Origin of the sequence: Burkholderia sp. IDO3, assembly GCF_003366075.1 — a bacterium.
GTDB classification, from domain to species: domain Bacteria; phylum Pseudomonadota; class Gammaproteobacteria; order Burkholderiales; family Burkholderiaceae; genus Burkholderia; species Burkholderia anthina.
In genome coordinates, this window is the sequence record NZ_CP028962.1 from 171,802 (window position 1) to 229,472 (window position 57,671).

Here is a 57,671-nt window from a genome sequence, read left to right on the forward strand (position 1 = left end):
GCGGTCGAGGTTCGCGCGGCCGAACTGGCCTTCGAACATGTCGCTGAGCCGGTCGGCCGGCAGCGTCGTGACGAGACCGAGTCGATAGCCTTGCTCCGATGCGCTGTCGAGCCACTGGATGATCGCATCGCGCTGGTTGCGCGATTCGTGCGAATCCGGGGTCGCTTCGATCTGTGCGAATGCGGCGTCGAGACGGGTGACGATAGCTTCGATGACCACGGTGATTCTTCTCCTGAGACGTGAAGATCCGTTCGCGGACGGGAATGCCGCATACCTTAGCGTCCACCCGGAATATGCGACCAATTAATATTTATATGCGACTCATACGATTCGACTAATGAATCGAGCGGCAGGCCAGCGCCGGCGCGGGATGCGCGCGATGCGGGCCCTGCGCGTGAATGGCATCGTATCGACGGGCTTCAATGTGATGCACCAAACGCGTGCCCGATTCGAATGCACCGGTTGTGTGCATGTAAAAAAACGGCATACCGGGCGATGAACCCGATACGCCGTCATGTGCCGTGCGCGTGTGCGCGCGATCAATGCAGCTTGATCGACGGCTGGTTGCGGCTTTGCAGCCAGTGGCTCAGCGACTGGAACAGCGCGCGCTTCAACCCGTACACGCTGAACAGGTGCTTGCGATACAGGAACTTGTACAGGCCGATCGCAGCGAGCCCGTCGACGATCAGCGAGCGCGAGCGCACGCCGAGGTCGCCCTGGTACACCGCGCCCGCCTGCCCGAGCGACACGACCGTACCGGCGTCGCGGAACGTGAAGCCCGTCACCGGCTTGCCGGCATGGCGCCGCACGAGTGCTTCGCCGAGATACACGGCCTGCTGGTGCGCGACCTGCGCGCGCGGCGGCAGGAACCCGTCCGCATCGGCCGACGGACACGCGGCGCAGTCGCCGAACGCATACACGTGCGGATCGTCGGGCGTCTGCAGCGTGTCGGTCACGAGCACCTGGTTCGACCGGTTGAGCGCGATGTCGCCGAGTTCCCGCAGGATCGCGGGGCCCGCGACGCCGGCCGCCCAGATCGTGATGTCGCTCGCGAGGCGCTCGCCGGTCGCGGTCGTGACCGCGTTCGCGCCGACTTCCGCGACGCGCGTATCCGTCAGCACGTCGACGCTCAGCGTGCACAACTGCGCGTGCATCTTGCCGGACAACCGCGCGTCGAGCGCGGGCAGGATGCGCGGGCCGCCTTCGATCAGCCGGATGTGCACGTCGCGCGCGGACACCAGCGCCTTGAAGCGATACGTCGTCAGCTGCTGGACCGCGTGCCGCAGCGCCGCGGCCAGCTCGACGCCGGTGGCGCCCGCACCGATCACGTTGATGCAGATCGGCGCCGCGCGCCGCGCGGGCTGCTGCTCGGCCAGGTGATTCGCCTTCGTGCACGCGGCGAGGAACTTGCGGCGGAAATCCTCGGCCTGGTCGAGGTTTTCGAGCGGCAACGCGTGGCGCGCGGCGCCCGGCACGTTGAAGAAGTTCGTCACGCTGCCGACGGCCAGCACGAGATCGTCGTAGTCGAGTTCGCGCTGCGGCAGGATTTCCGTGCCGTCCGCATCGTGCACGGCGGCGATCGTCGCCGTGCGGGCCGCGCGGTCGACCTGCTGCAGCGCGCCCTGCACGAAGCGGAAGCCGTGGCGCTTCGCCTGCGCCGCGTATTCGATCGTGTGCGATGCCGGATCGCGATGGCCGGACGCGGCTTCGTGCAGCAGCGGCTTCCAGAAGTGCGTCGGGTAGCGGTCGACGAGCACGACGTCGGCTTGCCCGCGGCGCCCGATCGTGTCGCCGAGGCGCGTGGCGAGGTGCAGGCCGCCGGCGCCGCCGCCGACGATCACGATGCGCGGCACGCGCGGTGCGCGATCCGTTGCAAGGGTAGGCGTGATGTTGTCCATGTTGTGGCTCCCGCTGATGACGATTCGGATGACATTGCTCAAGAACCGACGATATAGTTTCGAACCCACTCGAACAATTTAATGTTTATAAGCGACTCATATGTATTCACTTATAGGAAAGACCGCGACGTTCCGGCAGCTGAAGGCGCTGGACATGATTGCGCGGCTCGGCAGCGTGTCGCGCGCGGCCGAGGAGCTGAACCTCACGCAGCCGGCGGTATCGCTGCAGGTTCGCCTGCTCGAGGAGGCCGTGGGCGCCGCGGTGCTGCAACGGGTGGGGCGCGGCGTGCAACTGACCGCGGCCGGGGAGATCGTGTCGCGCTATGCGCGCGAGATCCTGCATCTGTGGAGCGAGGCCGGCGACGAAGTGGCCGCGCTGACGGGCGATCTCGGCGGCACGCTGCGGATCGGCGCGATCACGACGGCCGAGTACCTGATCCCGCCGCTGCTGGTGAAATTCACCGCCACGCGGCCGCACGTGAAGACCTATTTCAAGGTCGGCAATCGCGACGACATCATCCGGATGCTCGCCACCCATGAAATCGATCTCGCGGTGATGGGCAGCGCGCCGAAGGAGCTGCGCACGCACGCGGTCGAATTCGCGAAGCATCCGATGGTGTTCGTCGCGGCGCCGGGGCATCCGCTGATGCAGCGCAAGCGCGTCGTGCTGAAGGACCTCGAATCCGCGCACCTGCTCGTGCGCGAACGTGGCGCCGGCACGCGTTCCACCGTCGAGAGCCTGTTCAAGACGGCCGGCTACCGCTTCCATGTGGGCTCCGAACTGTCGAGCAACGAGGCGATCAAGCAGATGGCGGAGGCCGGGCTCGGCATCGCATTCCTGTCGTTGCACGCGTGTGCACTCGAACTGCGCGCGGGGCTGCTCGGGCAACTGCCGTTTCCCGGCAACCCGATCGTGCGCGAGTGGTACGTGATCACGCTCGCCGACCGGCGGATCTCGCAGGTGACGGGGCTGTTCCGCGACTTCCTGATCAAGCAGGGCGCACCGGTGATCGACGGCGCGACGGCGGCGCCGCAGGAGCGGCGGCGCAAGTAGGCGATCGGCGCGCGCCGGGCGTGTGGCGCGTCAGCCGATCCCGAAGTCGTCGTTGCTGTCGGGAATCGATGCGAGCAGCCGTTCGAGCCGGTACCAGCCGAGCAGGCGCAGGCATTGTGCGGCAATCGCGGTTCGGAGGCTGCCGAAGCGGGAGTCGGAACGGGGCGGGGACGCAACGCGGGCGGCGCCGGACGGCGGCGCGGCGAACGCCGTGCGAGGCGGGCAGCAATCGGACATGACGGGCTCCGTAGGTGTCGGATGAGGCGATCGTAGGCGTCGCCGCACCCGCTGGCGCGCACGCAAGGATGGGCCGGAGCAGAAACGGATGATCTTTTTCCGCAATGCGCGGGAATGGCCGGCCAGGCCCGGCAAGCGTCCCGAAAAAGCGTCACAATGCGCGATCGACACCGATCGGGTGGAGGGACACCATGAGCGATCCGATTCTCGCCGCGCCCACGGACAACGGCGTGCCGGTCAGCCTGCGTTCCAGCCGCGGCCTGGGCTGGCGCGGCTTCGGCGCGGCGCTGCTGGAGATCCGCGCGGGCACGTACCGGATTCCCGCCGCCGATCATCACCGCATCGGCGTGCATATCGGTCCGGCGGTTCGCGCGGATTGCGTGTGCGACGGCGAGCGCGTGTCGCGCATCCAGGCGCATGGCGACGTCGACGTGATTCCGGCCGGCCTGCCGGGCCAGTGGACCGACAGCGCGGACTGCCGGATCCTGCACATCGCGCTCAGCGACACGTTCGTGCGGCGCACGTTCGAGCAGCTCGAACTGAAGCCGTCGCAGGCGCAGATCCGTCGCCGGTTGCAGGTGCGCGATCCGCGCCTGCAGCACATCGCGTGGGCGATGGCCGCCGAACTCGAAGCGGAGGATGCGTCGGATCCGCTCTATGCGGAAAGCCTGTGCACGGCGCTCGTCGCGCGGCTGGCCGACAGCCAGCCGGCGTTCCGCGAGCGTCGGCGCACGCTCGCGCCGAAGGCGGCGGCGCGCGTGATCGACTATGTCGAGGCGAATCTCGAGCGGCGCATGACGCTCGCCGAGCTCGCGGCGCTCGTGTCGATCAGCGTGCCGCATTTCAAGGTGCTGTTTCGCGAGACGCTCGGGATGCCGGTGCACCAGTACGTGGTGCGGCGGCGCGTCGAGCGCGCGAAGGCGTTGCTGCTCGAAGGGCGGCTGAGCATCAGCCAGATCGCGCTCGAAGCCGGCTTTGCGCATCAGAGCCACATGGCGAACTGGATGAATCGCGTGCTGGGGGCGACGCCGACGGAGATCGCGCGGTCGGGAGCGCGGGGCGGGCTGAGGCTTGCGCATGACGGTGGGAACCGTTGAGCAACCGCGGCGGCAGGCGGGTGCGCCGCGCGGGCCGGCGGCCGGGGAATCCGCTGGCCGTCGGGCATGGGCATGCCGGCAAAAATCGGTTTGTTCGACAATGACTGCGCCGGCCATGCAGCGGACGAACCCGACAGCCGCCTGATCCGTCATCCTTTCCTGTTCCGTTTTATCCATCCCTGCGCGCCATCGCGGCCGCGCGTGCCGACAATCACCTCACCTTCATCCCCCGGGAGCGGATCGTGTTCGTGATTTTTGGTGCATCAGGCAACGTCGGCCTGTCGACTGTAACGACCCTGCGCCGCGCAGGGCACCCCGTGCGCGCGGTGCTGCACGACGCACGCCACCGCGAACGCTTCGCGCAGCTCGGCTGCGACGTCGTGCTCGCCGATTTGACGGATGCCCCGGCGGTCGCCGCGGCGATCGCGGGCGCGCAAGCGGTGCAGATACTGTGTCCGGTGCCCGTCGCGGACAGCGACCCGGCCGTGACAATGGAGCGGACGATCGACATCGCGACCGGCGCGCTCGTCGCGAACCCGCCGCCGCTACTGCTCGCGCTGTCGGACTACGGCGCGGAGCGCGACGGCAACACCGGCATCACGCGGCTCTTTCATCGTATGGAAGAGAAGCTGAAAACGGTGCCGACCCGGCTCACGCTGCTGCGCGCGGCCGAACACCTGCAGAACTGGGCACGCGTGCTGCCGGTCGCGCTCGGCACCGGCGTGTTGCCGAGCTTTCATCATCCGGTCGACAAGATGTTTCCGACGGTGTGGGCGCCCGACGTGGGTGTCGCGGCGGCGCGGCTGCTGCTCGATCCGGCGCAACCGGGCAACGGACCGCGCATCGTCAGCATCGAAGGGCAGCGGCGCGCGAGCGTGCGGGATATCGCGGCAACACTCGGCGCGGCGGCCGGGCGCGAGATCGTCGCACGCGAACTGCCGCGCGACGCATGGACCGCAACGCTGCTGCGCGCGGGGCTCGGCGAACGCCATGCGCAGTTGATCGTCGATCTCTACGACGTGCACAACGCGGGGCAGATCGACGTGGAGGCCGGCGTGTCGGAGCGGGTTTATGGTGAGACGCCGTTGGCGGAGGCGCTGGCAGGGCTGATGCGAGAGCACGCGGCACCCGCGTGACGCAGGCAGCCGGCATGTGGCGTGGGTATTGACCGACCGGGATTGGCCAGCGACGAATCCAGGGCCCGGACTTCCGGGAGCACTTTAACCATGCCCCGAAATCCTGCGTTTCACCCACATGCGCCCGGGCGGCTCGAAGTACGTCCCGAACCGCACGAGCCCGGCCTTCTTCAAATGACACGTCATCTCGAAACTCACCAGCACGCCAGGATCATCATTTTCGAGGATGTCGACGTCGATGGAGCGGATGCGAGGCTCATATTTCAGGAGCGTCGCCTCCATCTGCTGCTTGAGCATGTGGGCTGATGCGGGCAGCGCCTTGTAGATGTTCGTCAGATCCGGCAGACCATAGTCCGGCAGGTGTTTCAGCGCGCCGGCACGCGAGTTCAGGATGCGCTGCACATTTTGCTGGACGCTCATGCACTCGAGTGTCCGGTCGTCGTGAACGTCAAGCGGCTCACCGCCGATCCGGCCGAGCAGGACGTCGTAAAGCGAGGGGCTGGCGTTCATTGTGTCGCAGTTCCGATGTTGTTCAATTTCCACATTCGGTCCTGTTTAGACGGCCCAAAACGCGGTCGAGCAGCGGCCGAAGGCATGCGATCAGCAACGCAACCGCTGCCACGGCCAGGAAGAGCCAGAGCGCCGCCCATGCAAGCCAAATGATTGATTCCAGGCCGCCAGCGTTGCTACCGCTGACGCCAGCCCCAGCAATCGCGATTGTCAGGAGGAGCGGAAGCGGAGCGGTAACGGCATAGACGAATGCATAGCGAAGTAATCGTCCCCACGACAGGAAGCACCAGATCTTCGGAGGCTCGCGCCACATGCGGAAAATTGTGTAGGGAATGTGTATCAGGTTGAACGTGCAATACAGCCATCCAAGCAACAAAAGCAACGCAATCACTTCCATATGGTGTCCTTGACGTTGAACCGTGGTGGAGTGGGTTTGGCCATCATTGAGGTAGGGAAGATGTCTGGTTCGAGTAATCTGCGGTGATGTGCCGATCGACAAAATCGATCGTCAGGTTCCCCTCGGCCGAACTCGACAGCACGATCTTCTCCGGTGGGGCACAGGTGGTCATGCGCGCAAGCAGTTCGCGCGACACGCTCGGCAGGATTCGCTGATCGAGGAACGCATCGACATTGCGCGCACCGGACTCGCGCGCGAGGCAAAGCTCGGCCATCGCGTCGATCAACGACTCGTCGCACGCCAGCTCGACGCCGTGTTGCCGGCGCAGGCGGTCGGCGACCTTCGACAGCTTGAGCCGTACGATCGACGCGAGCGCGGCGGCGTCGAGCGGCCGATAGACGAGCGGCTGGAAGCGCGCGAGCAGCGCGGGCTGGAAGTGCGCCACAAGCTGCGGGTGGATCGACTCGAGCAACGTCGCGTGAGAAATCTCGGGATCGTCGGCGGTCATCTCGTCAATCCGTGCGCTGCCGAGATTGGACGTCATCAGGATCACGCAATTGCGGAAATCGATCTCGCGCCCTTCGCCGTCGCGCATCATGCCGCGGTCGAACACCTGATAGAACATGTCGAGCACGTCGCGGTGAGCCTTTTCGACTTCATCGAGCAGCACGATGCCGTACGGCCGCTGCCGCACGGCTTCGGTCAGGATGCCTCCGCGGCCGTAGCCGACATAACCGGGTGGCGAACCTTTAAGTTGCGACACCGTGTGTGCTTCCTGATATTCCGACATGTTGATCGTCGTGAGCGCAGCCTCGCCGCCGAACAGCAGGTCGGCCAGGGCCAGCGCCGTTTCGGTCTTGCCGACACCCGATGGTCCTGCGAGCAGAAAGACACCGAGTGGCGCATGTTCATTCTTGAGGCCAGCCTTCGCGGTGCGCAGGCTCTCGGCGAGCGCAGCCAGTGCGTCGTCTTGTGCGACCACGCGCCGGGCCAGTTGCTGTTCGAGATTCAGCAGGCTCAGTAGTTCGTCGTCGACGAGGTTGCCGACCGGCACACCCGTCCATTCCGCAACGACACGTCCGATGGCCGCCGCATCGACATCGACAGAGATCAACGGCGCCTTGCCTTGCCGGTCGGCCAGTCGGCGTTTGATATCGTCGAGCTGGCCGTGGCGGGTCGCCGAGCGGTCTTCGGCGATTTCGGCGCGATACTGGTGAACGAGGCGCACCAGCTCGAGTTCGCCGGCATGGCGCGCCTGCAAGCCCGTCAGGATGTTCCGCGCCTCGGACAATGCGCTCTCCAGCGTCGCGCGCCGAGGCGCAACGTCATCGATACCGGCCCGCGCGTCCGCGTCGAGCGTCGCCTGTTCGAGTTCGAGAGCGGAGACCGCGGCACGCGCGCGCTGCAGTTCCGCGGGCGGCGATTCGAGTCCCATTCGCACCCGTGCGGCAGCGGTATCGATCAGGTCGACGGCCTTGTCCGGCAGTTGCCGCGCGGGGATATAGCGTCGCGAGAGCTTCACTGCCGCGATGAGCGCATCATCCCGAATGTGCACGTTGTGATATTCCGCATAGCGGCTCTTCAGGCCCCGCAACATCAGGCACGCCGCATTGTCGTCGGGTTCGTCGACCTTGATGATCTGGAAGCGACGCTCGAGCGCGGCGTCGCGCTCGAAGAATTCCTTGTACTCCGACCAGGTCGTTGCCGCGATCGTACGCAGTTCGCCACGTGCGAGCGCCGGCTTGAGCAGGTTGGCAGCGTCCGCACCGCCGGCGGCGTTGCCCGCGCCGATCAGTGTGTGCGCCTCGTCGATGAAGAGCAGGATCGGCTCGGGCGAAGACTGGACCTCGTCGATGACGTTCTTCAAGCGCTGCTCGAATTCCCCCTTCACGCCGGCGCCGGCCTGCAGCAGGCCCAAATCGAGCGTCAGGATGCGCACGTCACGAATCACGTTCGGGACGCTTGCCTCGGCGACACGCAGCGCGAGGCCTTCGACGAGCGCGGTCTTGCCGACGCCCGGTTCGCCGACGAGAATCGGATTGTTCTTGCGCCGACGCGCGAGCACGTCGACCATCTGCTGGATTTCGCGATCGCGGCCGAACACCGGATCGATGGCGCCGCGTCGAGCCTTGTCCGTCAGGTCGATCGTGAAACGGGAAAGGGCGTTGCCGTCGGTGGTGTGCCGGGGTGCGAGCGTTGCTGCCGCGACGGGCGAGGCCGATGCGGGCGTCTGATCGGCTACAGGAGCGATCGGGTGGTCATCCGCTCCGGCGTCGATATCCTCCGGACGCAAGCTCTCGCACGAACGATGGGCAAGTCGCGGCAGGACGCGCTGGATCTGCGTGCTGCTGACGGACAGCAGCGGCCAGGCGTTTTGTGCACGCAATACATGGGGCCGATCGACGATCGCCTGCAGCAGATCGCCGGATCGGATGGTCGCGTCGTCGGTCTCGGACGCTGCATGGAGCCATGCGTCTTGCAGCATGGTTGCCAGTTGCGGAGAGAGGGCCGGTTTGCCGCGAAGGTTGCGTGGAAGGTGCTCGATCGAGGCGAGCAGCGCATCCCAGACGGTGTCGATGTCGATACCGTAATGCCCCAGAATTGCAGGGATGTCTCCGTCCCCGGCTTCGATCAGTTTCAGCAGCCAGTGCTCGACGGTGATCTCGTCGGCGAGACGCGTCTGGCATAAGCTCACGGCCGCTTCGAGCGCCTTCGCGCAGTGTGGATTGAGTCGACGGAGCAGGTGGGTCGTGTCGCGCGGAGTCATGTCGATGTCTGAAGAGGGAGGAGGCGAGGAGCGGCCGTTGGCCGGGCCCGGTGTCTAGGACAGGAAGACCAGCCTGAACCGGTCAGGCTGGCAAAAGAACCGCTCGCGGAGCCGGCGGTTCGACCATCGGCAAGGATCAGGACCGCTCGTTCCAGGTGTCCTTGTGGATAATGTTGCCGTCCTTGTACGACCAGGTGATCGTTTCGTAGCGAAGCTCCACGTTTTCGAGGTGGTTGTGCTTCTCGTAGTCCGGGTTCTTGATGTCATGCATGACCGGATTCACGGCGACGATCTTCACGTTGTCGAGCTTCGTGTTGAAGTACTCCTTCTCCTTGCCCGCGTCGTCGATCTTGTACCACTTGATCTCGACCGACTTGAGCGTCTGGCCGCTCGTCACGGCCTTGTACAGGTACGGCGTCGACGCGTCGGTTTCCTTCGTCAACGTGATCGGCTTGTGGACGCGCGTGCCTGTCAGCTTGCCGGTGTTGCCGTCGGTCGGGATATGCACGCCGTGGTCGAACGCAACGAGTTCGACGCTGCCTTCGCGGTCCTGAACCGTCACCGAACCCTTGATGTCGGCGCCGCCGTCGTCCTTGAGCCACATATAGGCCGGAATTGCCATTTCCTTACTCCTTTTCTTCTACTGTTACGCACTACTGAACTCGCCGGGAGCTAGCCCTTGAGCTTGAGAATCCCGAAGCGGATTGCTTCGGGGGCTGAACCTGAATGGCTACTTTTCCGTGTCCGGCACCAGGGTAATTTCCACGCGACGGTTTCGCGCGCGACCGTCGGGTGTGTCGTTGCCGGAAAGCGGGCGCGTCATGCCGTAGCCCTGAATCGCAAACCGGGTCGCGGAAATGCCGGATGCGTCGACCAGCCAGTCGCGCACGGCCTCCGCGCGCGCGGTCGACAGCTTCAGGTTGCTGTCCGGATTGCCCACGTTGTCGGTGTAGCCGGCGACGAGGATGCGTTTATCGGGATGCGCGTTGATCATGTCGAGTGCGCCGACCATGGCACGGTTCGACCCCGGCTTCAGCAGTGCCTTGCCGCTGTCGAACAGTGACATGCTGTCGAGCGAGACGACAGCAGGCGGGGGCGGAGGCGGCTCGTAAGATGCGATCGCGTTGTTCAGCACCGGCATCAGCTGTGCGCCCCGATACATGCCGAACGACAAGCGCAGCGGAATACCGGTGCGCGCGTAGCGGTCGAGTTGATCCCGATCGGCCACGAGCGCCTGCAGCGCGTCCCGCTTTGCGTCATCGTGCTTTACCGGGATTGTCGAATAGCGGCCGAGATCGGCGGCGATACGATCCAGCAGTGCTTCGTTGTTCCTGGCTGCGCCCCAGAATGCGACGGCAGCGGTGCAGGCGAGCAGGGTCAGGGCGTGGCCCACGGCGGCCTGACGAGGAGACATCCAGTATCGCCGCGGCATCGCCTCGATCAGCGACTGCGGAAGCGGCCACGGCGTCGGCGAGGCGGTGGAGGTTACACGCGCCACGCGCGTCCGCATTTCGACGTCGCGTTCCCACGGGTTTCGGGGCGCACTTGCCGGTCCGCAGTCGATCCAGCCGGCGCCGAACAGCGCCCACTGCGCCGCCGGCTGTTGTCGGTCCGTCAGTGCGCCGAAAATCACGCGCTGCGTCCAGCCGACGATGGAGGCCAGGGCGGCGGCGCGCGTTGCCGCAACGCGATCGCCGGCCGCGCGCTCGACCTCGTTTTCCGCTGCGCGGACCACGGATTCGAAACGTTGGCCACCCGTCAGGCGCGCGGCCGACGACACGCCGTACCACACCGGCGTCGAGAGGTCGACAGGGGCGGTGGTGAGCCGCTGGTAGACCGCGACGTAGCCGGGTAGTCGCGTACCCAGCATGCGGGCGGCATCGGCGACGGCCTGCCGTACGGCACGCAAGTTTTGCGTCAGCGTGTCGGTTTCCGCGTGCAGCGCAGGCGCGACGGACAGCACGACGCCGTCCGGCGCCCGCCCGTCGCGCCACTGCCTGACCGCAACGGCCAGGCGCGGCAGATCCTGGGGGCGATCGACGCGCAGCCAGATGCCGCCGTCGCCGAGGTGCACGTGCCGGGCCTCTCCCGTACGGTCGAACAGTGCGGGCAGACCGTCGCCGGTCACCAGCACGAGCGGCATGCGCGTGCGCAGCGTGACCGGAATGTCAGCCGTCGCTGCGCCCAGCGCGGCCAGCACATGCGCGCTCTGGCTACGCGCGTGGCCAAGCCTGCACGTACACCACACCATTAGCGCGAGCGCGACCATCCCGGCGATGGCCGAAAGTGTCCAGGCGACGCTGGACCCGAGCGGAAGCACCAGCCAGATCACGGCGAGCCCCAGCACAGTTGCGAACGTGACCATGAACCGGGATGGGTAGCCGAGCCCTTCGTGGCCGCGATCGGGCGGCCGCTTCGATTCTGCAGAGAGAGCAGGCAAGTCGGATTTCACGGGCGAATGGCCTTTGTCGCGACAAGGTGCGCGAGTTGCCCGTCGAGTACGGTCGACCAGACGCCCCATACGATCGCGGCGGCGATGCACGCGAGTCCTGCGATCGCCCATGGAGACAGCCGGTAGAACCAGTCGGACACGCGCCGTTCGACACGATCCGCGATGAATGGCCGATCCGGGGCAGGGCGCAGCGTTTCCAGCCTGGCATTCAACGACGCGATCAGCGCAGTCCGCTTGGCTTCACCGTCACGGGCGTACCGGCCGACGAATCCCATCCCGAGGATGGCCGAGTAGCACTCGAGCAACGCGACGGGCGGCACTGGTTCGCGCATGCGCGCGTCGATCCGCTCGAATACGCGTTCACCGGCTTCGTGCAGGTTGAACTGCTCCACCTGTAGCGGCTCGCGCTCCCATGCGGCCCGGGATTCACCGGGCAGGTGTCGCAGCGCTGTCTCGTCGAGCAGCCCGCACTGCGCAATCAGTACCTCGTTGCGCACGTCGTCCGGAAATCCCCGTTGCTGGAGGGCGCTCGAGAATTGTTCGACAAGCTGCTTGCACCGGATCCTCAATGTGACCGCGTCCTGAGCCCGTCCGCCCGAGGCGAGCGTCGTCACAAGCAGCGCGGTGTCGCGCAGCAGATCGCGCATCCCATCGCTGGGCGGGCTGCTGGCGCCCGCCGCGTTCGGCATCAGGGCGGTGTCGTTTCGGTTGGTAGTCAGGGCGTTCATGAACGCAACACGGCGTAAAGTTCGAGCGAAGCGTCTGGTACCGACGCGGGCAGGTAGATCTGGCAGGCTCGCGCGGCAAGCATCTTCGCGTGCACGGCACTGGACGCGTCCAGCGCGAAATACTGATTGTCCAGACGCACCGGGATCGCGCCCGGCACGCGCTGGACGGCCTTGAGCGGGACGCCTAGCAGAGCCGAATTGATGATGTGTTCGACGTCGTCGGGAGCACCGATCTTGCAAAGCCGTGGAAACTGTTCGACCAGCTCGAACGCGGGCATCGGCGCGTTGACCGACAGATACCAGTCGGCGGCATCCGCGACGATCCGTTCGTCGAGGAACTGGCCGGTCCAGGTGGTCGGCCCCTTGCGGGTGAGGCCGATCGATACGACCCGCGACGGAATGATGGCGTCGAGCAGATTGCGGATCAGCGATTCCAGTCTCGCGAACACCTCGTCGGCTCGCGCATGGTCGTACGCCGGAATGTCGGTGAGCTGCGCTTCGGTCGAGAACGTCATCAGTGCGCTCGTCAATTGCGCGAGTGTCGTGTACAGATGCTCCGGAGGGCGACCCGGATGCGCGGCGAACAATCGCAACTGCGGCCATGCCGCGTGGATGCAATGCAGCAGCCAGAAGAGTTGCACATCGGCCACGCCGTATTCCGCGACCTCGGCGATGCGTTCGCTGCGACGCGTACCGAGCGCGAGCGTCTTGGCGTGCAGGATGTCTGCCAGACGATTGATCCGCTCGATGTGCAGTGGATGGCCGCCGAGCGTGAGGCACGGCGGCACGAATTGTCGATCGACCTGGAACTGGCCGCCAGATCCGCGCGTCAGTCGCGCGATCGCACAGACCGTGTCGTCGGCGTGCGACTCGAAGTCGAACACCAGCCGCACTGCATGCCGTTCGACTGCGATTTCCGCGTCGCCGGCTCCGTTCAGGTCGCCGACCTTGACGAATTCACGGTAAGCGCGCCGTGGGCGAGCGAGCGACGTCTCGTCGAAACGGCAGTTGCTGCCATTCGCATCCGATAACGCGAGCGCTGCGAACACAACGACGCTCTGCATGTCCGCTGGCACACCTTGCGTCAGATCGCGCGCAGACGGGAGTGTATCGGCGACGGTCGTATCGATCGGGGTGCCGTCCGGAAAACACAGCCTCAGGCGGGCGAGTTTCAGGCGCCCTGTCGACAGCGCTTCTTCGTCGATCTCTACGCCAAGCGTTCCCCACGGCTGCGCCATAGCCGCGCAGGCGTACTGACGTAGCGCAAATTCAGCCCATCTATCCTGTTGCTGAAAATGCTGCTGCGTCAGGATGAGGCCCTCGTGCCATAGCGGCTTCGCGATTCGCATGGTCTCTCGTGTGGTGTGTCTGTTCGTTATTCGGTTCAAGGGCGTAACCTATACATGACATTTTTTGTAATGTACAACCTATTTTTTAAAATCCAACTAGTTTGGTTTACTAATGGAAATTTTTGAAATGTGAACAAATGAGATGATTCGTTAACCGATTATTTTTGGGATATATGGTTTTTTTGATGGATTTTCGTGTCACTGGAAAGGGTGGTGTGTGAGCAGTTGGAAAGGCGCCGGCGGCCCGCCTGATAGTGGATTTGGGGAGGTGTGAATGAGTTGAAGTGGCGTCTTTATGGGCTCGTATGTCAATTATCTCGAAAATAGGCGATGTCTTTTGAATTTGTTAATTGTCTCGGGATGTTTGCGATTTTTTGCATTTGGTGATTGTGGTTTTTGAGCGACGTGCTTTGACTGTCTAAGCATTTGCCGTGTATAAGTCCCATGCGATTCCGTCGTGTGGGCGGAGGCCATGCGATGAAATATCGATCGAGACATCCTGCGCATTGAATCCGATGCGTGATGTATCGACGAGACCATCGTGTTGAATGCGCCGTGCTCCTGTCCAACGCTTGACCATCACTAAATAAGGATTGCAAATGGATAGCTTCCAGAGGGAAATTCCAAAGAGCCGTGTCTCGATTACGCTGGATTTGCATACGGGCGGGGCCCAGAAGAAGGTCGAGTTGCCGTTGAAGCTGCTCGTCGCGGGCGACTTCAGCGCGGGCCGTGAACAGGCGCCGCTGGCCGAACGCAAGAAGGTCAATATCGACAAGAACAACTTCGATGCAGTCCTGGCCGACTACGCGCCGGATCTCAAGATTGCCGCGGAGAACACCCTGACCGGCGACGGCTCGGAACTGCCCGTCAATCTCTCGTTCCGCTCGATGAAGGATTTCGAGCCCGAGCAGGTTGCTCGCCAGATTCCCGAGCTGCAAGCGATGCTGGCGATGCGCAATCTGTTGCGCGACCTCAAGTCGAATCTGCTCGACAACGTCATGTTCCGCCGTGAGTTCGAGAAGATCCTGAAGGACCAGCGCCTCTCCGACAAGCTGCGTGGCGAACTGGGGCAAATCGCCACGGCCACTCTGCAACAGGAAGGCCATGCGTGAGCGCGGCCGGCCCAAGACGGCCGTCACCGCCTCCCGCAACCAGGCAGCCATACCAAACGTGACTGAGAGACACATGAACCAGAATGAATCGCGCCAGGGCGCTACGGAAACGATGGTGCTCGAAAACGACAGCGTCTACGCCACGCTGTGCAACAAGATCAACCTGAAGCCGGTCGCCGAGGCGCGGCCGATGGAAGCATTCCGCGACAACGACGCATTGTCGGAGGCATCGGCCGACGAACGGGTCGCGCGCGGCATGGACGCGCTGCTCAACCTCATCGCGAAGGAAAGCAAGCCGGTCGACCGGCTCGACAAGTCGCTGCTCGATTTTTACATCGGGCAGCTTGACCGGCAGATCGGCCGTCAGCTCGACGCGGTCATGCATGCACCGGATTTCCAGGCGCTCGAAGGTCGCTGGCGAGGCCTGAAGATGCTCGTGTCGCGCACGGACTTCCGCAGGAACGCCCGAATCGAGGTGCTGGATGTATCGAAGGATGCGCTGCAGCGCGACTTCGAGGACTCGCCGGAGCTGATTCAGAGCGGCCTGTATCGTCTCGCATACATTGAGGAGTACGACACGCCGGGCGGACAGCCCATCAGCGCGATGATCAGCGATTTCGAATTCGCGAACTCGCCGATGGATGTCGCGCTGCTGCGCAATATTTCGAAGGTTGCGGCTGCGGCGCACATGCCGTTCATCGGCTCGGTGGGTGCGGCGTTCTTCGGCAAGCATTCGATGGAGGAAGTCGCGTCCATCCAGGACATCGGCAACTACTTCGATCGTGCCGAGTACATCAAGTGGAAGAGTTTCCGCGACACCGACGATGCGCGCTATGTTGGCCTGACGATGCCGCGCGTGCTCGGCCGCCTGCCGTACGGCAAGGATACGACGCCGGTGCGTGCGTTCAACTACGAAGAGGCGGTGAAGGGCCCGGACCACGACAAGTATCTGTGGGTCAACGCGTCATTCGCGTTCGCGGCCAACATGGTGCGCAGCTTCGTCAGCAACGGCTGGTGCGTGCAGATTCGCGGCCCGCAGGCAGGCGGCAAGGTGGAAGACCTGCCGGTTCACCTGTATGACCTCGGCACCGGTGTGCAGCCGAAGATTCCGACCGAAGTGCTGATTCCGGAAACGCGCGAGTTCGAGTTCGCGAATCTCGGCTTCATTCCGCTGTCGTTCTACAAGAACCACGACTTCGCATGCTTCTTCTCGGCCAGCTCGACGCAAAAGCCGGCGTTGTACGAGACGAAGGAGGCGACGGCCAATAGCCGCATCAACGCGCGCTTGCCGTACATCTTCCTGCTGTCGCGCATCGCGCACTACCTGAAGCTGATTCAGCGCGAGAACATCGGTACGACCAAGGACCGGCGTCTGCTCGAACTCGAGCTGAACAACTGGATCAAGGGGCTCGTGACCGAAATGAAGGATCCGGGCGACGAGCTGCAGGCGTCGCACCCGCTGCGCGAGGCGAAGGTGACGGTCGAGGACATCGAGGACAACCCGGGCTTCTTCCGCATCAAGCTGTTCATCATCCCGCACTTCCAGGTCGAGGGCATGGATATCGGCTTGTCGCTCGTGTCGCAGATGCCGAAGGCCAAGGGCTGATCCGACGTTTCATGCATGACCCGCCGGGGCGCCGATGGCTGCCCCGGCGGTACCGTTGTGTTCGTGCACCTGAGAGAAAACCATGTCGATGATCCTGCCGTCGCAGGCTTATGAATTGAAGCTGGCGCCGCACCCGGCGCCGACGTCCGTGCTGCGGTTTACGGGCCGGGACGCCGTGAGCGAGTTGTACCGCTACGACATCGAATTCACGAGCCCGATGGCGGGTATTCCGATGGATCAAGTGGTCGGCCGCCCCGCGAAATTCATCGTCGCACCGGTCGATCCGAACCTGGACTATCTGCGCAGAATGTTCGGCGAGAACGCCGGGCAATTCAGCACGATGTCGCCGGCATATACGATCCACGGCGTCATCACGCAGTTCGACGAGTTCGGCAGTTCGGCCGATCAGACCCACTATCGGGTGCGGCTCGAGCCGAAGCTCGCCGACCTGAACCGGGGCGCGACGAGCCGGCTGTTCCAGAAGCAGTCCGTCGAGGAGATCGTGACCGACACGCTGCGTCATTACGGCTACCGGGCCGGGGTCGACTTCCTGTTTCAGCTGCGCGGCGAATACAAGCGGCGCGAATACATTACCCAGTATCACGAAACGACATTTGTCTTTATCCAGCGTATTTGCGCGGAAGAAGGGATCTGGTTCCGCTGGGAGCAGAAGAAGGATCACGCGCTGCTCGTGTTTGGCGACGATCTGGATGCCTACGCACGCAAGCAACGCATCGTGTCGTACCGGCGAGACGCCGGGCTCGAGAGTGCCGGCGCGGACGCGATCAAGACGCTCGAGAAGCGGACCCGGCGTGTACCTGAGGCCGTGCGGCTGCACGACTACAACCATCGGCAGGCCGGTGTGTCGCTGCTGGTCGAGGAAAATGCCGCGCGCGACGACACGACGACGAGCGGTGTTGATTACTGTTGGGGCGAGCATTACGAGACGCCGGAAGAGGGTAAAGGTGTGGCCCGCCGGCGTCACCAGGAGCATCTCGCAGCGCAGATCGCGTTCAAGGGCACGGGCAATCCGTTCTGGCTCGAAGCGGGTGAAGTCATGCGGATCGAGCCGAACCTGGCGGACGCGAAGCACGGGATCTTCATCACGGCGGTGGAGTCGCAGGGCGGGCGCGATCAGTCGTATTGGATGACCTTCGAGGGGATTTCGTCTGATCGTGTGTGGCGCACGTCGATCGATACCATCGAGCGACCGGCCATCGATGGCATTTTGCCCGCACGCATTACATCACCCGGTGATTATAAGTATGCCTATCTGACTGAACAGGGCTGGTATGTAATCAAGCTGCCGTTCGATCTCGATGAGTGGAGCCCGGGTGGGACAAGCCGGCCTGTGCGGTTCGCGAAGCCGTATAGCGGTGACAACTACGGGCATCACTTTCCGCTAATCGATGGGGCGGAGGTGGCCGTTGTGTTCACGCAAGGTCATCCGGATCGGCCTGTGATCATCGGGGCGATGCATGACAGCGTGCATCCGGATCTTGTCACCAGTCAGAACCATACCCGAAATCTGATCCGTACCGCCGCGCAGAACGAACTGCGGATGGAGGATAAGGAAGGTGTCGAGCACGTTCATCTGACGACGCCGTTTCAGACCAGTGAGCTCAATCTGGGGCATATGGTTGACGGTGAACGCGAGGAACGTGGGCGTGGCGCGGAGCTCCGAACGGACGGCCACGTCGCCATTCGCGGTGCAAAAGGCGTTCTAGTCACGGCAGAGGCCCAACCGGCAGGCAATGGTCAACAGCTCGCGATGGAGCGTGCGCAGGGATTACTCGATCTGGCGCTTCAGCAAATGCGTGGGCTCGGAGAGGCCGCGCAAACCGCGCAGGCCGTGGCGGCCGACTATGACCGCCAGCGCGTGTTGCTTGACGAGACGTTGAAAGAACTCAAGAAGGCAGGGGTTCTCGTGAGCGCCCCGGACGGCATGGGTCTCGCTTCAGGAACGGATCTTCAGATTACCGCGAACGACAATTTGATTGCCACTACCGGCGGGAATGCCGATTTCGGCGTCATGAAGCGGTTTACCGTGTCAGCCGGCGAACTCGTATCGATCTTCGCGCAGAAACTTGGCTTGAAGCTCTTTGCCGCCCGGGGAAAAGTTGAGATCCAGGCACAAAGCGACGACATGCACCTGATGTCCGACAAGGACATGCGAATCACGAGTGCGAACGGGCGGGTCACGATCGAGGCGAAAGAGGAGTTGCTCCTCAAGTGTGGTGGATCGTACGTCCGCATCGCTCCGACGGGCATTGAGGACGGCACGCGTGGCAATCGCACGATCAAGTCGGCCGCGTTCAGTCGGCAGGGGCCGAGTTCGCTCGCTGAAACGATGAATACGTGGAAGCACGCGAGGTTTGACGATTCCTATGTCGTGCGAAACCCGTCCACCGGCGAGCCGCTGACCAATGTGCAGGCCGAGATCAAGCGGGACGACGGCAGTGTGCTCAAGGTGTTGACGGACGAGCTCGGTAAGACGCCGCAACAGAAGAGTCTCTTCACCGAGCATGTTCGCATTCGGCTGCTGGACTGAATTCACCGACCTATTTTTCGGAGCAACATCATGACAGATGCTACATCCGTTTTGCATCATAGCGTGGTCGACGAAAACGGAGACCAGTACAGCATCGCGACACTAACTTCCACGGAAGATCAGCGCGAAAAAATAGTGCTTGCCAAGCCTTACGTGATCCCGATTCTCTTTCTGCCCGGGATCATGGGAACGAACCTGCGCAAGACGGTTGGCAAGGCCAGCGTCTGGCGACCGCCCAACAAGGATCCGCGCGGCGCGGCCGATCTGATCGGACAGTTGTTCAGCTACCTGTTCAAGAGTACAAACGAACGTGCCGGCGATCTGGTGACCAACTCGGTAGAGATCGATCCCAGCGGGCCTATCGATGCTGGCGAGAGCGGCCTGCCGAAGAATGTGCTGGTCGCTCGTGGTTGGGGCGCGCTGATGCGCTCCAGCTATCACCCGTTCATGGCAAAGCTCCAACATCTACTGAACGATCTGTCTCGGTACGACTTTCAGCGTTGCGAGGCCGATCTCCGGAAATGGGCCGCTGAAGCTGGGCAGGACGCGCCGACCGAATGGGGCGCTAAAGAAGGCGATGCCCTTACGCGTGAAGAGATCCTGCATGCGGCCAACTATCAGTTCGATGTCTGGGCAGGAGGATACAACTGGCTCCAAAGCAACCGGGACTCCGGCGCTGCCATCAAGGAGCTCATTGAGCAAACCATCCTGCCGTTCTACAACGAAGGCAAGAGCGTCATCGTGAAGGACACGCCGGATGGCAAGGGCGGCTCGAACTGTACCAACGAGCGCCCGGCGCCCAGCCGGCCCATGGCAGAGAAGGTGATTGTCGTGACTCATTCGATGGGCGGGCTGGTCAGTCGCGCCCTTACCGAGCTACATCAATGCGACAAGGTGCTGGGCGTATCACATGGTGTGCAGCCGGCGACGGGGGCACCAGCTACCTATAAGCGCATGCGGTCCGGTTTTGAAGGCGCGGAGCAAGTGTTCCTCGGGCGCAATGCGGCCGATGTCGTGGCGATTCTTTCTAAATCACCGGGCGGGCTGGAACTGCTGCCTACAGCGGATTACAACGACGGTAGGCCTTGGCTCAAAGTTCGCGACAAAGAGACCGGTAAAGAGATTCTCGCTCTGCCGCAGAACGGCGATCCGTATAACGAAATTTATTGCTCGCCTGCGTGGTATGGGTTGGTGCCGGAGGGGAATTTGGGGCTGATGGATCCCATGCAGAAGAAGGCGCAGTCGCAATCGACGGGTAGTTCCAAGTCTGAGGACGATACATCACGTAACGACCTGAATGGGATCATCGCGGACATCCGCGAGTTTCATGCTGAGATTCGTGGACGTTACAAGTCTCCGACTTATGCGCACTACGGCGCGCAGGGCAGACGTGAGACAGAGAAGGACTCGGGCGGCCTCTTTGGTACCGGGATATTGGCGAGCAAGAACCGTTTCAGTTGGGGCGAGGTGTCATGGGAGGGGCGCGGCGTGGACGGTCTTGACGTAGTCGGAGTGGCCATTGCGAGTGATGATGGAAATGGCACGCTTAAAACTACCTCTGGCGTCAAGCTGGCCATCAGCGAGCCCGACTGTCCCGGTGACGGCACCGTCCCAGTGTATTCCGGCGAGGCGCCGAGTGAGGCGGGCATTGCCATGAGTTTTGCCCACGGGCAGGGCAATCCCGGTAAGTCCAATGAGCATTTCGGTTACGACCATCAAGACAGCTATGGCGACGAGCACGGGCGATCGCTATACGCCAGCATGTATGCCATCGTCAAGATCGCCCAGCAAGCCCGCTGGCACAAGAAGGAGTCTTCATGAGACAAAATTGGAGAACACGAGCAATCGGGCGACATCTTGTAGATGTGCCGATTGAGGCGGTAGTTTTTGAGACGTACAAATACAACAACGTGCAGGTTGAGTTACTGCCGGAGATCACAACGAAGACAAGTTTTGATTACATGGTTTCCCAGAGAGAGAGCGAGCTTCGTGCTGCACCGCACGTCAAGTACGGCAGCATATTTGTTGATCGAGTACTGCACGCCAATGATTCAGTGACCTTGATCTCGTGGAATCGCCCGACGAACGACATACAGTACTTCTTCGACACCTACATCCGTGCAGACTCCAGAAGCTTGAAGTACTCGGGAACGGTGTCGCCGGACCGCAAAGCGACGGCGCTGGCTTTACGGCAGGAACTGTCACGCGAGTGGCACGAAATTACATCCGGCGAACTGCCGGAAGGTATCGGCTTTGTGGCAGGCGATACCATCTTGGTCGACAACGATTTCAACCGCGAAAGCTGGGAATTGAACATTCGGTTGCCAAATAGACCTGATGTCTGGTTCCGACTAACCGCTTATGCGCAAAAGATCGTTGGACCCACCCTGCGCGCCCGCGCGGGCGGCATTTTGCCGGCCTTGCTCGGGACGGTTGCAGGTGTAGGCCAGTTGCGCAACCGCGCCAGGCCGGTCGGGCCGATCGAAGCCGACGAGATTCTGGTGGCTGGCACGCAGGACGGAAAACGGACCTACGGCTTCAAATGGGAAGCGCCCGGCAAGGCGTACTCGCTGGCCGAACCTAACTTGAACGCATCGCTGCGTGTGGACGAGAGCGCATACCTCACGAACAAGGAATCGTTCGCCGACGACGGCGAGGCACTCGAGCTATGGGATGGCGTCGTGAACTCGATTCGTCTGCGTCCGGGGGCGGTATGAAAACGTTGTCTCGCCGCGAAGTTTTGATGACGCTTCTTGTCATGCCGGTTGTCACGATGTTTCCTCGCGTCTCGGTGGGCGCACCGCGGATGATGACAGTGAACGAGGCGATGCGTTTCTTGTGCGATGAGGTGTTTCCGTCGCCGTGTCAGAAGCAAAGCGAATTGCATCGTGCTTCCGAGCGCCGACACAAGACGGGAGTGGTATGAAGCAAGACTGGAAAACATGCGCTATCGGACGGCATCTGGTGGATGTGCCTAATGAGGCGACAACCGTCGAGTCATACAAATACAACGGAGTAAGGATTGAGTTGCTGCCTTCGATTACGACGCAGGCAATGTTCAATAACATGGTTTCGCAAAGAGAGAAGGACCTTCGAGCTGCGAAGCACGTCACGCACGGCAACCTGTTTGTCGAGCGAGTACCGCACGACACTGGCTCAGTGACGTTGATCTCATGGAGTCGCCCGACGGGAGAAATACTTTATCTCTTCGACACTTACTTTCAGGTAGGCTCAAAATACATGTTGTATTCAGGGGAGGTTTCGCCAGACCGCAAGACGGTCGCGTTGGCTACGCGCCAAAAACTTTCCGGCGAATGGCACGAAATCCCGTCCGGGGTGTTGCCAGAAGGGATGGGCTTCGTGGCGGGCGACGCTATCTTGGTAGCGAAACGCTTCAACCTTGAAAGCTGGGAGTTGAACATTCGACTGCCGGACAAGCCCGATGTTTGGTTCCGGTTGACGGCCTACGCGCAGGAACGAGTAGGCCTAGGCTTGCGTGCCCGCGCGGGCGGTGTTTTGCCCGCATTGCTCGGGACGGTGGCAGGTGTAGGCCAGTTGCGCAATCGAGCCCGGCCGGTCGGGCCGATCGAAGCCGACGAGATTCTGGTGGCTGGCACGCAAGACGGAAAGCGGACCTACGGCTTCAAATGGGAAGCGCCCGGCAAGGCGTATTCGCTGGCCGAACCCAATCTGAACGCATCGCTGCGTGTCGGCGAGAGCGCATACCTCACGAACAAGGAATCGTTCGCCAACGACGGCGAGGCACTTGAGCTATGGGATGGCGTCGTGAACTCGATTCGGTTGCGTCCGGGGGCGGTATGAAAACGCTGTCTCGGCGGAAAGTTTTGATGACACTTCTTGCTATACCGGTTGCGGCGATGCTTCCTCGCACGTCGTTAGGCGCACCGCGCGTGCTCGTGTATGACCGTGAGGACCAGTATTCAACGTGTAATTAATCCTGCCAAGTAAACTGCGACAGTGCGATCCCTATTCGGTCGTGCCGTGCGTCAGCAATCTATGCAAAAAGCTCGCGTAGCCTTCGAATGAGTTGAATACGAGGGTGCATATAACCCGCTTCCGTGCCGACTTTTCGGTCTCCGCGCAATTACGCGGTTGGTAAGCAATGTCAAGGGCACGTCCATGGAATACACATCATGCTGAAGACTGGTTGGTTGGTCTGCGCAGTATTTTTGACGAGTTGCAGTGCCAAGGACATAAAGTTAACGGAACAGGAACAGAGGACGGTAGCGGAGATGACAACGAGTATGAAGCCGCGCTGTGTTGGGCGCTATTTGATTGACCTACCGAACAATGTGCTGCCCATTGGCGATGCAAATTTTGAGGGCGTGAGGGTCCATGCGAAGTCCATGTCGTTAGAGCAGTTTAAGAGCGATATGCATCAGCGAGAATCAGAGATGAAGGCGACAAAAAGTGCGCTTGGATATAAATTCTTTTTCGATGGTGGCGTTGTGCGCGGCGTTGAAAATTCGCAATATTTCGTGTCGCTTGGCGATTCTGGGGCGGTAAGTGACATCGAGCGTGTAATTGAGGTGTGTAAGTGGGATCGAGGGTACGGGCTTTACCTGCGTGTTTTGGGGGTTGATTCAATTCATGCGGAATACACAAAAAAATATCAAGGCACCCCATATGGAATTGTAGATCTGAGGAACAATGTCCCCGAGAAGACGCAGTTGGCTTTCGATCTGATTGAGAAGTTACAAGCTCGTTCCGAAGATGAGATTCCGACTATGCCTGGCACGTGCTTCGTCGGAGGGTTCATGCCGGGCAAGGCAATTTCGGAAAAGGAGAAGGTTTCGACTAGCTACGTACTTGCGGACAAGGTGGATGTGTCATTCACTTGGGACAGTTTCGCTGGTTTACAGGCGACCAGCACATTGCTGCCTCGCATACGGAGTACGGACGTCCAGGATGCGTTGAAGACGGCTCAGGGACGTGTGATTCGATCCGGGAGTATCGAACTGCCCAGCGGCATGAAAGTGGACGAGGCGTTGATATCGTCACTCACGCAGGTAAATATGCAGGGAAGTCGTGGCTCGCTGGAAACGAATTACCAGGGTAGCCCGCAAGCGCCTTACATCGTTTTCGACATGCTAACCGCGAGTCCGAATTTTCTGGCACAGGCCGATACAGTCAAACGATCCTCACTCACGGAGGGGGAGGCCCTAGCCTTGTGGGATGCGGTGTCTCGTAGCCTTCGGCCTCGTCCCAATGCTTTTTGAGAAATGATCGATGCCTATTGACTTCGACAAACTGCCACCAGAGAAACCAGTACCGGACCGCCCTCCGTCGCGCCTCGTCTGGACGATTGTGTTTTTCGTCATCGTGCTTGCGGGCATATTCGCGGTGCTGCTTCTCTGGCCCAAAGGCGAATCGACGCAATCCCTCTGGTTCCGGATATGCATCACGGTGTATCCGGTTGGAATTGCGACCTTCGTCGTGTTACGGCGCTATAGCGTTTTCGAGGGCCGACGTTTGGACGCGATCGCATGGAACGAAGCTCGAGAGAAATACCTGAATCGCGTGTTCGAGGAGGCCAGCCGCCCCCTTGCGCTGATTGCTGCGGCATACCGATTCACGAGTGATGCGAAAGAAGACGCGTTCGAAAAACTGCTGGGTGGTTCAATCAAACTCGAACCGCGAATCGCGCTGAAACACGATGCGCCGCCTGTGAATGCGCGCTGGTTTGATCAGCCCGAAACAGACGAGGATGGCAATCGGTTCAATAGTGACGATGAGCGGCAACGCCACGTGCGCGAGTGGGTGTTCGGAGCGTTGATCAGTGATGTTGCCGGTGCCATCCGTGCGTTGCCGTCGGAGTTGAACCTGGCGATTCAGTTGGTGTTACCCGGCGTTGCGAATCTGGACGAGGCGTTAGCGTCGTGGGACAAGCAATGGGCGAAATCCGATCTCCAGCCATTGAAAGCCGAGGTTGCGCACGATTCGCCCGATTTGATGGCCTTCGACGCGTGGCTGGATCGAATCCACCAGACGCGTGATCAGGAAGCGCGCCTGCTCGTCTTCGTGCGGTTGAATCCGGTTCTTCAAACGCTTCCGCCGGACGGTAGCGCGGAAGCCGGTGTCGCGCTACTCGTGGTGCCGGAACCAATGCAGCGTCGCTTCAAGATCGACTCGATTGCAAGGCTGCATCGGCCAAATGACACCGACAACTGTCCGTCGGATGTTGCCCTTGCACGCGCATTGCGCTGGGGGCGCATGGAACCCTCTGCTTTGAGTCGTATTTGGCAGTGCGCCCTTGACCCAGCCGCGACAAACGCAGTGACAGCCGCAGCGGTCAAGGCGGGTATCGCCGCGAAGGTGGCAAACATCGACTACATGGTGGGGCACGCAGGTGAAGTCGCATCCTGGCTTGGCGCAGCTTGCGCAGCCAAGGCGGTTGCTCGGGATGGCACGCCCCAGCTTCTGGCAACGACCGGGAAGACGGGGGGGTGCTTCTCTGTTTTGCGGAATGGCGATCCGCAATGACGGAGGCCCGAGCGGGTCCCTGTCTCTACATCCTCACATAGCCGCGCAGTGCACAACTTATCTCTGAATTGGGGAGGACAGATCATGGTCAGGCGGTACGACATTCTGAAAGGCGACAAGACAACATCGAATGGCATTGTCTTGGGCGGCGATTCGAACGACAGAATCGGGAATCGCGAACAGGCTTACGAGCGTGATGATGTCTGGTGTCCCACATGTCATACGACGGGGCACATCGTATGCGACGGCCCTCGCTTCTCGATGAAGGGCCCTGACGGCAGAGAAGGCGCCCTGAGCGATGATCTGTGCGTATGCAAGTGCGATCCACTGCCGCGCTTGCTTCCCTCGCAATACGCCTCCTATGTCGATGTCTGAGCGTAAGCGTCCTAACCGATCGAACATTGGCCACGACCAATTCCAACGAAATGCGTGGCGGCATTCGTCAGGGCAATCTAGATTCAATTTCTATTCCAAATGCGCAAGTTCCGGATCGACACTCTAAGCATCGTCATAGCGGTTATCCTGCCTGGATTGCTGATCTGGTTCGCAGGCGATACCTGGGTGGGCCTGCAATCGGTCGAAAGGCGTGCGGGATGGATCGTCGTGCTTTGCATCGTATTCGTCGTGCTGTTCCTATGGAATAGCTTCGATTCGTCATCTCGCCCGGCGGTAGCAGCACGACGTCTTCTGCATTGGGTCAAGAAACAGACAAGCTCGTCATCCGAGCGGCGCGATACGGGAACCCCTGATGGCGGCACACGCGTTGCGGCTTTACGTAGCCGTCTTCGCGACCGCCACGGATGGCGCTGGCGCTATCGCGAACGATGGGTGCTCGTTGCCGGCGACGTACCGCTGGTGCAACGCCTGGCACCGGGTCTCGTCGACGCGGGATATCTGATCACCGGCGATACGGTCCTGCTGTACGCCAATCAAACCCGCGACACGCTCGATACCGCATGGCTCGACCAGATCCGCCGCTTGCGCCGTCGTCGCCCGGTCGATGCAATCGTCGCAGTCACACGCAACCGCAATTCTGTCGATGCGCCGTTCGACACCGACAATCTTTCTCAGCGACTCGCGCGCCACGCGCGCGCGCTGCGCTGGGCCGCGCCGGTCTATCTGCTCAATGCGACGGATTTCGGCAGCGAGGCGTCGAGTCCCGACGAGGCGATCGGCTTCACGTGGTCCAACGCACGCGTCAGCGCCGAGGCGATCGACGCGTCGCTGCAAGCCCTCACCGACAACCTGGCGGATGCCGGTGTCGTGCGCCTGACGAAGGACGCAGGCGATCGTTTTCCCGCCGAACTGTCGCAGCATATTTCGAACCTTGGGCGCGCACTGTCGGGCCTGGTGCTGCAAACCTCGCAGTCACGTATCCGGCGGCACGCAGTCCACGGCCTGCTGTTCGCACCGCTATTCAAGGAGCGGGAACTGACGCCGCCGCAGGCACCCGCCGGCGCGAGCGACGACGAACCGCCGGTCGGCCCGCGACACCGCACGATATGGCAAACCGTCGCCGAACACAGTCGCAAGATCCACGGCCGCCGCGCAGGCTTCTCGTTGTCGACCGCGGCCGCGTGGTTCACAACCGGCCTGATCGGCTGCTGGATCGCCGGCACGATGCTTTCCGGTTTCGTCAACCGTGCAACGATCCGGAGCACCGCGGACACGATCGCGACACTCTCCACCGTGCAGGACCGCACGCAGGCCTTGCAGGCCCTGAACATTCTGGATCGCCAGATCGACACGCTCGAAGTCCATCAGCGCGAAGGCGCGCCCTGGGCATCGCGATTCGGCCTGAATCGCGACGGCGCACTGCTCGACGCGTTGTGGCCGAGCTATGCCCTCGCGGCGAACCGCATCCTCGTCGCCCCTATTCGTCAGAAGCTCGAAGCGCGTCTACAGCAGCTTGCAGCCCTGTCCGACGCTCAGATTGCCGACGGCGGCAACGCACAGATCCAGGCCGCCTACGACACGCTCAAGGCCTACCTGATGCTCGCGAAGCCGGAGCGGGCCGTGGCTGCGTTTCTGACGCCGCAGCTTGCCGCGACGGCCGTACCCGCGCGTCCGTCCAATTCGTCCTTGTCGCCGGGCGCCTGGGAAGACCTGCGTCTGCACGCCATCGCGTTCTTCGCAAACCATCTCGGCCAGGCCCCCGCTTCGAATGCTGCCGCGTTCGCGATCACACCGGACGGCAACCTGATTGCATCAGCCCGCCAAACGGTGATTGGTGTGCGGGGCATCCAGAACTCCACGGATGCGCTCTACCAGCAGATCATCGATGAGGCGACGCCGAAGTATCCACCGGTCTCCCTCGCGACGCTGCTCGGCGACACGACGAGTCGAGGCCTGTTCAATACGACCGCGACCGTTCCCGGCGTGTTCACGCGTGCGGCCTGGGAGGAACGGATCTCGAAGGCGATCGACGATGCCAGCGCACAGCGTGACGTGTCGGGCGACTGGGTGCTGCGCCCGGAAGGTAGTCCCCGTGGAGAATCCGACACCAACGCCGGCAACCCGCCCCCGTCGACATTGAAAGCCGAATTGCGTCAGCGCTACTTCGATGACTACGCGCGCACGTGGGCCCTGTTCCTCAACAGCTTGCGCTGGCAATCCGCGCCAACGCTGTCAGCCACGGCCGACCAACTGACGCTGCTGGGCGACTCGCAACGTTCGCCGCTCATTGCACTGATGAACGCGATCGTCTACCAGGCAGGCGCGGGTGCGAATGCGCAGTCGCTCTCCGCGAGTCTGATCAACAAGGCGCAACAACTGGTCGGCGCCGACGAGAAGGATCCGTCGAAGCAGGCTCAGCCGCAGCTTGCGCCGCTTGCGTCAGCCTTTGGCCCGATCCTGCGCCTGACCGGTAGCGATCTGGTGTCCGGCGCGCCGGCCAACGGCAAGACCGCCGCTCAACTGGCCGCGACCGGCGACCTCAGTCTCGCACGCTATCTCGAGCGGGTCACGGCGATGCGTCTGAAGGCATCGCAGATCGTCTCCGGTGCCGATCCGGATGCGATCGCGCGGCTGGCCGCTCAGTCGGTTCTGCAGGGCAAGACGTCCGATATCTCGGATAGCCGCGATTACGCGAGCCGTGTGGCCGCGAGCCTGGGCGAACAGTGGGCAGGCTTCGGCGCGCTGTTTCGGGCACCGTTCGATCAGGCGTGGCAGGTCGTCGTGCAGCCTGCCGCGTCGAGCCTGAACGAAATCTGGCGGATGGCGATCCTGGCCGACTGGAACAAGTCGTTCGGCGGCCGATATCCGTTCTCGGACGCCGACAACGATGCGTCGCTGCCCGAGATGGCGCGCTTCATGCGGCCCGACAATGGCGTGATCGCCCAGTTCGTTGCAACGCAGCTCGCCGGCGTGATTGAGCGGCAGGGCGACCGGTGGGTCGTCGCGCAAGGGGCCGACCAAGGCGCGCTCACGATCGATCCGGTTTTCCTGAGCGGCCTGAACAAGCTCACGCGGCTCTCGACCGTGCTGTTCCCGTCCGGAGATGCGCGTGTGCGATACGAAATGCAGGCAGTGCCCGCACCGGGCGTCACCGACATGAAGTTCGTGCTGTCCGGGCGCGAACTGCGCTACTTCAACCAGAAGCAGGAATGGGTGCCGTTCGAGTGGCCGGGCCAGTCGCTCGAGAACCTGTCGCATATCGAATGGCAAACCGAGCAGGGCGGATTGCGCACGGCGCTCGACGCGCAGGGGCGCTTCGGCCTGATCCGGTTGCTGGAGCGTGCGAAAGTCGCGCAGCAGGACAACGCACGTTACTTGCTGACCTGGATGCCGGATACGAGCCAGGGCATTCCGCTGAAGGTGCAATTGCGCAGCGAGGCGGGCGCCGGGCCGCTCGACGTACTCCAGTTGCGCAACTTTGCGCTACCGGCGCGGATTTTCGTGACCGGGGCGGCGAGTACCGGGTCGAAGGGGGCGACAGCCAGTCCGCCGCCGTTGCCTGCTGCGGCAATCGCAGCGGCAAAGCATGCGGCGGTGCCGCTGCCGCCGGGGCTTCCGGGCGCGATGTCGTTGCAGGATGAGCCACTGCCGGCGACGCCGGACCCGGCGCCTCGTCGAACTACCGCGGTAGACGCGCCTCGGGCAGACGTGCAGCCCGCTACGTCCGGCATGAAGTCGCCCAGGGCCAATCCGGGGATGACAGTGTCGTCGCTGGCGACGACTGCGATATCCGCCGACGCATCCGCCAAACCGTTCGGACACGCCCTTCGGTTGCTGGGCGACGCATTTGCGTTTTGAGACCTGCCATGACACTTGCCAATTTCGTCAAGACACTCGTCGGCGGTCCACGCATCGATTCGCTGCAGGAAGCGCGCCGCAATACCTGGGCGGCATGGCTTGCCCCGATACCGGGGGAGCACGCGTATGGCCGCGATCCCGGCTACGAGGATGCATTCTTCGAATTGAAGGACGAAGCGACAAAGCTGTCCGGAATCGACGACGGACTGATCATCCGCGCATGCGAACAGCTTCTCAAGGAAACCGGAAAGGATCTGCGTCTGGTCGGTTACTACGCATTTGCGCGGCTGCGTCAGGATGGTCCCGCCGGGTTCGCCGACGGACTTGAGCTGGCCGCTTCACTGGTCGACCGGTTCGGCGAGACCTTGCTGCCTGCCCGGGCCGAGGCAAAGCGGGCGGCGCTGGAAATGCTGTCGACCGCGCGAATGATCGAGACGCTGGACAGCCGCGGAGACTTCGCACCCGTGGATCTCGAGCGCGCGATGGCGGCGCTCGACGTGCTCGTCACCCGCACGGCTGCGTGGCCCGATGCCGCCCGTCCGAGCCTGCATCCGCTTGCGTCCCGCTTCGGGAACAAGGATGAACCGGTGCGCAACGTGAGCCCGGACATGGCGATGGCGCAGACGTCCGCTTCCACAAGTGCATCGAGCGGATCGATCGCATCGGCGCGCGATCTGCTCGATCAGGCCCGCGCGATGTCGGCATGGCTGCGCGATCAGGAAAATGGCTATTTGCCGTCAGTGCGTATCGCACGCAGCGTTCGGTGGGACACCTTGCACGATGTGCCGCCGTCGGATGCCGCGTTGCACACGCGCCTGACACCGCCGCGCGCCGAGTTGCGCCAGCAGATGAAGCGGCTCGTGCTGCAGAAGCAGTGGCACGAACTGCTCGAGCGCGTCGAAGGTGCGTTCATGGAAGGCGTGAATCATCTCTGGTTCGACCTGCAGTACTTCCAGCACGTCGCGCTCGATCACGTCGGCGCGCCCTACCACACGTGGAGCGAATTGCTGCGCGCGGACTTTGCGTTGTTTCTCGAGCGATTGCCGGGCGTCGAGCGGCTTTCGTTCAGCGACGGCACGCCATTCTCCGACGACACGACGCTCGAGTGGATCGCCCGGCACGCCGTCGTGCGCGACCTCGAAGCGGGCGAGACCGTTGCGCCGCTGCCCGTGTCCGCGGATAGCGAAGGCGATGCCGGCGACTGGCCGGAAATCGAGGCGCAGGCTCGCGAGCTGATCGCACGCGACGGCGTCGAGGCCGCGTTCGCATGGCTCGACGCGCTGCCCGGCATGAAGACCGAGCGTCACCGCTTCCTGCAGCGACTCGTGATGGCGCGCCTGGCCGATCATGCCGGTCGACCCGATACGGCCCTCGCGTTGCTGGTCGAACTCGACACATCGTCGCGCTCGCTGCCGGTGATGCGCTGGGAGCCCGCGCTGGCGTTCGAGGTCAAGCAGCAACTCGTGCGGGCGTTGAAGGCGACGAGCAACCGCAAGGACGCCGACAAACCGACGCTCGCGCGCCGCATCGGCGAACTGCAGGCGGAACTTACCGTGCTCGACCCGGCTCGAGCGCTGACTCTTTCGTAACGGGAATCCATGGCAAACGACGATCCTATCCTGCGATATTACGAAGCGGAAATGCGCTATTTGCGCGAGTCCGGCAAGGAATTCGCGAAGGCGCATCCTGATCGCGCACGGCTGCTCAACCTCGACCGTGTCGGCGATCGCGATCCGTACGTCGAGCGACTGTTCGAGGGTTTCGCATTCCTGACCGGGCGCCTTCGGCAGAAGCTCGACGACGAGTTGCCGGAGCTGACGGAAGGGCTGGTCAGCCTGCTATGGCCGCACTACTTGCGAATGATCCCCTCGTTGTCGGTCGTGGAACTCATCTCGCTGTCGGAAAAACTTCAGAAGACCGAAATCGTGCCGGCGGGCGTATCGATACGCTCCGCGCCGATCGTCGTACCGCCGCCCGCGGGCGCGGAAGGTTCATCGCCGAAAACCGTGCAGTGCGTTTACCGGACCACGCAAGCGGTCGCGCTGCAACCGGTCACGGTGACGCATGCCGGGCCGGCCGTGCGTCACGATGGCCGCTCGGTGATCCGGCTCGGTTTCTCGCTCGGCGGGTCGGCGCGCCGGACGGAAACGGATCTGTCCCGGTTGCGCCTGCACCTGAACGCGGATTTGCCGACGGCGTTTGCGATGCACCTTGCCCTCACGCGCCAGGTCGACACGATTCACTTGCGCATTCCCGAGATCCGCGACGGCGAGGCGATGCCGCTCGCCGGTGTCACGATCGAGCCGGCTGGCTTCTCGACCGAGGAACGACTGTGGCCGAAGGCCGATGCGGCCTTCTCCGGCTATCAGTTGCTGCTCGAGTACTTCACGTTCCGCGAGAAATTCCTGTTTGTCGACCTTTGCGGACTGGACGTCACGAAGCTGCCCGAACGTACCACCCGGTTCGAGCTGGAGATTGTGCTGACGCAGACCTATCCGTCGGACCAGCGCTTCAGCGCGGAAAACGTGCGGCTATTCTGCACGCCCGTGATCAACCTGTTCGAACTGGACGCCGAGCCGATCGAGATCGATCACCACGAAACCGAATATCGTGTGGTGCCGGCTGGTCATCAAGGCGAGCATGTCGAAACGTATTCCGTCGACGCGATCGAGGCTTTCGACCACGAAACGGCCGAGCGATATGAATACGTGCCGTTTGCGACGTTTCGTCACCGCGGCGGTATGCTGCGCCACGAGGCGCCGGAGCGGTATTTCCATTCGCGCGTGCGCTCGGGTGCGGCCGGGTTGCACGAAACGTGGGTGGTGCTTGGTGGCCATGCATGGGAAACCATGGATGCACTGCCCGAGGAAAGCCTGTCGTTGCGCGTGACCGGCACGAACGGAATGCTGCCGCGCAAGGGGCTACGGGAAGCCAGTCTCGACGAAATCGCGACCAGTTCGCAGAACATTGCCGGGGTGCGCAATCTCGTCTCGCCGACGCTGCCGCTGTATCCACCGACGGAAGACCGGTTCCAGTGGCGCGTACTGTCGCATCTGGCGCCGAATTTCCTGTCGATGATGGACGCGGAAGTGCTGCGCGGGGCGCTTGCGCTCTACGACTGGACGAACGACGAACTGAACCGTCGACGGCTCGCGGGCATCCTGTGGGTGTCACAGGCGCTGATCGAGGAGGTGTCGGGTGGTTCGGTCGAGCGAGGCGTGCTGATCGAGGTCACGCTCGACAGCCATGCGTTCGCCGGGGATGGCGACGTGATGCTGTTCGGCGAACTTCTGCATCGGTTCTTCGCGCTCTACGCGGACATCAACCTGTTCACGAAGCTCGCGATCGTCAGCCTGCCGTCGCAGGCCCGGATCGAATGGCCACGCAGCAAGGCCGAGCGGGCGCCGCTATGAAACTGCACCTGCACGACTTCCCGAATCTCGACCCGCTGGTCGCCTCGCTCCTGACGCGTGCACCGCGGATGAACTTCATGCAGCTTTGCCGGTTGCTTGAGGTGCGTTTTCCCGATCGGCCCGGGTTCGGCACACGGGATGCGCTCGATCATGAACCGGTGCGCTTCCGGCCGCGGCCGCGAATGGGTTTTCCGGCAAGTGAAATCGCGTCGGTCGAGTTTGACGACGGATTGGACACGTTCGGGCCTGGTTCACCTCCGACCGTGCGCACGACTTTCATGGGACTGTACGGCGTGGATGCGGCGATGCCGTCGCACATGATCGACGAAATCGTGCTGCGCGAGGAAGGGCACGAGGTGGTCGAGGCGTTTCTCGACCAGTTCAATCACCGGTATGTCACGCTGCTGTATCGCGCCTGGCGGAAGTATCGCTATCCCGAACACTTCCGGCCTGGCGGCATCGATGTGCATTCGCGCAACCTGCTGTGTCTGGCCGGGTTCGGCTGGGGCGACAAACCGAAGCGTGCCGGCCTGCCCGATTCGCGGATGCTGGCGCTGCTGGGACTCCTGATTCAACGCACACGCACACCGGAGGGGCTGGCGGGCGTCGTTGCGCTGGCCATCCCGCGAGTCGAGGTTCGGGTCGACGAGTTCTGGCCGGTCGTGACGTCGACGGGGCGGCCGCGGCCGCTTACCGGTGCCGGGCCTGCTGTCGGGATATCGGAAACCTGCCGGCGTAACGGGTTGGGTGGAGGCTACGTATTGGGAAAGCGGATGGCGTATCGAAGCCGGGCGGTACGGGTGACGTTGCGTCCCGCGGATGCGCGGCAGGCGCAGGACCTGTTGCCCGGTGCAGGGCTGCATCGCGATTTGATGGCCTTTGTGCAGCTATATGTCGGCGTCAAGGCGGATGTACACCTGCGTATGGAAGTGTCGTCGCGATACACACCGGTGCCAGCGATCGGTCAGGGAAATGCCGGGCCGGCGCCTCGGCTCGGATGGACGACCGTGCTGCCCGCTGACGAGGAACGTATCGTCAATATTGCACTCGGCCTCTACGAAGCGTTCCCGGTACCGGGGCCCAATCCACACATTACTGCCTTGCCTGCATGACGGCGAACATGCGTCGCTAACGAGATAAAGATCCGTGAAGACTTCCGACAATTTTCCAGGAACACCAATGTCCATCCGTTTCGCTGTTTCAACGGTCTTGTCCGTTCTGCTGCTGTCTGCGTGCGGCGCCTGGCAGTCCGTCTCGGACACCTCTTCCAGCGCGTATCGCGCGGTGTTCTTCAAGCAGGTCAAGGTGCTCAACGTCGATCTGTCCGCTCGGGAGGCATTGAACCCCGACGACGCCGGTCGAGCGACATCGGTCGCGGTGCGCGTGTATCAGTTGAAGGACCGCAAGATGTTCGATGGCGCGTCCTACGAGGACCTGCTGAAGAGCGACCGGACGATCCTTGCACAGGACCTGCAGGCGAACCTTGCCGCCGTGCTGAACCCGGGGGCGTCGGCAAGCCTTTCGCAGCCGATGCAGGCCGATACGAAATACATCGCGATCGTGGCGTTCTACCGCAACCCGGGCAACGGTGACGGGTGGAAGTACGTGATCGAAAAGCAGAAGCTCGATGCGGACAAGCCGTTGAAACTCGAACTTGTCGATCAGCTTCTGCTGGCCAGCGGCGCCCGCCGCGACACAGCGAGGTAATGCGTGGCTAGCGGAGTGCCGTGGCGCTCCGAAATGCAAAGGACATGGTCTGACCCGCGCACCGGATGAACCGCGAAATCCGGCGAACCCGCGCCCGGGAAGGCGTTGCATCGAGTGATTGAGGGTGGCACCGTGCGCCTGCTCAAACGTCCCGACGCCCCCGCGTCCTGCTCGTCACTACATACGCCACCGACCCGATCACGATCCCCCAGAACGCGGAACCGAGCCCGAGCCACGTCATCCCCGACGCGGTCGCGAGGAACGTGATCACCGACGCTTCGCGGTGTGCTTCGTCCTCGAAGATCCCGTGCACGTTCGACCCGATCGCGCCGATCAGCGCGAGCCCCGCGAGGATCGCGACGAACGCCTTCGGCAGCGCGAAGAACAGCGTGACGATCGTGCCCGCGAAGAGCCCTCCGATCAGGTAGATCACGCCGTTCGCGATGCCCGCGATATAGCGCCGGTCCGGATCCTCGTGCGAATCCTTGCCCGTGCACAGCGCCGCGGTGATCGCCGCGACGACGATCGTGATCCCGCCGAAGCACGCGACGACGAGCGACATCACGCTGGTCGCGGTGATGATCGGCCGTGCGCTCGTGTGATAGCCCGACACGCGCAGGATCGCCATGCCCGGCAGGAACTGGCCGGTGAGACTCACGACGACGAGCGGCAGCGCGAGGCTGAGCGTCGTGCCGAGCGTCCATTCGGGCGCGATGAAGATCGGCCGCGCGATGCTCGGCGACACGTTGCCGAGATGCGTCATTCCGAGCAGCGTCGCGAGCGCGGCGCCGGTCAGCAGCACGAGCACGATGCTGTAGCGCGGCAGCACGCGCTTGAAGATCACGTACGCGGCGATCATCCCGAATCCGAGCACCGGCTGCGCGGTGGCGGCGGAGAACGCGTGCATGCCGAACGGCAGCAGGATGCCGGCCATCATCCCGCACGCGATGCCGCGCGGAATGTGGCGCACGAGCCGGTCGAAATAGCCGGTGATGCCGATCACGAGGATGATCAGCGCGGCGGTGATGTACGCGCCGACGGCCTGGTTCAGCGTCAGTTGCGGAAAGAGGCCGACGAGCAGCGCGGTGCCGGGCGCCGACCACGCGGTGATCACCGGCACCTTCAGCTTCCAGCTCGCGAACAGGCCCGACACGCCGGCGCCGATCGAGATCGCCCAGACCCACGACGACACCATCGCATTGGACGCATGCGCGGCCTGCGCGCCCTGGAAGAAGATCGCGAGCGGGCCCGCGTACGAAATCAGGACCGCGAGAAAGCCCGCGGTAATCGCGGAGACGGACCAGTCGTTGCCGATCGAGCGGATCGCGCCGGGCGAGGTGTTCGGTTGCATCGTCATAGGGGTAACGCGCGCGGCCGGGGGCCGGATCCACGGCGGAAGGTTGTCTGATAGCCCGGAGGTGCCGATATTTTCGGCGTTGTCGATGGAATTGACAATTCATCGACAGATATCAACACTGTTTACTTTTGATAAACAGTCAGGGCGAACGAGATGGACAGATTGCTGGCGATGCGGCTCTTCACGTGCATCGTCGATTCCGGCAGCTTCACGCGCGCCGCGCAGCAGCTCGGCATGCAGCGCGCGTCGGCGACGCAGATCATGAAGCAGCTCGAGTCGCATCTCGGCGCGCGGCTGCTGGTGCGCACGACGCGGCACGTGAGCGCGACGGTCGACGGTGCGGCTTACTACCGGCGCTGCGTGGATATCCTGGACGGGATCGACGAGGCGGAAGCGTCGTTCTCGCACGCGGCGCGCCATCCGCAGGGCGCGCTGAAGGTCGATCTCGCGAGTTCGTTCGCGCGGCTCGTCGTGATTCCGGCGCTTCCCGAATTCTTCATGCGCTATCCGCAGGTCACGCTCGACATCAGCGTCGGCGATCGCCGCGTCGATCTCGCGCGGGAAAGCGTCGACTGCGTCGTGCGGATCGGCGAGCTGACCGATTCGTCGCTGGTTGCGCGCCGCGTCGGCCTGCTCGAGCAGGTCACGTGCGCGAGCCCCGGCTATCTGGCCGCGCATGGCCGGCCGCGCAACTTCGCCGATCTCGCGAAGCATCGGGAAGTCGCGTATGTGTCGGCGTCGAGCGGCAAGCGCGTGCCGCTCGTGTTCGGCGCGGACGGCAACGCGCGGACGACGGAACTGCCCGCATCGGTATCGGTCAACAACGGCGATGCATACGTGACGGCCTGCGAGGCCGGGCTCGGGATCATTCAGGTGCCGCGCTATCACGTGGCGGAGAAGCTGCGCGGCGGCACACTGACGGAGATCCTCACGCGGCTGCGCCCGTCGCCGTTGCCGCTGTCGGTGCTGTATCCGCATCGCGGCCATCTGTCGCCGCGGCTGCGGGTGTTCATCGACTGGATCGGCGAGCTGGTGCGCGAGCGCGCCTGGTGACACCGGCGATGCAGGCCCGGCGAGCCGTCACGTACTGATCCGGGGATAGCCGTCGACGGCGGCCACGTGCGCGCCGTTTCCGGTCGACAGCGACGCCGTGCCGCGATCGAACGGGTGCACGGGCGTGTCGGTCGGCGTCCACGCATGGCGTGTCAGCAGCGCGCGATAGCCGCGAATCACGAAGCCGCCGTTTTTTTCCGCATACGCCGCGCGCCGCATCCGGTACGCGCGCGGCAGGTCGTACCACGGCAGCTTCGGCAGGTCGTGATGGACGAGGTGATAGTTGTTGTTCAGGTACAGCAGCCGCATCGCGAAGCCGGCTTCGTTGATCGCGATGCGCGCCTTCGGGTGCGGCGCGGCGCGATGCTCGAACAGCGAGCGGATCATCGCGAGCGACAGCGCGGGCCACGTGATCGCCAGCAGGTAGTACCACCACGGCACGCCGATCGACCACTGCAGCCAAGCGAGCAGGGCGGCCACGCTCGCCGCGTGCGTTAGCCACATCGGCAGATAGCGGAAGTCGCCGCGTCGAAGCGCGGCGAACGCATCGACGAACATTGCCGCGATGCTCGTCGGCGGACCGAATACCAGTCGTCCGATGAAGGTTGTACGCGCAACCGTGAGTGCGCGACGCCAGCGCGGCAGCTGCACCCACCGGTCGCGCGACACGTAGTTGGTTTCCGGATCGACGCCCGGCACGGTCAGGTCTTCGTCGCGGTGATGGTCGAGGTGCGTGTCGCGATACAGCGTGTACGGATACCAGACCGTCAGCGGCGGATAGCCGAGCAGCCGGTTCACGAATGGGGAACGCGTCGGATGGCCGTGCAGCAGTTCGTGCTGCAGCGACATGTGCCACGCGCCGAGCAGGATCAGCGGCGGCGTCGCGGCCGCGAGCGACAGGCGCTCCGCGCGCACGAGCAGCAGCACGGCAAGCCAGCCGCCGTAGATCGCGACGACGAGCAGCCAGGTCGGCCACTCGGTGCGGGCAGTGAAGCGGGCGTCCAGCGCGGCGATCGCGCGCGCGTGGTCGACGTCGAAGTATTCGGCCATGTGCTGACGGGGACGGAACGGAGGCGGTGCGGGACGCGGAGGGTCGGGCGGGGCCGGATCGGGCGCGGTCGCCGGATTTACCTGCCGGCTCGCGGCGCGTGCCGGCGCGTATTCGTATGCGAACGATATCGGGCCTGCGTCGTGAGCCAAACCAATCGATTCGGATTTGCTTATCGCTGCTGCGCCGATAAGCTTTGGCGCGCGCCGTGCCGGCTTCGACGCCCGTTACGGTATGCGAACCGGTTGACGCCGCGCGCCCGACGATGCGTAGAATGCCCGCGTGAGCCCCTGGATCGCCGCACTGCCGATGTACAACGTGACGCCGCGCCACGCCGCACTGTGGCGCGCGCTGCTGCGCGACGCGCTCGATGCGTTCGCACGTACCGGCGGCCCCGCCGGCGTTGCGCTGCCCGACGAGCCGTTCGGCGATCTGCACGCGCTGTGGCGGCGCGGCGACCTGCTGCTGTCGCAGACCTGCGGCTATCCGTACCGGATGCTCGGATTACGCGATGCCGTGCGGTTGATCGCGACGCCGGCTTTCGATGCGCCGGGTTGCGACGGCGCGCACTACAGCAGCGTGCTGGTCGTGTCGGCGCGGGTGCATGACGGCGGCGCGACGACGCTGGCCGGCTGTCGCGGGTTGCGCGCCGCATTGAACGGGCACGATTCGCACAGCGGGATGAACGCATTCCGGCATGCGGTCGCGCCGCATGCGCATGACGGGCGCTTCTTCGGTTCGGTGCAGGCATTCGGCTCGCACCTGGGCGTGCTGCAGGCACTGGCCGCCGGCGACGCCGACTGTGCGGCGATCGACTGCGTGACGTTCGCGTATGTGCGCGACGCGCTACCCGAGCGGTTGAACGACATCCGGATCGTCGGCACGACGGCGACCGCGCCGGGATTGCCGTTCATCGCGTCGAAGGCGCTCGACGGAGCGCGCGTGCACGCGTTGCAGGCGGCGCTCGATCATGCGGTCGCGGCCGATCCGCAACGGGCGAGCGTGCTGCGGCTGACGGGGTTCGAGCGGCTGTCGCCCGACGCGTACGACGCGATCGCCCGCTTTGAGCAGGACGCCGCCGCGCACGGCTATCCCGAGCTGGCGTGAGCGGGGCATCGTCCTAAAACGGCAACGTACCGGGCGGCGCATTGCGCACCACCGCGAGCGTCGTGCCGATATGGTCCTCGAGCGCGAGGGCGGCGCGCGCATCGGCGCGGCGCATCGCGGCTTCGAACAGGCACGTGTGCTCCGCATGCACGTCGCGCTTCGAATCGCCGAGCCCGATGCACACGCGCCGGTAGCGTTCGCTCTGCTGCGACAGCATGCGCAGGATCAGATAGGTCCATGGCGTCGCCGCCGCCGAGATCAGCGCTTCGTGAAAGCGCCGGTTGCACGCTTCCCACGCGGCGCGGTGCTCGATTGACACCGGCTGCTCCCACGCCGACAACTGGTCGAAGCTCTGGCGCACGCGTTGCGCCCATGCATCGTCGCCGCGCCGCACCGAGTCGCGCAGCGCATCGACCTCGATATGAATGCGCAGCCGCGTGATCGCTTCCAGATCGTCGACCGACATCGGCGTGACGCGAAACCCGCGCTGCCCTTCGGCCACGACCAGCGCATCGCTGACGAGCCGCGTGAGCGCCTCGCGCAGCGTGCCGGCCCCGACGCCGTACACGTCCTTCAGGTGTTCGACGCGCAGCTTCGCGCCGGGCGGGTAATGCCCTTCGATGATGTGCTGCCGGAGCTGGTGATACGCATGCTCGCTGAGCGTGCGGGCGTGCGGTTCGGTGTCGTCGGCGGCGGCCGGTTCGAGCGCCGGCAACGCGGCGTCGTCGAACGGATGGGCGGGCAGGATGGTGTTCATGTCACGCGTCCTCCTGATCCTGTTTGCGGTTGAGGCGATAGCTGAGCTGTGCGCGCGTCAGGCCGAGCAGGCGCGCGGCGGCCGACAGGTTGCCGTTCGCGCGGTCGACGGCTTCGTGCAGCAGCGCGCGCTCGAGGCCGTCGAGCCCGCCGCTGCCCTGCAATTGATCGAGGATCGTCGCGCAGTCGATCGACATCGCGGGTGCCGGCCGGATCTGCCCGGCCCGGTCGACCGTCGCGCCGCCGGGCGAGCCGACGCCGGGGAACAGGTCCTTCGCGTCGACCGGCCGGTTCGGGCGCGACAGGATCACCGCGCGCTCGATCAGGTTCTCGAGCTCGCGCACGTTGCCGGGCCAGCGGTAGCCGCGCAGCGCGTCGTACGCATAGTCGGTCAGCGTCGGCGCGGGCTTGCCGTGCAGCGCCGCGAAGCGTTCGAGCATCGCGTCGGCGAGCGGCGCGATGTCGTCCTGCCGTTCGCGCAGCGGCGGAATCAGCACCGGGTACACGTTGATCCGGTAATAGAGATCGGCGCGGAAGGTGCCGTCCCGCACGGCCTGTTCGAGATCGCGATTGGTCGCCGCGACGACGCGGACGTCCACCTTCCTGCCGTCGGTCGCGCCGAGCCGTTCGACCTCGCCTTCCTGGAGCACGCGCAGCAGCTTCGCCTGCACGTCGAGCGGCAACTCGCCGATTTCGTCGAGAAACAGCGTGCCGCCGTCCGCGCGCTCGAAGCGCCCGGCGCGCGCGGCCTGCGAGCCGGTGAACGCGCCTTTCTCCGCACCGAACAGTTCGGACTCGATCAGCGCATGCGGAATGGCCGCGCAGTTGATCGCGACGAACGGCTTCGCCGCCCGCGGGCTGAGGCTGTGCAGCGCGCGCGCGAAGCGCTCCTTGCCGACGCCCGTTTCTCCGGTGAGCAGCACGGCGACCTTGGTCGGCGCGGCCGTCTCCAGCAGCGCATAGGCGGCGCGAAACGCATCGGAGCGCCCGACGAGCCGGGTCCGGCCGTCGTCGGGCGTCATCTCCAGGCGCAGCGATTCGACCTCGGTCTGCAGGTCGCGGATCGTGTTGATCAGCGAGTCGGCCTTGAACCACGACGAAATCTCTTCCGCGTCGGGCCATTCGTCGGCCGGCTTGCCGACGATCGTGCAGTGCGGGTCGTGCATGCCCACGCAGGACGTTTCCTTGAACAGGATCGTCCGGCCGATGAAGGCGCTCGTGTAGCCGGTCGCATAACCGATCAGCATCCAGCACACGGGTTCGGGCTGCGGCCCGAACGTGCGGCGGTGTACGTCGGCCTCCCACGAGTGTTCCCAGCGGTATTCGCAGTAGAACGCGCCCGTCGCGGGATCGGCCTCGAAACGCAGCGGCGTGACCTGCACCGCGCCTTCGAGCATGTGCAGCTGGGGGCCGACATGGAACATGTCGAACAGCGATGCGCCGCTGCGGATCTCGCGGGCGAGCGCCGCGTCCCGTTCGCCGGCGGCGAAGCCGACCCGGGTGAAGAAACGCCGGGTCTGCGCGGGGCCGGCGCTTTCCATCAGTTCCTGGCGCAGCGTCGCCAGTGCGCCGGCATGCAGCAGCACCATCCGCTGTCCGGCCAGCCAGATGCGACCGTCGCTTGCCGAAAAATGGATCAGCTTGCGCAGGTCGGTGTCCGGCGGCAAAGGGGGCAGGCTGGGCCGCGTCATGTCTCCTCCATCGAGATTTCTCGTGATTTCAATAATTTTGGCGATCGGTGCCGCGACGGGTACATCGATTTGATCATTTCATCAAATGCGCCGAAGCGGGTTGCTCAAATGATGAAGAGGGCCGCCAGATATGAGGTTTGGCGCGATCGCCGACGCCCGTTTTCCGTTCTGGTTAACCGCTATTGTGGGTCGCGAAATTGAACTTCGCGTCAGGGCTTTCCCTGAATTATCGAGATTTTTTGTCACCTCGGCCGAACGTGGCACGGATGCTGCATTGAAGTCCGGCATGGAGGCGACACCGATCATGAATCAGCACCCCACCGATCTTCCCCCGCTCGATCCCGGCCGCAAGTGCGTCCGCGTGACCGGCACGAACATCCGCGGCTTCGTCGAATTCGAGTTGTCGATCGGCGGCGCGCCGGAACTGTTCGTCGAGCTGACGTTGTCTCCTGCCGCCTTCGATGCGTTCTGCCGCGAACAACGGGTGACGCGGCTCGATGTCGAAGCGAACCCATGACCTTGAGGAGCAAGAAGTGACCATCGAGCTGAAGACAGTCGACATCAAGCCGCTCCGGCACACCTTTGCGCATGTCGCGCAGAACATCGGCGGCGACAAGACGGCGACGCGCTACCAGGAAGGCATGATGGGCGCGCAGCCCCAGGCGAACTTCCATTACCGGCCGACCTGGGATCCGGACTACGAGATCTTCGATCCGTCGCGCTCGGCGATCCGGATGGCGAACTGGTACGTGCTGAAGGATCCGCGCCAGTTCTATTACGCGTCGTGGGCGACGGCGCGGGCGCGCCAGCAGGACGCGATGGAGTCGAACTTCGAGTTCGTCGAATCGCGCCGGATGATCGGCCTGATGCGCGACGACGTGGCCGCGCGGGCGCTCGACGTGCTGGTGCCGCTGCGCCACGCCGCGTGGGGCGCGAACATGAACAACGCGCAGATCTGCGCGCTCGGCTACGGCACCGTGTTCACGGCGCCCGCGATGTTCCATGCGATGGACAACCTCGGCGTCGCGCAGTACCTCACGCGTCTCGCGCTCGCGATGGCCGAGCCCGACGTGCTGGATGCGGCCAAGGCGGCCTGGACCCACGACGCCGCGTGGCAGCCGCTGCGCCGCTACGTCGAGGACACGCTGGTCGTGACCGATCCGGTCGAGCTGTTCATCGCGCAGAACCTCGCGCTCGACGGCCTGCTGTATCCGCTCGTCTACGACCGCTTCGTCGACGAACGGATCGCGCTCGAAGGCGGCTCGGCCGTCGCGATGCTGACCGCGTTCATGCCCGAGTGGCACACCGAATCGAACCGCTGGATCGACGCGGTCGTGAAGACGATGGCTGCCGAATCCGACGACAACCGCGCGCTGCTCGCCCGCTGGACGCGCGACTGGTCCGCGCGCGCCGATGCGGCGCTTGCGCCGGTCGCGGCACACGCGCTGCAGGACGCCGGCCGGGCCGCGCTCGACGAAGTGCGCGAGCAGTTCCAGGCGCGCGTCGCCAAGCTCGGCATCGCGCTCTGACGACGGGAACCCTCCCTTAACCCAAGGAAAGCCAGCATGTCCAACGTATTCATCGCCTTTCAGGCCAATGAGGACTCCAGACCGATCGTGGAGGCGATCGTCGCCGACAACCCGCGCGCGATGGTGGTCGAGTCGCCCGGCATGGTCAAGATCGACGCGCCGGACCGGCTGACGATCCGCCGTGAAACGATCGAGGAACTGACCGGCACGCGCTTCGACCTGCAGCAGCTCCAGGTCAACCTGATCACGCTGTCCGGCCACATCGACGAGGACGACGACGAGTTCACGCTGAGCTGGTCGCACTGAACGCCGCGCAACGCGCACCGACAATACCGGAGACACGAATGGACACGCCAACGCTCAAGAAAAAGCTCGGCCTGAAGGACCGCTACGCAGCCATGACGCGCGGCCTCGGCTGGGAGACGACCTATCAGCCGATGGACAAGGTTTTCCCGTACGACCGTTACGAGGGCATCAAGATCCACGACTGGGACAAGTGGGTCGATCCGTTCCGCCTGACGATGGATGCGTACTGGAAATACCAGGGCGAGAAGGAAAAGAAGCTGTATGCGGTGATCGACGCGTTCACGCAGAACAACGCGTTCCTCGGCGTGAGCGACGCCCGCTACATCAACGCGCTGAAGCTGTTCATCCAGGGCGTGACGCCGCTCGAATACCTCGCGCATCGCGGCTTCGCGCACGTCGGCCGGCACTTCACCGGCGAGGGCGCGCGCATCGCGTGCCAGATGCAGTCGATCGACGAGCTGCGGCACTACCAGACCGAAACGCACGCGATGTCGACGTACAACAAGTTCTTCAACGGGTTCCATCACTCGAACCACTGGTTCGATCGCGTCTGGTACCTGTCGGTGCCGAAGTCGTTCTTCGAGGATGCGTACTCGTCGGGGCCGTTCGAGTTCCTGACCGCGGTCAGCTTCTCGTTCGAATACGTGCTGACGAACCTGCTGTTCGTGCCGTTCATGTCGGGCGCCGCCTACAACGGCGACATGTCGACCGTTACGTTCGGCTTCTCCGCGCAATCGGACGAATCGCGCCACATGACGCTCGGCATCGAATGCATCAAGTTCCTGCTCGAACAGGATCCGGACAACGTGCCGATCGTGCAGCGCTGGATCGACAAGTGGTTCTGGCGCGGCTACCGGCTGCTGACGCTGGTCGCGATGATGATGGACTACATGCAGCCCAAGCGCGTGATGAGCTGGCGCGAATCGTGGGAGATGTACGCGGAGCAGAACGGCGGCGCGCTGTTCAAGGATCTCGCGCGCTACGGCATTCGCGAGCCGAAGGGCTGGCAGGACGCCTGCGAAGGCAAGGATCACATCAGCCACCAGGCGTGGTCGACGTTCTACGGCTTCAACGCGGCATCGGCGTTCCACACCTGGGTGCCGACCGAAGACGAGATGGGCTGGTTGTCGGCGAAGTACCCCGACTCGTTCGATCGCTACTACCGCCCGCGCTTCGATTACTGGGGCGAGCAGGCGAAGGCCGGCAACCGCTTCTACATGAAGACGCTGCCGATGCTGTGCCAGACGTGCCAGATCCCGATGCTGTTCACCGAGCCGGGCAACCCGACGAAGATCGGCGCGCGCGAGTCGAACTACCTCGGCAACAAGTTCCATTTCTGCAGCGACCACTGCAAGGAAATCTTCGATCACGAGCCGCAGAAATACGTGCAGGCGTGGCTGCCGGTGCACCAGATCCATCAGGGCAACTGCTTCCCGCCCGATGCGGACCCGGGCGCGGAAGGCTTCGATCCGCTCGCCGCGGTGCTCGACTACTACGCGGTGACGATGGGCCGCGACAACCTCGATTTCGACGGTTCGGAAGACCAGAAGAACTTCGCGGCCTGGCGCGGCCAGGCCACGAGCAACTGACCCGCAACCGACAGGCAACCGACAAGCAATCTTGACGAGGGCCCGCGAAGCGCCGATGCGCGAACGCGGGCCGACAGGAGACAAACATGGCCGTCATCGCGCTCAAACCCTACGACTTCCCGGTGAAGGATGCCGTCGAGAAGTTTCCGGCGCCGCTGCTCTACGTGTGCTGGGAAAACCATCTGATGTTCCCGGCGCCGTTCTGCCTGCCGCTGCCGCCCGACATGCCGTTCGGCGCGCTGGCCGGCAACGTGCTGCCGCCCGTCTACGGCTATCACCCCGACTTCGCGAAGATCGACTGGGCGCGCGTCGAGTGGTTCCGTTCGGGCGAGCCGTGGGCGCCGGACCCGGCGAAGAGCCTGGCCGACAACGGCCTCGGGCACAAGGACCTGATCAGCTTCCGCACGCCGGGCCTCGACGGCCTCGGCGGCGCGAGCTTCTGAGCGCCACGCGGACGAGCGAACCATCATGAGCCACCAACTTACCATCGAGCCGCTGGGCGTCACGATCGAGGTCGAGGAAGGACAGACGATGCTCGATGCCGCGCTGCGCCAGGGCATCTACATTCCGCATGCGTGCTGTCACGGGCTGTGCGGCACCTGCAAGGTCGCCGTGCTCGACGGCGAGACCGATCTCGGCGATGCGAACCCGTTCGCGCTGATGGATTTCGAGCGCGAGGAAGGCAAGGCGCTCGCGTGCTGCGCGACGCTGCAGGCCGACACCGTGATCGAGGCCGACGTCGACGAGGAGCCGGATGCGGAAATCATCCCGGTCAAGGACTTCGCGGCCGACGTCACGCGCATCGAACCGCTCACGCCGACCATCAAGTCGATCCGGCTGAAGCTGTCGCAGCCGATCCACTTCCAGGCGGGCCAGTACGTGCAGCTCGAGATTCCCGGCCTCGGGCAGAGCCGCGCGTTCTCGATCGCGAACGCGCCGGCCGACGTCGCGGCCACCGGCGAGATCGAGCTGAACGTGCGGCAGGTGCCGGGCGGGCTCGGCACGGGCTATTTGCACGAGCAACTGGCGGCGGGCGACCGCGTGCGCCTGTCGGGCCCGTACGGCCGCTTCTTCGTGCGCCGCTCGGCCGCGCTGCCGATGATCTTCATGGCCGGCGGGTCGGGGCTGTCGAGCCCGCGCTCGATGATCGCGGACCTGCTCGAAAGCGGCGTCACCGCGCCGATCACGCTGGTCTACGGTCAGCGCAACGCGAAGGAGCTCTATTACCACGACGAGTTCCGCGCGCTGGCCGAACGCTATCCGAACTTCACGTACGTGCCGGCGCTGTCGGAAGGCGCGCCGGACGCGGGCGGCAATGTCGCGCAAGGGTTCGTGCACGACGTCGCGAAGGCGCATTTCGACGGTGACTTCTCCGGGCACCAGGCGTACCTGTGCGGGCCGCCCGCGATGATCGACGCGTGCATCACGACGCTGATGCAAGGGCGCCTGTTCGAGCGCGACATCTATCACGAGAAGTTCATTTCGGCGGCCGACGCGCAACAGACGCGCAGCCCGCTGTTCCGGCGGGTGTGACATGGACGCGGGCCGCATATGCGGGACGGTCACGATCGCGCAGACCGACGAGCGCTATGCGTGCGTGTCCGGCGAGTCACTGCTGGCCGGCATGGCGAAGCTCGGCCGGCGCGGCATTCCGGTCGGCTGCCTGAACGGCGGATGCGGCGTGTGCAAGGTGCGCGTGCTGCGCGGTGCGGTGCGCAAGCTCGGGCCGGTCAGCCGTGCCCATGTGAGCGCGGAAGAAGAGCACGACGGCTATGCGCTCGCGTGCCGCGTCGTGCCGGACGGCGACGTCGAACTCGAAGTGGCCGGCCGGCTGAAGAAGCCGTTTTTCTGCGGCACGGCATGTGCCGGCACGACGGCGATCAACAAGTAACCAGGAGGAGACTCACCATGGGTGTGATGCGTATTGGTCATGTCAGTCTGAAGGTGATGGACATGGAAGCGGCGCTGCGTCATTACGTGCGCGTGCTCGGCATGCAGGAAACGATGCGCGACGCGGCGGGCAACGTCTACCTGAAATGCTGGGACGAATGGGACAAGTATTCGCTGATCCTGTCGCCGTCCGATCAGGCGGGGCTCAAGCATGCCGCCTACAAGGTCGAGCACGACGCCGACCTGGATGCGCTGCAGCAGCGCATCGAAGCGTACGGGATCGCGACCGAGATGCTGCCCGAAGGCGCGCTGCCGGCGGTCGGCCGTCAACTGCGGTTCCTGCTGCCGAGCGGGCACGAGCTGCGCCTGTTCGCGCAGAAGGAACTGGTGGGCACCGCGGTCGGCTCGCTGAACCCCGATCCGTGGCCGGACGACATTCCGGGCTCGGCCGTGCACTGGCTCGACCATTGCCTGCTGATGTGCGAACTGAACCCGGAGACCGGCGTGAACCGCGTCGAGGAGAACACGCGCTTCATGGCCGAGTGTCTCGACTTTCATCTGGCCGAGCAGGTGATGGTCGGCCCGGGCAACACGATCCAGGCCGCGACCTGGATGTTTCGCAGCACGACGCCGCACGACATCGCGTTCGTCGGCGGCCCGCGCAACGGCCTGCATCACATCGCGTTCTTCCTCGACGACTGGGCCGACGTGCTGAAGTCGGCCGACGTGATGGCGAAGAACAAGGTGAAGATCGACGTCGCGCCGACGCGGCACGGCATCACGCGCGGCACCACAATCTACTTCTTCGACCCGAGCGGCAACCGCAACGAGACGTTCGCGGGGCTCGGCTACCTCGCGCAACCCGATCGCCCGGTCACGACGTGGACCGAGGAGGAGCTCGGGCGCGGGATCTTCTTCCACTCCGGCGAGCTGAACGAAGCGTTCACGACCGTCTACACCTGATCTCCAAGGAGCACGGCGCCATGCATCGAAACGATACGAACCGGAGCGTCGACGTACGCACGATCGACTGGCTCGCCGCGTCGCGCGCGGCGCAGGCGGCGGCCGAGGCCGCCGAGCGGCTCGGCGTGCGCGTGAACGTCGCGGTGGTCGATGCGGCCGGCCTGCTCGCGGCCTTCGTGCGCATGCCCGGCGCGCCGCTGCATTCGATCGACATCGCGATCGACAAGGCGTACACGGCCGCGAGCTTCGGCTTGCCGACCGGCGCGTGGCACGACGCGCTGGCGACGCACTCGGACGCGGTGCGGCAGGGCCTCGTGCTGCGCGCGCGCTTCGTCGCGTTCGGCGGCGGGCTGCCGATCGTCGACGACGGCGCGTTGATCGGCGGCATCGGCGTATCGGGCGGCAGCGAGGCGCAGGACGAGCAATGCGCGCACGCGGGGCTCGACGCGGCCGGCTTCGGCGGCCCGTGAAACACGACGCGCGAACAGGCTTCCCACCCCCACGGATCACGGATTCACGACTATCGGTACCCACATCATGTACGACACCGAACCCCTTGCCGCGACACGCGGCCCCGCCGGCGGGCAGCCGGAACCGCGGCTCGTCCGCAACTTCATCGACGGCGACTATCGCGCGGGCGAACGCTGGTTCGACAAGCGCTCGCCGCTCGACAACGCGGTGATCGCGCGCGTGGCCGAAGCGAGCCGCGCCGATGTCGACGCCGCGGTACAGGCGGCGCGCGCGGCGCTGGCCGGGCCGTGGGGCGGCCTGAGCATCGCGCAGCGCGTCGAGATCCTGTATGCGGTGGCCGACGGCATCACGCGCCGCTTCGACGATTTTCTCGAAGCGGAAGTGGCCGACACCGGCAAGCCGGTGAGCCTCGCGAGCCATATCGACATCCCGCGCGGCGCGGCGAACTTCAAGGTGTTCGCCGACGTGGTGAAGAACGTGCCCGGCGAAACGTTCGAAATGGCGACGCCGGACGGCGCCGGCGCGCTCAACTACGCGATCCGCCGCCCGGTCGGCGTGGTCGGCGTGATCTGCCCGTGGAACCTGCCGCTGCTGCTGATGACGTGGAAGGTGGGGCCGGCGCTCGCGTGCGGCAACACGGTGGTCGTGAAGCCGTCGGAGGAGACGCCGCAAACGGCCGCGCTGCTCGGCGAAGTGATGAACGCGGCCGGCGTGCCGCGCGGCGTCTACAACGTCGTGCACGGCTTCGGGCCGGGCTCGGCCGGTGAATTCCTGACCACCCATCCGGGCGTGAACGCGATTACGTTCACCGGCGAGACGCGCACCGGCGCGGCCATCATGAAGGCCGCGGCCGACGGCGCGCGGCCCGTCAGTCTCGAGATGGGCGGCAAGAACGCGGCGATCGTGTTCGCCGACTGCGATTTCGACGCGGCCGTCGAAGGCACGCTGCGCTCGTGCTTCGCGAATACGGGGCAGGTCTGTCTCGGTACCGAGCGCGTCTATGTCGAGCGTCCGCTGTTCGAGCGCTTCGTCGCCGCGCTGAAGGCCGGCGCCGAGCGGCTGCGGCCCGGCCGCCCGGAAGCGGAGTCGACCGGCCTCGGCCCGCTGATCAGCCAGGAACATCGCGACAAGGTGCTGTCGTATTACCGCCTGGCAGCCGAACTCGGCGCGACGGTCGTGACGGGCGGCGGCGTGCCCGACATGCCGGACGACCTGCGCGACGGCGCGTGGGTGCAGCCGACGATCTGGACCGGCCTCGGCGACGATTCGCCGATTGCGCGCGACGAGATCTTCGGGCCGTGCACGCTCGTGATGCCGTTCGATTCCGAAGCCGAGGCGATCGGCCGCGCGAACGCGAATGCGTACGGGCTGTCGACCGCGATCTGGACCAGCAACCTGTCGCGCGCGCATCGCGTCGCGGCGTCGATCGACGTCGGCATCGCATGGGTCAACTCGTGGTTCCTGCGCGACCTGCGGACCGCATTCGGCGGCGCGAAGCAATCGGGCATCGGCCGCGAAGGCGGCGTGCATTCGCTCGAGTTCTACACGGAGCTGCGCAACGTCTGCGTGAAGCTCTGACCCACCCGTTACTGACCGGAAGACTTTTATGGACTCCACGTTGATTACCACGCTGGGCGACCGGCTGTACGACGCGATGACGTCGCGCACGCCCGTCGCGCCGCTGACGTCGCAGCACGAAGACCTGTCGGTCGACGACGCGTACCGCATCCAGCAGCGCTTCGTGCAGCGCCGCCTCGATGCAGGCGAGACCGTCGTCGGCAAGAAGATCGGCGTCACGTCGAAGGCGGTGATGGACATGCTCGGCGTGTACCAGCCCGACTTCGGCTACCTGCTGTCGGGCATGGTGTATGGCGAAGGCGAGTGCATCGCGCTCGACACGCTGATCCAGCCGAAGGCCGAAGGCGAGATCGCGTTCGTGCTGAAGCGGGACCTGCTCGGCCCGGGCGTGACGAACGCGATGGTGCTGGCGGCGACCGAATGCGTGATGCCGTGCTTCGAGATCGTCGATTCGCGCATTCGCGACTGGAAGATCCGCATCGGCGACACGGTGGCCGACAACGCGTCGTGCGGCGTGTTCGTGCTCGGCGACCGCGCGGTGAGCACGCGCAGCGTCGATCTGTCGACCTGCGGGATGGTGCTCGAGAAGAACGGCGACGTGATCGGCACCGGCGCCGGTGCGGCCGCGCTCGGCTCGCCGGTGAATGCCGTCGCGTGGCTCGCCAATACGCTCGGCCGCCTCGGCATTCCGCTGAAGGCCGGCGAAGTGATCCTGTCCGGCGCGCTCGCGGCAATGGCGCCGGTCGGACCCGGCGACAACTTCCGCGTGTCGATCGGCGGGATCGGCGCGTGTTCGGTGCGGTTCGCGTGAGCGTCGCACATTCCCCATTTCAGTCAAACGAGGCATTCCCCATGACCCGAAAGATCCGTTGCGCGCTGATCGGCCCCGGCAACATCGGCACCGACCTGCTCGCCAAACTGATGCGCAGCCCCGTGCTCGAACCCGTGTGGATGGTCGGCATCGATCCCGATTCGGACGGCCTGAAGCGTGCGCGCGAACTCGGCCTGAAGACCACCGCCGAGGGCGTCGACGGCCTGCTGCCGCACGTGCAGGCCGTCGGCGTGCAGATCGCGTTCGACGCGACGAGCGCGTACGTCCACGCGGAGAACAGCCGCAAGCTGAACGCGCTCGGCGTGCTGATGATCGACCTGACGCCGGCCGCGATCGGCCCGTACTGCGTGCCGCCCGTCAACCTGAAGGACCACATCGGCTCCGGCGAGATGAACGTCAACATGGTCACGTGCGGCGGCCAGGCAACCATTCCGATGGTGCGCGCGATCTCGCGCGTGCAGCCGGTTGCGTACGGCGAGATCGTCGCGACCGTGTCGTCGCGCTCGGTCGGCCCCGGCACCCGCAAGAACATCGACGAATTCACGCGCACCACGGCGGCGGCCGTCGCGCAAGTGGGCGGCGCGAAGCAGGGCAAGGCCATCATCGTGATCAACCCGGCCGATCCGCCGCTGATCATGCGCGATACCGTGCATTGCCTGACGGAAAGCGCGCCCGACGAAGCGCGCATCGTCGAATCGGTGCACGCGATGATCGCCGACGTGCAGCGTTACGTGCCGGGTTACCGGCTCGTCAACGGGCCGGTGTTCGACGGCAACCGCGTGTCCGTCTATCTCGAGGTCGAAGGCCTCGGCGACTACCTGCCGAAATACGCGGGCAACCTCGACATCATGACGGCCGCCGCCGCGCGCACCGCCGAAATGTTCGCCGAGGAGCTGCTGGCCGGGCGCCTCACGCTGGCGTCGGCCGCGCAGGCGGCCTGACGCGCGCAGATGCGACTTCCACGACCGGACAAAGAGGAAACGGCAATGAATCTCAAAGGCAAACGCATCACCGTCCACGACATGACGCTGCGTGACGGCATGCACCCGAAGCGTCACCAGATGACGCTCGACCAGATGCGCTCGATCGCGACCGGGCTCGACGCGGCCGGCGTGCCGCTGATCGAGGTCACGCACGGCGACGGCCTCGGCGGCTCGTCGGTCAACTACGGCTTTCCCGCGCATACCGACGCGGAATATCTCGGCGCGGTGATCCCGCTGCTCAAGCGCGCGAAGGTGTCCGCGCTGCTGCTGCCGGGCATCGGCACCGTCGATCATCTGAAGGAAGCGCATGCGCTCGGCGTGCATACGATCCGGGTCGCGACGCACTGCACCGAGGCCGACGTGTCCGAGCAGCACATCGCGATGGCGCGCCAGCTCGACATGGACACCGTCGGCTTCCTGATGATGAGCCACATGAACAGCCCGGAAGGACTGGTGAAGCAGGCGAAGCTGATGGAGTCGTACGGCGCGAACTGCATCTACATCACCGATTCGGCCGGCTACATGCTGCCCGACGACGTGAAGGCGCGCCTCGGCGCGGTGCGTGACGCGCTGCAGCCCGATACCGAACTGGGCTTTCACGGCCACCACAACCTCGCGATGGGCGTCGCGAACTCGATTGCCGCGATCGAGGCCGGCGCGAACCGGATCGACGGCGCGGCGGCGGGGCTCGGCGCCGGCGCGGGCAACACGCCGCTCGAAGTGTTCGTTGCCGTGTGCGAGCGGATGGGCATCGAGACCGGCATCGACGTGTGGAAGATCCAGGACGTCGCGGAGGATCTCGTCGTGCCGATGATGGACTTCCCGATCCGCATCGACCGCGACGCGCTGACGCTCGGCTATGCCGGCGTCTACGGGTCGTTCCTGCTGTTCGCGAAGCGGGCCGGCGAGAAGTACGGGATTCCGGCGCGCGACATTCTCGTCGAGCTGGGCCGGCGCGGGATGGTCGGCGGACAGGAGGACATGATCGAGGACACCGCGCTGACGCTCGCGAAGGCGCGCGCCGCGCAAGCGAAGCGGGAGGCCGCATGAACCTGTCGATTGACACGATCGAGTCGCTGGCCGCGCATCTCGACGACTGCATGCGCGAAGCGCGCGACACGCCGAAGATCACCGACCGTCATCCGGAGATGGACTGGGACGACGCGTACGCGGTGCAGGATGCGATCCGCCGCCGGCAGCTCGCGCGCGGTGCGCGCATCGTCGGCTACAAGGCCGGCCTGACCTCGCACGCGAAGATGCGGCAGATGGGCGTCGACACGCCGGTGTTCGGTTTCCTGACTGACGTTTACGACCTGCCCGACGGCGGCGAGTGCGACACGTCCGCGCTGATTCATCCGAAGGTGGAGCCGGAGATCGCGTTCGTGACGAAGGCCGAGTTGAAGGGACCGGGCTGCCATGTCGGCGCGGTGCTCGCCGCGACCGACTTCGTCGTCGCCGGGATCGAGGTGATCGATAGCCGCTACCGCGATTTCAAGTTCGACCTGAAAAGCGTGGTGGCCGACAACACGTCGGCCGCGCGTTTCGTCGCGGGCGGCCGCCCGCTGGCGGTGGACGGCGTCGACCTGCGCACGCTCGGCATCGTGCTCGAGAAGAACGGGCAGCCGGTGGCGTTCGGCGCCGGCGCGGCGGTGCTCGGCCATCCGGCCGCCGCGATCGCGATGCTCGCGAACCACCTGGGCGCGCGCGGCGAATCGATTCCCGCGGGCAGCCTGATCCTGTCGGGCGGCATCACGGAGGCGGTGGCCGTCGCGGCCGGCGACAACGTGACGCTGCGCGTGCAGGACATCGGGTCGGTCGGCCTGCGCTTCATCTGAACCGAACAAGGAGGCCATCGTGCCGGTAGCGCATCTGTACATCCTCGAAGGCCGTAGCGACGACAAGAAGGAACGCCTGATCGCCGAGGTCACCGAAGCCATCCATCGCTCGCTCGACGCACCGATCGAATCGGTGCGCGTGATCATCACCGAGATGCCGAAGGAGCATTTCGGGATCGGCGGGCAAAGTGCGAAAAAGCGCGGACGCTGACGCAGCGTGCGCCACGGAAATCGACTGGAGGAGCGTCATGTCAAGCAACCCTGAAATCGGCCGCCGGATCGTCGCGGGCGGCCTCGACACCAACTATCACGACGTCGGCGACGGGCCGCCCGTGCTGCTGATCCACGGCTCCGGCCCGGGCGTCACGGCTTACGCGAACTGGCGGCTTACGATGCCCGCGCTCGCGACGCAGTTTCGCGTGATCGCGCCCGACATGGCCGGGTTCGGCGAAACCGAACGGCCGAGCGGCTACGCCTATTCGATGGACAACTGGGTCGATCACGCGCTCGGCCTGCTCGATGCGCTCGGCGTCGAGCGCGCGCACGTGATCGGCAATTCGTTCGGCGGCGCACTGGCGCTCGCGCTGGCGATCCGCGCGCCCGAGCGGGTCGGGCGGCTCGTGCTGATGGGGGCGGCGGGCACGCGCTTCACGCTGACCGAAGGGCTCGACGCCGTCTGGGGCTATACGCCGTCGATCGCGAACATGCGCGGTCTGCTCGACATCTTCGCGTTCGACCGCACGCTCGTGAACGACGAGCTTGCGAAGCTGCGCTACGACGCGAGCGTGCGGCCCGGCTACCAGGAGGCGTTCGCGAACATGTTCCCCGCGCCGCGTCAGCGCTGGGTCGATGCGCTCGCGAGCGACGACGCGAAGCTGCGCGCGCTGCCGCACGACACGCTGATCGTCCACGGCCGCGAGGATCGCGTGATTCCGCTCGACAGTTCGATGAGGCTGCTGGCGCTGTTGCCGAACGCGCAACTGCACGTGTTCGGCCGCTGCGGGCACTGGACGCAGATCGAGCACGCCACGCGCTTCAACCGGCTCGTGATCGAGCACTTCAACGAATAGGCGGAACGGTAGGGCGATCAGGGCGGACATAAAAAATCAATTCAGTAGAACGAATATTGGAGACATCGATGAAACGAAAGGCTGCATTCGGACTGGTCTCGCTCGCCGCCTGCGCGGGCATGGCGCTGAGCACGGGCGCACGGGCGACGGAGGGCGGCGGCGACACGATCGGCGAGGGCGCGGAGGCGTTCTTCGCCGGCGCGTTGCCGCCGGCCGGGCTCTACGGGTTGCTGTACTACACCCATTACCATGCGTCGCACTTCAACGATTCCCACGGCAACAGCTCGGTGCCGGGCTTCAAGCTCGATGCCGACGTGCTGATTCCGCGCGTCGTCTGGATGTCGAACCTGTCGGTGCTCGGCGGCCGTTACGGCGCGTATGCGGTGCTGCCGATGGAGCATCTGGCGCTGGATGCGGGCGGCGCGTCGTTCGATCGCACCAATCTCGGCGACCTGATCGTCAGCCCCGCGTTGATTGCATGGGGTTCGGGCGCGCTGCGCACCGTCGCGGCAATCGAGTTCGTGTTCCCGACCGGCCAGTACGACATGCATGCGGCGCTGAACACCGGCAAGAACTATTACACCGCGCGGCCGGTATTCGGCGTGTCGTGGTTGCCGAACGACAAGGTCGAGGTGTCCGCGAAGATCACGTACAGCTTCAACTCGCCGAACAACGACACGCATTACCACTCGGGGAACCTGTTCCACTTCGACTACTCGGCGAGCTATGCGGTCACGCCGAAGGCGCGGGTCGGCCTGTCGGGCTACTTCATCAAGCAGACGACCGACGACATGCAGAACGGGCAGGCCGTCGGGGGCGACGGCTTTCGCGGACAGGCGTTCGCGATCGGGCCCGGCTTCCGTTACCAGTTCAGCAAGGTCAGTCTGGAAGCGCGCGTCGTGAAGGAGTTTTTCGTGCGCAACCGGCCGGCCGGCGAGGCCGTGTGGGCGAAGGCCGTCATTCCGTTCTGACGCGCCGGCGCGCGCGGCCGGCGCGGCGGGGAATGGGGCGCGGTGCGGCAGTATCTGGCGATGCTCGGCGGGCGTGCCGCATAGGCGCTGCGGCCCGCCCGTCCGGCATCACCTCGTCACGCTTCGTCCATCAACCGGACCTTGACCCGCTTGCCCTTGATCTTCCCCGCATTGAGCTTGCGCAGCGCGTCGTGCGCGACGCCGCGCTCGATCGCGACATAGGTCGAGAACTCGGTCACGTTGATCTTGCCGATCTGCTTGCCGTCGAAGCCGGCGTCGCCGGTCAGCGCGCCGAGCACGTCGCCGGGGCGGATCTTGTCCTTGCGTCCGCCGAGGATCTGCAGCGTCTCCATCGGCGGCAGCAGCGTGCCGTCGCCGGCCGGCTTCAGTTCCGCGAGCGGATGCCATTCGACGTCGCGCTTCTGCGCCTGCTCGATCGCGCCGACGCGGCCCATCTCGTCCATGCTGGCGAGGCTCAGCGCCCAGCCTTCCTGGTCCGCGCGGCCGGTGCGGCCGATGCGGTGCACGTGCACTTCGGGGTCGGGCGTCACGTCGACGTTGATCACCGCTTCGAGTTGCGCGATGTCGAGCCCACGCGCGGCGACGTCGGTTGCGACCAGCACCGAGCAGCTGCGGTTCGCGAACTGGATCAGCACCTGGTCGCGCTCGCGCTGGTCGAGCTCGCCGTGCAGCGCGAGCGCGTGGAAGCCCTGCGCGTGCAGCACGTCGAGCAGGTCGCGGCATTGCTGCTTGGTGTTGCAGAACGCGATCGTGCTGACCGGACGGTAGTGGTTCAGCAACTGGCCGACCGCGTGCAGCCGATCCGTTTCCGCCACTTCATAGAAGCGCTGGCGGATCTTGCTGTCGTCATGGCGTTCCGCGAGCTTCACTTCCTTCGGATTGCGCAGGAACTGCTGGCTCAGCTTCGCGATGCCGTCCGGATAGGTCGCCGAGAACAGCAGCGTCTGGCGCGTCGTCGGGCACATCCGTGCGACCTTCGCGATGTCGTCGAAGAAGCCCATGTCGAGCATCCGGTCGGCTTCGTCGAGCACGAGCGTGTTCAGCGCATCGAGCTTCAGGTTGCCGCGGTCGAGGTGATCCATGATCCGGCCCGGCGTGCCGACGACGATATGCGCGCCGTGCTCGAGGCTCTGCGCCTGCGGGCGCATCGGCGTGCCGCCGCACAGCGTCAGCACCTTCACGTTTTCCTCGGCGCGCGCGAGGCGGCGCACTTCCTGCGTGACCTGGTCGGCAAGCTCGCGTGTCGGGCACAGGATCATCGCCTGCACGTCGAAGCGGCGCGTGTCGAGGCGCGAGAGCAGCGCGAGCGAGAACGCGGCGGTCTTGCCGCTGCCCGTCTTCGCCTGGGCGATCAGGTCATGGCCGGCCAGCGCGATCGGCAGGCTCGCGGCCTGGATCGGCGTCATGTCGACGTAGCCGAGCTGCGCGAGGTTCGCGAGCGCGGCGGGCGTCAGCGGCAGCGCGCTGAACGGCGTGGCGGTCGGTTGGGTCAAGAGAGATCTCCGAGGTAGGGACGGCCTTCCATCTGCTCGTAGACGACGTTGCCTTCGTCGTCTTCGAAGCGCTCGAGATAGTTGCGGGCGCCGCACAGCGGGCAGCGGAACAGCAGCCCCTGGCCTTCGTCCTTGATGACGACGTCGGACGTTTCCCACTGCGTGCCGCAGCTCTGGTTTCGGCAGGTAAACACGGTCTTTCTCCAGCTGAATTCGGTTGGTGACGCGCCCGGGCGGGCGCGGCAACGGCGGGCGGCGCTCGCGCGGCTCGGGCGCGGGCCGCACCGGCGGTTGCTCGGATTGCGTCGATGCGGGTGATGGATCGGGCGGCGACGGGGTCGCGCGTGCCGCAATTC

52 protein-coding genes (1 of these 52 running past the window's edge) are annotated in these 57,671 nt (G+C 64.6%); 36 read left to right on the plus strand and 16 right to left on the minus strand.

Annotated features, from left to right (window positions below; all coding sequences use genetic code 11):
- A protein-coding gene (locus DCN14_RS00790) for a phosphatase (protein WP_096500841.1) crosses the window boundary here: on the minus strand, window positions 1-219 show its 5' portion. The gene continues 216 nt to the left of window position 1, outside the view; 219 of the gene's 435 nt are visible here — the first part of the coding sequence; the start codon lies at window positions 217-219; the stop codon falls past the left edge of the window.
- 320 nt (window positions 220-539) lie between these two features.
- On the minus strand, window positions 540-1,898 hold the full coding sequence (locus tag DCN14_RS00795) for an NAD(P)/FAD-dependent oxidoreductase (protein WP_096500839.1): 1,359 nt from the start codon (window positions 1,896-1,898) through the stop codon (window positions 540-542).
- A gap of 100 nt (window positions 1,899-1,998) precedes the next feature.
- Between DCN14_RS00795 and DCN14_RS00800 the strand changes: the two genes are divergently transcribed.
- Entirely contained in the window at window positions 1,999-2,952 is a 954-nt protein-coding gene (locus DCN14_RS00800) for a LysR family transcriptional regulator (RefSeq protein WP_096500837.1), read from the plus strand.
- 30 nt (window positions 2,953-2,982) lie between these two features.
- Here the strand turns inward: DCN14_RS00800 and DCN14_RS00805 are convergent, their stop codons facing one another.
- Window positions 2,983-3,189, minus strand: a complete 207-nt coding sequence (locus DCN14_RS00805; protein WP_096500835.1) for a hypothetical protein — start codon at window positions 3,187-3,189, stop codon at window positions 2,983-2,985.
- 191 nt (window positions 3,190-3,380) lie between these two features.
- Here DCN14_RS00805 and DCN14_RS00810 point away from each other — a divergent pair, with 191 nt between their 5' ends.
- Complete coding sequence (locus DCN14_RS00810) at window positions 3,381-4,286, plus strand: AraC family transcriptional regulator (protein WP_096500833.1); 906 nt, start codon at window positions 3,381-3,383, stop codon at window positions 4,284-4,286.
- A 242-nt stretch (window positions 4,287-4,528) separates the two neighbouring features.
- A complete protein-coding gene (locus DCN14_RS00815) occupies window positions 4,529-5,422 on the plus strand; it encodes an NAD(P)H-binding protein (RefSeq protein ID WP_096500831.1) in 894 nt (297 codons plus the stop codon).
- An 84-nt stretch (window positions 5,423-5,506) separates the two neighbouring features.
- Here the strand turns inward: DCN14_RS00815 and tssE are convergent, their stop codons facing one another.
- The 7 genes from tssE to tssK form a co-directional block, all read right to left on the minus strand.
- A complete protein-coding gene (gene tssE / locus DCN14_RS00820; RefSeq protein WP_096500829.1) occupies window positions 5,507-5,932 on the minus strand; it encodes a type VI secretion system baseplate subunit TssE in 426 nt (141 codons plus the stop codon).
- A gap of 22 nt (window positions 5,933-5,954) precedes the next feature.
- Complete coding sequence (locus DCN14_RS00825) at window positions 5,955-6,329, minus strand: hypothetical protein (protein ID WP_096500827.1); 375 nt, start codon at window positions 6,327-6,329, stop codon at window positions 5,955-5,957.
- Window positions 6,330-6,372: 43 nt separating this feature from the next.
- Window positions 6,373-9,096 carry a type VI secretion system ATPase TssH gene (gene tssH / locus DCN14_RS00830; protein ID WP_096500825.1) on the minus strand — a complete coding sequence of 908 codons (2,724 nt, stop codon included), beginning with the start codon at window positions 9,094-9,096 and terminating at the stop codon, window positions 6,373-6,375.
- A 136-nt stretch (window positions 9,097-9,232) separates the two neighbouring features.
- Window positions 9,233-9,718, minus strand: coding sequence for an Hcp family type VI secretion system effector (locus DCN14_RS00835; RefSeq protein ID WP_006494514.1), 486 nt, complete (start codon window positions 9,716-9,718; stop codon window positions 9,233-9,235).
- A 108-nt stretch (window positions 9,719-9,826) separates the two neighbouring features.
- Complete coding sequence (locus tag DCN14_RS00840; RefSeq protein WP_096500823.1) at window positions 9,827-11,548, minus strand: OmpA family protein; 1,722 nt, start codon at window positions 11,546-11,548, stop codon at window positions 9,827-9,829.
- Window positions 11,545-12,276, minus strand: a complete 732-nt coding sequence (locus DCN14_RS00845; protein WP_096500821.1) for a DotU family type IV/VI secretion system protein — start codon at window positions 12,274-12,276, stop codon at window positions 11,545-11,547. Before DCN14_RS00845 ends, DCN14_RS00840 begins: the two co-directional genes overlap by 4 nt.
- Complete coding sequence (gene tssK / locus DCN14_RS00850) at window positions 12,273-13,625, minus strand: type VI secretion system baseplate subunit TssK (protein WP_096500819.1); 1,353 nt, start codon at window positions 13,623-13,625, stop codon at window positions 12,273-12,275. The genes DCN14_RS00845 and tssK overlap by 4 nt, the downstream gene beginning before the upstream one ends.
- A 599-nt stretch (window positions 13,626-14,224) precedes the next feature.
- Here tssK and tssB point away from each other — a divergent pair.
- From tssB to tssJ, 14 genes are all read left to right on the plus strand, one after another.
- Window positions 14,225-14,737: a type VI secretion system contractile sheath small subunit gene (gene tssB / locus DCN14_RS00855; protein ID WP_096500817.1), complete on the plus strand. Its 513-nt coding sequence runs from the start codon at window positions 14,225-14,227 to the stop codon at window positions 14,735-14,737.
- A gap of 73 nt (window positions 14,738-14,810) precedes the next feature.
- Window positions 14,811-16,343 (plus strand): type VI secretion system contractile sheath large subunit, encoded by a 1,533-nt coding sequence (gene tssC, locus DCN14_RS00860; RefSeq protein ID WP_096500815.1) that lies wholly within the window; start codon window positions 14,811-14,813, stop codon window positions 16,341-16,343.
- Window positions 16,344-16,425: 82 nt separating this feature from the next.
- Complete coding sequence (vgrG, locus tag DCN14_RS00865; RefSeq protein ID WP_096500813.1) at window positions 16,426-18,894, plus strand: type VI secretion system Vgr family protein; 2,469 nt, start codon at window positions 16,426-16,428, stop codon at window positions 18,892-18,894.
- 30 nt (window positions 18,895-18,924) lie between these two features.
- Window positions 18,925-20,715, plus strand: a complete 1,791-nt coding sequence (locus DCN14_RS00870) for a hypothetical protein (RefSeq protein ID WP_096500811.1) — start codon at window positions 18,925-18,927, stop codon at window positions 20,713-20,715.
- Window positions 20,712-21,611, plus strand: a complete 900-nt coding sequence (locus DCN14_RS37765; protein ID WP_162826151.1) for a T6SS immunity protein Tli4 family protein — start codon at window positions 20,712-20,714, stop codon at window positions 21,609-21,611. The genes DCN14_RS00870 and DCN14_RS37765 overlap by 4 nt, the downstream gene beginning before the upstream one ends.
- A gap of 205 nt (window positions 21,612-21,816) precedes the next feature.
- Window positions 21,817-22,716 carry a T6SS immunity protein Tli4 family protein gene (locus DCN14_RS37770; RefSeq protein ID WP_162826152.1) on the plus strand — a complete coding sequence of 300 codons (900 nt, stop codon included), beginning with the start codon at window positions 21,817-21,819 and terminating at the stop codon, window positions 22,714-22,716.
- A 332-nt stretch (window positions 22,717-23,048) separates the two neighbouring features.
- Window positions 23,049-24,134: a T6SS immunity protein Tli4 family protein gene (locus tag DCN14_RS00890; protein ID WP_096500807.1), complete on the plus strand. Its 1,086-nt coding sequence runs from the start codon at window positions 23,049-23,051 to the stop codon at window positions 24,132-24,134.
- Between the two features lie 10 nt (window positions 24,135-24,144).
- Window positions 24,145-25,398: a hypothetical protein gene (locus tag DCN14_RS00895; protein ID WP_096500804.1), complete on the plus strand. Its 1,254-nt coding sequence runs from the start codon at window positions 24,145-24,147 to the stop codon at window positions 25,396-25,398.
- 84 nt (window positions 25,399-25,482) lie between these two features.
- The gene (locus tag DCN14_RS00900) at window positions 25,483-25,773 is read left to right on the plus strand and encodes a PAAR domain-containing protein (protein WP_096500802.1); all 291 of its coding nucleotides are present in this window, start codon (window positions 25,483-25,485) and stop codon (window positions 25,771-25,773) included.
- Between the two features lie 99 nt (window positions 25,774-25,872).
- Window positions 25,873-29,652: an ImcF-related family protein gene (locus DCN14_RS00905; protein ID WP_205212588.1), complete on the plus strand. Its 3,780-nt coding sequence runs from the start codon at window positions 25,873-25,875 to the stop codon at window positions 29,650-29,652.
- Window positions 29,653-29,660: 8 nt separating this feature from the next.
- Window positions 29,661-31,241: a type VI secretion system protein TssA gene (tssA, locus tag DCN14_RS00910; protein WP_096500800.1), complete on the plus strand. Its 1,581-nt coding sequence runs from the start codon at window positions 29,661-29,663 to the stop codon at window positions 31,239-31,241.
- A gap of 9 nt (window positions 31,242-31,250) precedes the next feature.
- A complete protein-coding gene (gene tssF / locus DCN14_RS00915; RefSeq protein WP_096500798.1) occupies window positions 31,251-33,065 on the plus strand; it encodes a type VI secretion system baseplate subunit TssF in 1,815 nt (604 codons plus the stop codon).
- Window positions 33,029-34,177 (plus strand): type VI secretion system baseplate subunit TssG, encoded by a 1,149-nt coding sequence (gene tssG / locus DCN14_RS00920; RefSeq protein WP_096500796.1) that lies wholly within the window; start codon window positions 33,029-33,031, stop codon window positions 34,175-34,177. Before tssF ends, tssG begins: the two co-directional genes overlap by 37 nt.
- 67 nt (window positions 34,178-34,244) lie before the next feature.
- Window positions 34,245-34,772 (plus strand): type VI secretion system lipoprotein TssJ, encoded by a 528-nt coding sequence (gene tssJ / locus DCN14_RS00925; RefSeq protein ID WP_096500794.1) that lies wholly within the window; start codon window positions 34,245-34,247, stop codon window positions 34,770-34,772.
- 142 nt (window positions 34,773-34,914) lie between these two features.
- Here tssJ and DCN14_RS00930 read toward each other — a convergent pair whose 3' ends face one another.
- Complete coding sequence (locus tag DCN14_RS00930; protein ID WP_096501040.1) at window positions 34,915-36,123, minus strand: benzoate/H(+) symporter BenE family transporter; 1,209 nt, start codon at window positions 36,121-36,123, stop codon at window positions 34,915-34,917.
- A gap of 159 nt (window positions 36,124-36,282) precedes the next feature.
- Between DCN14_RS00930 and DCN14_RS00935 the strand changes: the two genes are divergently transcribed.
- The gene (locus tag DCN14_RS00935) at window positions 36,283-37,182 is read left to right on the plus strand and encodes a LysR family transcriptional regulator (protein WP_096500792.1); all 900 of its coding nucleotides are present in this window, start codon (window positions 36,283-36,285) and stop codon (window positions 37,180-37,182) included.
- Between the two features lie 27 nt (window positions 37,183-37,209).
- On the opposite strand, the gene DCN14_RS00940 is transcribed toward DCN14_RS00935, so the two are convergent.
- Entirely contained in the window at window positions 37,210-38,232 is a 1,023-nt protein-coding gene (locus DCN14_RS00940) for a fatty acid desaturase (protein WP_096500790.1), read from the minus strand.
- 280 nt (window positions 38,233-38,512) lie between these two features.
- Here DCN14_RS00940 and DCN14_RS00945 point away from each other — a divergent pair, with 280 nt between their 5' ends.
- The gene (locus DCN14_RS00945) at window positions 38,513-39,337 is read left to right on the plus strand and encodes a PhnD/SsuA/transferrin family substrate-binding protein (RefSeq protein WP_096500788.1); all 825 of its coding nucleotides are present in this window, start codon (window positions 38,513-38,515) and stop codon (window positions 39,335-39,337) included.
- Between the two features lie 13 nt (window positions 39,338-39,350).
- On the opposite strand, the gene DCN14_RS00950 is transcribed toward DCN14_RS00945, so the two are convergent.
- Window positions 39,351-40,094 (minus strand): GntR family transcriptional regulator, encoded by a 744-nt coding sequence (locus tag DCN14_RS00950; RefSeq protein ID WP_096500786.1) that lies wholly within the window; start codon window positions 40,092-40,094, stop codon window positions 39,351-39,353.
- A gap of 1 nt (window position 40,095) precedes the next feature.
- Window positions 40,096-41,784 carry a sigma-54-dependent Fis family transcriptional regulator gene (locus DCN14_RS00955; RefSeq protein ID WP_096500784.1) on the minus strand — a complete coding sequence of 563 codons (1,689 nt, stop codon included), beginning with the start codon at window positions 41,782-41,784 and terminating at the stop codon, window positions 40,096-40,098.
- A 130-nt stretch (window positions 41,785-41,914) separates the two neighbouring features.
- Here DCN14_RS00955 and DCN14_RS38535 point away from each other — a divergent pair, with 130 nt between their 5' ends.
- The 17 genes from DCN14_RS38535 to DCN14_RS01040 all read left to right on the plus strand — a co-directional run bounded on the left by DCN14_RS38535 (window position 41,915) and on the right by DCN14_RS01040 (window position 55,801).
- Complete coding sequence (locus DCN14_RS38535; protein ID WP_240327227.1) at window positions 41,915-42,301, plus strand: phenol hydroxylase subunit; 387 nt, start codon at window positions 41,915-41,917, stop codon at window positions 42,299-42,301.
- 16 nt (window positions 42,302-42,317) lie between these two features.
- Entirely contained in the window at window positions 42,318-43,313 is a 996-nt protein-coding gene (locus tag DCN14_RS00965; RefSeq protein ID WP_096500780.1) for a phenol hydroxylase, read from the plus strand.
- A gap of 36 nt (window positions 43,314-43,349) precedes the next feature.
- Window positions 43,350-43,619 (plus strand): MmoB/DmpM family protein, encoded by a 270-nt coding sequence (locus DCN14_RS00970; RefSeq protein WP_096500778.1) that lies wholly within the window; start codon window positions 43,350-43,352, stop codon window positions 43,617-43,619.
- Window positions 43,620-43,657: 38 nt separating this feature from the next.
- On the plus strand, window positions 43,658-45,208 hold the full coding sequence (locus DCN14_RS00975) for an aromatic/alkene/methane monooxygenase hydroxylase/oxygenase subunit alpha (protein ID WP_096500776.1): 1,551 nt from the start codon (window positions 43,658-43,660) through the stop codon (window positions 45,206-45,208).
- Between the two features lie 86 nt (window positions 45,209-45,294).
- Window positions 45,295-45,651, plus strand: a complete 357-nt coding sequence (locus tag DCN14_RS00980; protein WP_096500774.1) for a phenol hydroxylase subunit P4 — start codon at window positions 45,295-45,297, stop codon at window positions 45,649-45,651.
- 25 nt (window positions 45,652-45,676) lie between these two features.
- Window positions 45,677-46,741: a phenol 2-monooxygenase domain-containing protein gene (locus DCN14_RS00985; protein WP_096500772.1), complete on the plus strand. Its 1,065-nt coding sequence runs from the start codon at window positions 45,677-45,679 to the stop codon at window positions 46,739-46,741.
- Between the two features lies 1 nt (window position 46,742).
- Window positions 46,743-47,099 carry a 2Fe-2S iron-sulfur cluster-binding protein gene (locus DCN14_RS00990; RefSeq protein ID WP_096500770.1) on the plus strand — a complete coding sequence of 119 codons (357 nt, stop codon included), beginning with the start codon at window positions 46,743-46,745 and terminating at the stop codon, window positions 47,097-47,099.
- Between the two features lie 17 nt (window positions 47,100-47,116).
- Window positions 47,117-48,061: a catechol 2,3-dioxygenase gene (locus DCN14_RS00995; RefSeq protein ID WP_096500768.1), complete on the plus strand. Its 945-nt coding sequence runs from the start codon at window positions 47,117-47,119 to the stop codon at window positions 48,059-48,061.
- A 20-nt stretch (window positions 48,062-48,081) separates the two neighbouring features.
- Window positions 48,082-48,531 (plus strand): heme-binding protein, encoded by a 450-nt coding sequence (locus tag DCN14_RS01000; RefSeq protein WP_096500766.1) that lies wholly within the window; start codon window positions 48,082-48,084, stop codon window positions 48,529-48,531.
- Between the two features lie 67 nt (window positions 48,532-48,598).
- The gene (locus DCN14_RS01005) at window positions 48,599-50,110 is read left to right on the plus strand and encodes a 2-hydroxymuconic semialdehyde dehydrogenase (RefSeq protein WP_096500764.1); all 1,512 of its coding nucleotides are present in this window, start codon (window positions 48,599-48,601) and stop codon (window positions 50,108-50,110) included.
- Window positions 50,111-50,138: 28 nt separating this feature from the next.
- Entirely contained in the window at window positions 50,139-50,921 is a 783-nt protein-coding gene (dmpE, locus tag DCN14_RS01010) for a 2-oxopent-4-enoate hydratase (protein WP_096500762.1), read from the plus strand.
- A gap of 41 nt (window positions 50,922-50,962) precedes the next feature.
- Window positions 50,963-51,883 carry an acetaldehyde dehydrogenase (acetylating) gene (locus DCN14_RS01015; RefSeq protein ID WP_096500760.1) on the plus strand — a complete coding sequence of 307 codons (921 nt, stop codon included), beginning with the start codon at window positions 50,963-50,965 and terminating at the stop codon, window positions 51,881-51,883.
- Window positions 51,884-51,928: 45 nt separating this feature from the next.
- Window positions 51,929-52,975 (plus strand): 4-hydroxy-2-oxovalerate aldolase, encoded by a 1,047-nt coding sequence (gene dmpG / locus DCN14_RS01020; protein WP_096500758.1) that lies wholly within the window; start codon window positions 51,929-51,931, stop codon window positions 52,973-52,975.
- A complete protein-coding gene (dmpH, locus tag DCN14_RS01025) occupies window positions 52,972-53,760 on the plus strand; it encodes a 2-oxo-3-hexenedioate decarboxylase (RefSeq protein WP_096500756.1) in 789 nt (262 codons plus the stop codon). The genes dmpG and dmpH overlap by 4 nt, the downstream gene beginning before the upstream one ends.
- A gap of 19 nt (window positions 53,761-53,779) precedes the next feature.
- Window positions 53,780-53,971, plus strand: coding sequence for a 2-hydroxymuconate tautomerase (locus DCN14_RS01030; RefSeq protein WP_096500754.1), 192 nt, complete (start codon window positions 53,780-53,782; stop codon window positions 53,969-53,971).
- Window positions 53,972-54,008: 37 nt separating this feature from the next.
- Window positions 54,009-54,830 (plus strand): alpha/beta fold hydrolase, encoded by an 822-nt coding sequence (locus DCN14_RS01035; protein WP_096500752.1) that lies wholly within the window; start codon window positions 54,009-54,011, stop codon window positions 54,828-54,830.
- Window positions 54,831-54,898: 68 nt separating this feature from the next.
- A complete protein-coding gene (locus DCN14_RS01040) occupies window positions 54,899-55,801 on the plus strand; it encodes a transporter (protein ID WP_096500750.1) in 903 nt (300 codons plus the stop codon).
- 116 nt (window positions 55,802-55,917) lie between these two features.
- Here the strand turns inward: DCN14_RS01040 and dbpA are convergent, their stop codons facing one another.
- Both dbpA and DCN14_RS01050 read right to left on the minus strand, forming a co-directional pair.
- On the minus strand, window positions 55,918-57,315 hold the full coding sequence (gene dbpA, locus DCN14_RS01045; protein ID WP_096500748.1) for an ATP-dependent RNA helicase DbpA: 1,398 nt from the start codon (window positions 57,313-57,315) through the stop codon (window positions 55,918-55,920).
- On the minus strand, window positions 57,312-57,509 hold the full coding sequence (locus tag DCN14_RS01050) for a hypothetical protein (RefSeq protein WP_040140903.1): 198 nt from the start codon (window positions 57,507-57,509) through the stop codon (window positions 57,312-57,314). Before DCN14_RS01050 ends, dbpA begins: the two co-directional genes overlap by 4 nt.
- Window positions 57,510-57,671 lie beyond the last annotated feature (162 nt).

What these genes read in the sequence shown, in the direction of transcription:
- DCN14_RS00795 (WP_096500839.1), bottom strand. Translation starts at nt 1,898, where the DNA reads ATGGACAACATCACGCCTACCCTTGCAACGGATCGCGCACCGCGCGTG.
- DCN14_RS00800 (WP_096500837.1), top strand. Translation starts at nt 1,999, where the DNA reads ATGTATTCACTTATAGGAAAGACCGCGACGTTCCGGCAGCTGAAGGCG.
- DCN14_RS00805 (WP_096500835.1), bottom strand. Translation starts at nt 3,189, where the DNA reads ATGTCCGATTGCTGCCCGCCTCGCACGGCGTTCGCCGCGCCGCCGTCC.
- DCN14_RS00810 (WP_096500833.1), top strand. Translation starts at nt 3,381, where the DNA reads ATGAGCGATCCGATTCTCGCCGCGCCCACGGACAACGGCGTGCCGGTC.
- tssE (WP_096500829.1), bottom strand. Translation starts at nt 5,932, where the DNA reads ATGAACGCCAGCCCCTCGCTTTACGACGTCCTGCTCGGCCGGATCGGC.
- DCN14_RS00825 (WP_096500827.1), bottom strand. Translation starts at nt 6,329, where the DNA reads ATGGAAGTGATTGCGTTGCTTTTGTTGCTTGGATGGCTGTATTGCACG.
- tssH (WP_096500825.1), bottom strand. Translation starts at nt 9,096, where the DNA reads ATGACTCCGCGCGACACGACCCACCTGCTCCGTCGACTCAATCCACAC.
- DCN14_RS00835 (WP_006494514.1), bottom strand. Translation starts at nt 9,718, where the DNA reads ATGGCAATTCCGGCCTATATGTGGCTCAAGGACGACGGCGGCGCCGAC.
- DCN14_RS00845 (WP_096500821.1), bottom strand. Translation starts at nt 12,276, where the DNA reads ATGAACGCCCTGACTACCAACCGAAACGACACCGCCCTGATGCCGAAC.
- tssK (WP_096500819.1), bottom strand. Translation starts at nt 13,625, where the DNA reads ATGCGAATCGCGAAGCCGCTATGGCACGAGGGCCTCATCCTGACGCAG.
- tssB (WP_096500817.1), top strand. Translation starts at nt 14,225, where the DNA reads ATGGATAGCTTCCAGAGGGAAATTCCAAAGAGCCGTGTCTCGATTACG.
- tssC (WP_096500815.1), top strand. Translation starts at nt 14,811, where the DNA reads ATGAACCAGAATGAATCGCGCCAGGGCGCTACGGAAACGATGGTGCTC.
- vgrG (WP_096500813.1), top strand. Translation starts at nt 16,426, where the DNA reads ATGTCGATGATCCTGCCGTCGCAGGCTTATGAATTGAAGCTGGCGCCG.
- DCN14_RS00870 (WP_096500811.1), top strand. Translation starts at nt 18,925, where the DNA reads ATGACAGATGCTACATCCGTTTTGCATCATAGCGTGGTCGACGAAAAC.
- DCN14_RS37765 (WP_162826151.1), top strand. Translation starts at nt 20,712, where the DNA reads ATGAGACAAAATTGGAGAACACGAGCAATCGGGCGACATCTTGTAGAT.
- DCN14_RS37770 (WP_162826152.1), top strand. Translation starts at nt 21,817, where the DNA reads ATGAAGCAAGACTGGAAAACATGCGCTATCGGACGGCATCTGGTGGAT.
- DCN14_RS00890 (WP_096500807.1), top strand. Translation starts at nt 23,049, where the DNA reads ATGCTGAAGACTGGTTGGTTGGTCTGCGCAGTATTTTTGACGAGTTGC.
- DCN14_RS00895 (WP_096500804.1), top strand. Translation starts at nt 24,145, where the DNA reads ATGCCTATTGACTTCGACAAACTGCCACCAGAGAAACCAGTACCGGAC.
- DCN14_RS00900 (WP_096500802.1), top strand. Translation starts at nt 25,483, where the DNA reads ATGGTCAGGCGGTACGACATTCTGAAAGGCGACAAGACAACATCGAAT.
- DCN14_RS00905 (WP_205212588.1), top strand. Translation starts at nt 25,873, where the DNA reads ATGCGCAAGTTCCGGATCGACACTCTAAGCATCGTCATAGCGGTTATC.
- tssA (WP_096500800.1), top strand. Translation starts at nt 29,661, where the DNA reads ATGACACTTGCCAATTTCGTCAAGACACTCGTCGGCGGTCCACGCATC.
- tssF (WP_096500798.1), top strand. Translation starts at nt 31,251, where the DNA reads ATGGCAAACGACGATCCTATCCTGCGATATTACGAAGCGGAAATGCGC.
- tssG (WP_096500796.1), top strand. Translation starts at nt 33,029, where the DNA reads ATGGCCACGCAGCAAGGCCGAGCGGGCGCCGCTATGAAACTGCACCTG.
- tssJ (WP_096500794.1), top strand. Translation starts at nt 34,245, where the DNA reads ATGTCCATCCGTTTCGCTGTTTCAACGGTCTTGTCCGTTCTGCTGCTG.
- DCN14_RS00930 (WP_096501040.1), bottom strand. Translation starts at nt 36,123, where the DNA reads ATGCAACCGAACACCTCGCCCGGCGCGATCCGCTCGATCGGCAACGAC.
- DCN14_RS00935 (WP_096500792.1), top strand. Translation starts at nt 36,283, where the DNA reads ATGGACAGATTGCTGGCGATGCGGCTCTTCACGTGCATCGTCGATTCC.
- DCN14_RS00940 (WP_096500790.1), bottom strand. Translation starts at nt 38,232, where the DNA reads ATGGCCGAATACTTCGACGTCGACCACGCGCGCGCGATCGCCGCGCTG.
- DCN14_RS00950 (WP_096500786.1), bottom strand. Translation starts at nt 40,094, where the DNA reads ATGAACACCATCCTGCCCGCCCATCCGTTCGACGACGCCGCGTTGCCG.
- DCN14_RS00955 (WP_096500784.1), bottom strand. Translation starts at nt 41,784, where the DNA reads ATGACGCGGCCCAGCCTGCCCCCTTTGCCGCCGGACACCGACCTGCGC.
- DCN14_RS38535 (WP_240327227.1), top strand. Translation starts at nt 41,915, where the DNA reads ATGAGGTTTGGCGCGATCGCCGACGCCCGTTTTCCGTTCTGGTTAACC.
- DCN14_RS00970 (WP_096500778.1), top strand. Translation starts at nt 43,350, where the DNA reads ATGTCCAACGTATTCATCGCCTTTCAGGCCAATGAGGACTCCAGACCG.
- DCN14_RS00975 (WP_096500776.1), top strand. Translation starts at nt 43,658, where the DNA reads ATGGACACGCCAACGCTCAAGAAAAAGCTCGGCCTGAAGGACCGCTAC.
- DCN14_RS00980 (WP_096500774.1), top strand. Translation starts at nt 45,295, where the DNA reads ATGGCCGTCATCGCGCTCAAACCCTACGACTTCCCGGTGAAGGATGCC.
- DCN14_RS00985 (WP_096500772.1), top strand. Translation starts at nt 45,677, where the DNA reads ATGAGCCACCAACTTACCATCGAGCCGCTGGGCGTCACGATCGAGGTC.
- DCN14_RS00990 (WP_096500770.1), top strand. Translation starts at nt 46,743, where the DNA reads ATGGACGCGGGCCGCATATGCGGGACGGTCACGATCGCGCAGACCGAC.
- DCN14_RS00995 (WP_096500768.1), top strand. Translation starts at nt 47,117, where the DNA reads ATGGGTGTGATGCGTATTGGTCATGTCAGTCTGAAGGTGATGGACATG.
- DCN14_RS01000 (WP_096500766.1), top strand. Translation starts at nt 48,082, where the DNA reads ATGCATCGAAACGATACGAACCGGAGCGTCGACGTACGCACGATCGAC.
- DCN14_RS01005 (WP_096500764.1), top strand. Translation starts at nt 48,599, where the DNA reads ATGTACGACACCGAACCCCTTGCCGCGACACGCGGCCCCGCCGGCGGG.
- dmpE (WP_096500762.1), top strand. Translation starts at nt 50,139, where the DNA reads ATGGACTCCACGTTGATTACCACGCTGGGCGACCGGCTGTACGACGCG.
- DCN14_RS01015 (WP_096500760.1), top strand. Translation starts at nt 50,963, where the DNA reads ATGACCCGAAAGATCCGTTGCGCGCTGATCGGCCCCGGCAACATCGGC.
- dmpG (WP_096500758.1), top strand. Translation starts at nt 51,929, where the DNA reads ATGAATCTCAAAGGCAAACGCATCACCGTCCACGACATGACGCTGCGT.
- dmpH (WP_096500756.1), top strand. Translation starts at nt 52,972, where the DNA reads ATGAACCTGTCGATTGACACGATCGAGTCGCTGGCCGCGCATCTCGAC.
- DCN14_RS01035 (WP_096500752.1), top strand. Translation starts at nt 54,009, where the DNA reads ATGTCAAGCAACCCTGAAATCGGCCGCCGGATCGTCGCGGGCGGCCTC.
- DCN14_RS01040 (WP_096500750.1), top strand. Translation starts at nt 54,899, where the DNA reads ATGAAACGAAAGGCTGCATTCGGACTGGTCTCGCTCGCCGCCTGCGCG.